A 57,671-nucleotide genomic window follows, 5' to 3' on the forward strand; every position below is an offset into this window, starting at 1 on the left:
TGATCGCCGTGCACCTGACCTGGGTGCAGCCAGGCAATCCATCCGAGCCCCAGCGCCAGGCGCTGCTGAAGGCCGGCACCGAACTGGCCAGCGGCCTGGTCGGCTTCCGCTGGCCGGAGCTGGGCACGACCCGCGGCCAGGTGCGCGGTCCCGGCGCACTGGTACTATTTTCCGGCCGCGACCCGGCCGGCGGCGGCGTCGAGATCCGCCTCGACGGCATCAGCTACGATGTCGAGCGCCGTGGCGCGCCCGGCCAGACCGACCATAAAACGGCGCCGCCCGGACCGGCCGGTCTGCGCCTGTCCTATGTTGCCAGTCTCGACAATCCCGACGTTTACCAGATCCCGCCCGGCTCCTTTTGAGCAGGCCCAGCAAGAAAGCACACCATGTCCAACCGATTCTTCCGCCAACTGACTGTTCTCATGACCTTCGCCATCGCCACTGCCGTCCAGGCCCAGGCGCCAGTCCCTGCGCCTTCGCCAGCCGCGCCCGCCGCACCGGCGCTCCACGTGATCACCGGCTTCCGCAGCGCTCACTTCGGTATGACTGAAGCCGAAGTCCGGCAGGCGGTGCAGCACGACTTCCCGGCCGACGCCGCCGGCCTGCGCGCCTTCGACAACCCTACCGAACGCACCCGTGTGCTGGCGGTCGGCTTGCTGAAGCTGGAACCGGGACCGGCCTCCGCCGCCGTCAGCTACATCTTCGGCGCCACTTCGCACCAGTTGATCCAGGTCAACGTCGTGTGGACCACCGGCGAACAGCCGAGCGAACAGGAGCGCGCGCAGATCGCCGCCGCCGGTTTCCAGCTGACCTCGTATTTCCGTGAATTGACGTGGGAACCGGGCCACACCGGCAGCGGCGCGTCGCGCGCTCCCGGCGTGCTGACCCTGTTCACCGGCGTGGACAGCAAGAATGCCGTGGTAGAAGTGCGCCTGAGCGGCGTCGCGGTGGGCAAGGCGGCGCAGCCCGCCGGCCCAACCCAGCTGCGCCTGGCATACGCGGCCAAAGCCGGCCAGCCGGATGTGGCGCCGGCGCCGAAACCAGGCTCGTTCTGATCGCGCGGCCGTCGCAAGACGGCCGCATCCATCATCAAATGCAGCGTGCAAAGCAAAAGGGCCTGAAGATTTCTCTTCAGGCCCTTCTACTTACGAATTTTGGTGCGGCTGGCAGGAATCGAACCCACGACCCCTTGGTTCGTAGCCAAGTACTCTATCCAGCTGAGCTACAGCCGCATTGTGCAAGCATTATAAAGCATTCATTTCGTTTTGCAAAGCGCGATATTTTCTATCGTTTAATCGGTCCGGCGTACGAAACACCAAATCAATCACTTTGCAAACAGCTTTACTGCAAGCCTTTCAAACAGCATGCCGTTCGAAAGAAGCAGCATTATAGGGACGCCGCCCCGGCTTGTCCAGTCCTCTGTGCGTGGCCCAGGTTCAGGTGCCGAATTCGGCCGCCGCCTTGGCCGACCACAACGCCTCGTTGTAGGACGGATACGGATCGCCATAACAGTCGATATGGCCGTCGGCCCCGACAAACTTGATCCACCAGCCGGCGCTGTCCGACAGGATGGCGATATCGCCCTCGCGGCAATGCCCGACTATCTCCTCGCCCGCCGCCAATACCACGATCTTCACCTTGCGGTGCTTGATAACTTCAGCCATGTTTCCCTCGCTTCATTCATGCCAGTGATTGCGCACATTACGAATTTGAATTTGCATTCTTTTGCGCGTTGCAGCATCATGCAGTTGTCTCCTCTATTCTCCTCCAAGGAAATAGATTTAGCCCGCTCCTGTAGCGGGCTTTTTTTTTACCGTGTAGGATGCACTCAGCTGTGCCTTTTAACAAGACAGATAGAAGACAGATAACAGAGAGCGCCCGCATCGAATGAATCACCCTGCCGCCGTCACGCCGCCAACGCCCGACTGGTCACAAACCGCCCTTGGCGATGCCGCCAGTTGGCCCCCCAGCCTGCGCCTGACCATCGACATCCTGCTGAACTCCCCGCAAGCCATGCTGCTGATGTGGGGACCACAGCAAATCATGGTTTACAACGAAGCTTACGCCGCCCTGATCGGCTTGCCCAGCCTGCGCCCGCCCGGCGGCCATGTGCCATCCATGCAGCCGGCCGCCTGGAGCTGGAGCAGCGCCGCCCTGGCCCCGGTCCGCGCAGGCCGCAGCCTGAGCTATCGCGGCTGCAACCTGCCGCTGTGGCGCGATGGCCGCATGGAACAGCAGGCGCTGGACCTGTACTACACGCCGGTGACCGGCGACGACGGCGTGGCCGGCATCCTGTGCACGCTGGCGCTGGCCCGTCCGGCCGCCTCGGCCGACAACCAGGCGCCGCTGCGCCTGCTGGTAGTGGAAGACAACAACGACGCCCGTTACCTGGTGTGCGAAACCCTGCGCGCGCTCGGCCACGAAGTGGAAGCCGTGGCCAGCGGCGAAGACGCGCTGCCGATGCTGGCCCAGCACCAGTTCGACGTGTTGTTCACTGACGTCAGCCTGCCCGGCATGTCCGGCGTCGACCTGGCCCGCCAGGCCTTGCAACAGCGGCCTGACCTGGCGATATTGTTCGCCTCCGGCTATGGCGACGAGCTGACCCGGCGCCTGGAATTCTCGGCCCAGTCATTGCAAAAACCTTACGATATCGAGCAACTGCAAACCATGCTGGAACAAATCGCCGCAACGCTGCGCGGCGGCTGATTGGCAGCCGCCGCGGCGGACTGCCAACCGTGCGGAGGCGGCGCGGGGGTTGGGGCTAGAATGAATGCATGATAGTTCAGAACGACTCCAGCGGCCCCTTGCCTCTTGCGCCGGACGCGCACGAAGAGTTGTTGCGCGCCAGGGAAGCCTTGCATCTCAGCCAACTGGAACTGCGCGCCCTCGCCAACTCCATGCCGCAACTGGCCTGGATCGCCGAGCAGGATGGCGCCATGGTCTGGTACAACCAGCGCTGGTACGACTACACCGGCACCACGCCCGACCAGATGACCGACAACGGCTGGCAGCGCGTCTACGCGCCGGACTGCCTGGCCGCCATGATGGCCCACTGGGAACAATCCTGCCGCAGCGGCACGCCGTTTGAACTGGAAGTGCCGATCCGCAGCGCCAGCGGCGAGTTCCGCTGGTTCCTGATGCTGGCCAACCCGGTCCACCGCACCGACGGCAGCGTGTTGCGCTGGTTCGGCACCTGCACCGATGTCGACCAAGTCAAGCGCGCGCAGGAAGCCTTGCGCGATGAAACCGCCGTGCTGGAGCTGCTCAACCGCACCGGCGCCGCGCTGGCCTCGCAGCGCGACCTCAATCCCTTGCTGCAAGATGTCACCGACGCCGCCACCAGCATCAGCGGCGCCCGCTTTGGCGCGTTCTTTTACCACACCACCAACGGCGCCGGCGACACCATGGCGCCGCACACGCTGTCGACCGGCGCTGCCGACACCTTCGCCCATTTCGCCGAGGAGCGCGCCGCCACCCTGTTCGGCCCCAGCATGCGCGGAGAAGGCGCGGTGCGCTGCGACGATCTGGCGCCGGACGGGCCGCCGGGCCAGCAACTGGTGCGCAGCTACCTGGCGATGCCGGTGGCGCTGCGCAGCGGCGCGGTAATCGGCTGCCTGATGTTCGGCCATCCGGAACCGGGCATGTTCAGCGAGCGCACCGAACGCATCATCCGCGCCATTGCCGCCCAGGCCGCTGTCGCGATCGACAACGCGCAACTGTACGAAGCCTCGCAACGCGCCGCCGAAGAGCGCAAGCTGTTGCTCGATTCCGAGCGTCAGGCGCGCGCCGAGGCCGAACACACCAGCCAGCTGAAGGATGAATTCCTGGCCACCCTGTCGCACGAGCTGCGCACGCCGCTGACCGCCATTCTCGGCTGGGCCCAGGTGCTGCGCCGAGGCAACCGCGGCGAGGCCGACCTGCACCGCGGCCTGCTCACCATCGAACGCAACGCCCGCACCCAGGCCCAGCTGATCGAAGACTTGCTGGACATGAGCAGCATCGCCTCCGGCCGCGTCAAGCTGGAAATGCAGACGCTGGGGCCGGCCGCCATTGCCGCCGCCGCCATCGAATCGGTGCGCGCCGCCGCCGAGGCCAAGCAGATCCGCATCGACAAGGAATTTGCCGCCATGCCCGGCATGGTGGTGGGCGATGCGCACCGCCTGCAACAAATCCTGTGGAATTTGCTGAGCAACGCGCTGAAGTTCACGCCGCGCGGCGGCACGGTCACCGTGGGTGTGCAACGCGAGGGAGACCAGATCGCCATCAGCGTGCGCGACAGCGGCATCGGCATTCCACCCGACTTCCTCAGCCATGTATTCGAGCGCTTCCGCCAAGCCGACGCCACCACCACCCGCGAACACGGCGGCCTGGGGCTGGGACTGGCCATCGTCAAACATCTGGTCGAGCAGCATGGCGGCACCATCAGCGTGGCCAGCGCGGGCGAAGGCCATGGCGCCTGCTTCACGCTGCGGCTGCCGCGCCACGATGCCCAGCTGGCGGCCGCCGATCCGCTGACGCCGGGCGCCGACACGCATGGTGCGGCGCATGATTTGTCCGGCCTGCAAGTGCTGGTGGTCGACGACGAGGACGATGCGCGCGAACTGATACGGCGCATCCTGTCCGACTGCAATGCCGACGTGCTGACCGCCGCCACTGCTACCGAGGCCTTGCTGTTGCTGCAACACGAGCGGCCGGACCTGATGGTCAGCGATCTCGGCATGCCGGAGGTCGACGGCTACGGCCTGCTGGACCGCATCCGCGCGCTGGGGCCGGCGCGCGGCGGCGATCTGCCGGCCATCGCGCTGACCGCATTTGCCCGTTCGGAAGACCGTATCAAGGCGCTGTCCAGCGGTTTCCTGGCGCACATCGCCAAGCCGGTCGAGCCGACCGAGTTGATCGCCAAGGTGGCCGCCATGGGCGCGGCCCGCCGTCTCGCCTGAAATCGATATCACCATAATCATAAGCGTGATTAAATTTCCATGAGGCAACTTTACAACTCCTACTTTATGACGCGGCAATGTCCTACAAGCAATCCCACAAAGTCTTGATACACTACAAAACTGCATAAAACAGCGTGGAATAATTTCCGCATAGAAATAAATATGCTTGTGTGCGCCGCACCACCCGAACATTGCGCTATTATCGAATTACTATTAAACGTAAAAGACTGAGACCATCATGCCGAGCCGAGACGAAATCCTGAACGCCAAGATCCTGGTGGTGGATGACAGCGCCGACAACGTCGAACTGATGTTGGAGATTTTGCGCGAGGCCGGCTATACGGATGTGTCTTCCACCATGCTGCCGGAACAGGTGTGTCCGCTGCACCGCCAGCAGTGCTACGACCTGATTCTGCTGGACCTGCAAATGCCCGGCCTGAACGGCTTCCAGGTCATGAAGGGCCTGAAGGAAATCGAACAGGGCGGCTATCTGCCGGTGCTGGCGCTAACCGCCCAGCCAAGCTTCAAGATCGCCGCACTGGAAGCCGGCGCGCGCGACTTCATCAGCAAGCCCTTCGACCTGCTGGAAGTCCACAAACGCATCCACAATATGCTGGAAGTACGCCTGCTATACAAGGAACTGGCACAGTACAGCCGCCAGCAGCAGGAACTGGCACTGCACGATCCGCTGACCGCCCTGCCCAACCGCCGGCTGCTGGAAGACCGCATCGCCACCGTCTTGCAGCATGCCGCGCGCCAGCAGAACAAGGCTGCCGTCATGTATCTGGACCTGGACGGTTTCAAGACCATCAACGACACCCACGGCCACGCCTACGGTGACGACATCCTCAAGCAGGTGGCGCAGCGCCTGGTCGGCTGCTCGCGCAAAGAAGACACCGTGGCGCGCGTTGGCGGCGACGAGTTCGTCATCGTCATGGGCGACATCGCCCATGTCGGCGACACCCAGGAGCCGGCCAACAAGCTGATTGAGGCAGTCGCCCAGCCGTATGTCGTCAACGGCCTGACGCTGCAACTGTCGACCAGCATCGGCGTCGCCCTGTTCCCGGACGACGCTACCGAAGTGGCGGCGTTGATTGCTGCTGCGGATGGCGCCCTGTACGAAGCCAAGCGCTCCGGCAAGAACCGCTGCTGCACCGCGCAGTCGATGCGCAACCAGCCCACCGCCCACCACACACTGTCTCCCACGCTGGCATGAAAAAAGCGGGCCGCGGCCCGCTTTTTTTGTATGACAGCAGCGCTTAGTGCGCCGCTTCTTCCTTCAGTCCGGTCTTGGTCGACTCTTCCACCTTGCCGGCATGCTGATGGTCTTCATGCGCGTTCACCACATCCGGAGGGACTTCAATGCGGGTAATACCGGAATCAATCGAGACTGGATCGCTGGCCGGGAAAGTCATTTCCACGGCGCTGTCCAGCAGCGTTTCGCGCGCCTGCTCGGCCGGCGTTTCCTGTTCCAGCTCGGCCAGGGTAGTGATCGCCACCGCCCATTTGACGAACTCCAGATTGGCCAGGTCGCGCACCGTGACCACGTTGAAGGCTTGCGTCAACGCTTTGGCGTCCTTGGCGCTCAGACCGCGCAAGGCACTGGTTGGTGCATCGGCCAGCGCGCGGAAGCTGTGGCCCACATATTCTTTGTCCACGACAGTATCGATGTTCATGATGGAATCCTTTCAGTTGACGTCCTGGCCCACTGTGACAGCAAGGGGCCGGCGGGTCTGTGCGGAAGCGAACGCAGTCCGGTCTGCCCCCCTTCCCGCGTTCGGTTCAACTCGGCTGTTTTTGACTTTCATTTACCCCCTTGTTATGATCAATTGTGCATCTTGCCGCGTGCAGAGAACCCGTGCCTAACGTGCCTAAAATCGACAAACCCAAGATCCTGGTCGTCAATGACGACGCCAACAGCCTGTTCGCGCTGACCAGCCTGCTCGCCCAATGGGCCGAGCAGGAAGCCTATGAAGTCCTGGCCGCACGCTCGGGCCAGGATGCGCTACGCCAGGTGCTGATGCACGACTTCGCCGTCATCCTGCTCGACGTCAATATGCCCGGCATGGACGGCTTTGAAACCGCCGAAGCGATCCACGCCCGCGCGCGCTCGGCCGACATCCCCATCATCTTCATCACCGCCTTCCTCGCCGACGAACTGGACCGCCTGAAGGCCTACCAGCACGGCGCCGTCGATTTCCTGTTCACGCCGGTCATCCCGCAGGTGCTGTACGCCAAGATCGCGGTGTTCGTGGCCTTGGCCATGAAGAACGAGGAACTGAAGAAGCAGGCGCGCCAGCTCAGCCAGCGCACCACCGAACTGACCGCCACCAATCAGCGCCTGACCCGTGAAATCGAAGAACGCAAGTCGATGGAGCGGCAGAACCATGCCAAGGATGAATTCCTCGCCATGCTGGGCCACGAGCTGCGCAATCCGCTCAGTGCCATCAGCAGCGCCGCTTCGCTGATCGGCCTGCCTGGCGTATCGGTCGATGGCGTGCAGCGCGCCAAGAAAATCATTCAGCGCCAGAGCCAGCACCTGGGCCGCATCGTCGACGATTTGCTGGACCTGTCACGCGCCATGTCCGGCAAGATTTTGCTGAACCGCGTGCCGCTCGACCTGGCCAAGCTGGTGGCAACCTCATTGGAAACCTGCCGCGCCACCGGCCGCAGCACCGACTACGATCTGGTGCAGGACCTGGACGCCGGCTGGATCGACGGCGATCCGACCCGGCTGGAACAAATCACCAGCAACCTGCTGGATAACGCCCTCAAGTACACGCCGCCGGGCGGCCGCGTCGAAGTCCGTACCTGGACCGAGAACGACGACGTAGTGCTGAGCGTGCGCGACACCGGGGTCGGCATCGCCGCCGAGCTGTTGCCGCATGTGTTCGATGTATTCGTCCAGGGCAGCAGCACGCTGGACCGTTCACAAGGCGGGCTGGGCATCGGCCTGTCGCTGGTGCGCCGGCTGGCCGAACTGCATGGCGGCGGCATCGACGCCGAAAGCGCCGGCGAGAACCGAGGCAGCACCTTCACGCTGCGCATGCCGCGCATCGAGCACCAGGTGGCGCCGTTGTCGCCGCCGGTGTCGTCGCTGAGCGACCACGGCAAGCCGCGCGTGCTGCTGATCGAAGACAACGACGACGGCCGCGAAATGATGACCATGATGCTCGGCGGTTACGGCTACGACGTCACCTCGGCCGCCGACGGCCTGCTGGGGCTGGACGCCGCGCGCGACCACCAGCCCGACCTGGCGCTGGTCGACATCGGCCTGCCCGGCATCGACGGCTACGAAGTGGCGCGCCGGCTGCGCGCCGACCCGGCCACGCGCGACATCAAGCTGATCGCCCTCACCGGTTACGGCCTGGCGGAAGACCTGCGCCGCGTGATGGAAGCTGGCTTCGACCGCCACCTGGTCAAGCCGGTCGATATTGACCAGTTGATGGAGGTGATCGATACCTGTGCGCAGGTGCCGGTCAAACAATAGCGCAGCAGCCGCGCACGCTTGCACCACGGTGCGCCACGACCGTCAAAGCTCGGGTATGATCGGGTCACACCGTCGTCCGTCTGACTTTAACGAGAAAAACCCATGTCCGTACCGGCATCGCAAGAACCACCTACTCCACCGGCAGATGCCCTGCGCAGCGCCGACCTGAGCGACCTGCTCGGCCACGTTCACACTTGCTGGGATAACGAACGGCGCTCCCTGTCGCGCCAGCTGCACGACAGCCTGGGCTCGTCGCTGACGGCGCTCACCATGCACCTCGGCCTGCTGATGCAAAAGCTGCCGCCGGAACCGGCCTTGCAGGACCGCGCCGGCCACATGAAAAAGCTGCTGGGCCAGATCGTCGAAACCAACCGCCAGATGCAGCTCAAGCTGTGGAACGACAAGCTGGAATTCCTCGGCGTGCGCGTGGCGCTGGATGAGCTGGTGGAGCAGTTCGGCCAGCAGCAAGGCATCACCGCCCGTTGCAGCCTGCCGGAAGAAGAACTGGATTGCCCGCGCAGCCACGGCATCGTGCTGCTGCACACGCTGGAAGAAGGGCTGCGCAACATCACCGCCCACGCGCAGGCGAGCGAAGTCGACGTCATCGTTGACGACAACGAAGATGAAGTGATGCTGACGGTGAAGGATAACGGCGTCGGCCTGAGCGGCCCGGTGCTGGCGGAACAAAGCCTCTCGGCCGGCAAGTTCGGCCTGCGCATGGCGCGCGAACGCGCCGCCTATCTGGGCGGCACGCTGACCTTGTCGGCCGGCCCCGAGCGCGGCGTCACCTTGACGATGATCCTGCCCAAGCCGGCCAAGCCTGCTTAATGTAGTTTAACTAAAGGGGTGGTACGCTTGATCAGGAAGCGCGCCACCGCCAGCACCGCCGTGCGCACCGTGCCCAGCACCGCCTGGTGGTGCATCAGGTGCAGGCTGACGTACATCATGCGCGCGACGAAGCCGTCGACAAACCAGCTCAATCCCTTCAGCGATCCCATCAGGCTGCCCACCGAAGTGGACTGGCCGAACGACACCAGCGAACCATAATCGCGGTACTCATACGGCTTGCTCTGCGGCGGCTTGCCGTTTTGCTGGCGCATGAAGGTCTCCAGCAGATAATCCGCCATCTGGTGCGCAGCTTGCGCGCGTGGCGGCACCAGCTTGCCGTCGGCCCCGACGCAGGCGGCACAGTCGCCCAGCGCGAAAATATAATCGAAGCCCTTGACCGCCAGTGTGCCGTCCACATCCAGCTGGCCGGATTTGACGGTCGGCAGGCCCAGCGTCTTGAGGAAATCCGGCGCCTTGATGCCGGCCGCCCACACCACGATTTGTGCCGGGTAATGCGTCTCGCCAGCAGTCACACCGGCGCCATCGATGGCGGTGACGCGGGTGTCGGTGACAACGGATACGGCGCGCTGGCGCAGCAATTCCAGCGCGGCGCTGGAGACCTTTTCCGGCAGCGGCGCCAGGATGCGCGGCGCCCCTTCCAGTAAGGTGATGCGCACATCGCGCTCAGCCTGCAACTGGCGGAAACCGTAAGTGGCATACACGCCGCTGGCTTCGCGCAGCTCAGCCGCCAGCTCAACGCCGGTGGCGCCGCCGCCGATGATGACCACATCCACGCCAGCGTCAGCGTTGACGCTCTTTTTCAATTCAGCCAAGGTCAGCAGCTTGAGTAGCGACAGGCGGAAGCGCTCGGCATCTTCGGTGGCGTTCAGCGAAATGGTGTGCTCGGCGGCGCCGGGCACGCCGAAGTAATTCGAGGTGCTACCGACCGCGACCACCAGCTTTTCAAAGCTGACCTGACGCTCGGGCAGGATTTCTTCCTGATGATCGTCGCCGGCAACGATGGCGCCGACCGTCAGCACGCGCTGCTGGGCGTCCAGCGCCAGCATCGGGCCGTAGACGAAAGTGAAATGGTTGTCGTGGGCCAGCATCTGGTAGGACAGGCCTTCCTGGTGCACATCCAGCGTACCGGCCGCAACTTCGTGCAGCGACGGTTTCCAGATGTGGAACAGACGGCTGTCGACCAGCATGACCGCTTGCGGTCCCAGTTTTCGCCCCAGTTTGCAGGCAAGCTCCAGCCCGCCTGCTCCGCCGCCAACAATCACGTATTTACTCTGCAAAACTTCCTCCTGTGGCGGCGCTTGCCGCCGGTTTAACGGTCGTGCCGGTCGTGGCCGCGGCCGTGGTCATCGCCGCGATCGTGACCACGGTCGTGCCCGCGATCATGGCCCGGGCCTGGACCGCGATGATCGCGGCGGTCGTCACGGAATTCCGGGCGGCCCGGTCCACCATGACCATGATGCTCGCGGTAACGCGGCACGTATTCATTGTTGTACCACTGATCCTGCACGAAATACACTCTCTGATTGCAGGCATGGTAAGCATGGCAATGTTTCGACCAATGCTTGGCATGGCCCGGCGGCACGCGCAGATAGATCGGCGCCGCCTCCACATAACGCACAGGACGCTCGACGATGACCGGCTGGCGGTACAACACCTGTGGCTGCGGGTAGTCACCCACGTCGATGCGGCCGTAAAAACCCGGCTGGCCGACGCTGATGGAAACACCGACATCGGCGGCAAAGGCAGAGGCGGACAACACCAGCAGGCTGGCGGCGAGGATCTTGGCTTTCATGATGAGTCTCGATTCGTGTTACGAGCGAACTTGCTCATCAATTAGCATAATAGACGTTCCGCGCAAAGTCTGTGCGCTGACGAACATAAATGTCCTGTGCTAAACTAATGGTTCGATATCTAACGATTAGCCATGAAATAATATGTCGTCTATAGAAGAACGTTTCTCGGCCGCGCTGCACGGCTCGGCCCGCGCCTGGCGGCTGGCGATTGACCGCCGCCTCAAGCATCTGGGATTGAGCCAGGCCAGCTGGATGGCCATCGCCCTGACCGCCAAGGAAAAAGAACCGCCGTCGCAAACCCGGCTGGCCGCGCGCGCCGGCGTGGAAGATCCGACCATGGTGTCCACCGTCGACCGCCTGGTGAAGGCCGGCTTCATGGTGCGCACGCCGTCCGAAACCGACCGCCGCGTCAAGCTGCTGAGCCTGACGCCGGCCGGACAGGCAGTCTATGAAACCGTGTGGCAGGAAGCCGAAGCCGTGCGCCGCGAACTGCTGGGCAAGGTCGATCCCGAGATGCTGCAAACCGTCACCCTGTTCCTGGAAGCCATCCAGACCAATATCGAGTCGCTGTCATGAGCACTGCCGTTGCCAACGGCGTCCCCGCCGCTGCCGATGATGGCCTGAACCGCCGCATGATCACCGTCTCGATCATGCTGGCCACCATCATCCAGGCGCTGGACGGCACCATCGCCAACGTCGCGCTGCCGCACATGCAGGGCAGCCTGTCGGCCTCGCAGGACCAGATCACCTGGGTGCTGACCTCGTTCATCGTGGCCGCCGCCATCGCCACGCCACTGACCGGCTGGCTGTGCGACCGCTTCGGCCAGAAGAACATCTTCCTGACCTCGGTGGCCGGCTTCACCATCGCCTCCGTGCTGTGCGGATTGTCCGGCACGCTGAGCGAAATCGTCATTGCGCGTCTGCTGCAAGGCGTGTTCGGCGCCGCGCTGGTGCCGCTGTCGCAGGCCACGCTGCTGGACATCAATCCGCGCGAAAAGCACGGCTCGGCCATGGCCGTGTGGGGCATGGGCGTGATGATCGGCCCGATTCTCGGCCCGACGCTGGGCGGTTGGCTGACCGACAGCTACGACTGGCGCTGGGTGTTCTTCATCAACATCCCGATCGGCGCCATGGCGTTCTACGGCATCTGGCGCTACATCCGCAAGACCGACGCACCGCGCAAGATGAAGTTCGACGCGTTCGGCTTTGCCACCTTGAGCCTGTCCATTGGCGCCTTGCAGATGCTGCTCGACCGCGGCGAACAGAACGACTGGTTCAGCGCCACCGAAACCTGGGTGGAAGCCATCATCCTGGCGCTGAGCTTTGCCTACTTTATCGCGCACACGGCCACGCGGCCGGCCGGCAAATCGTTCTTCGACTACCGGCTGCTCAAGAACGCCAACTACGTCAGCGGCCTGCTGTTCATCTTCATCGTCGGCCTGGTGCTGTTTGCCACCCGCGCGCTGACGCCGTCCATGCTGCAAAGCCTGATGGGCTATCCGGCCAAGATCGCCGGCCTGGTGACGGCGCCAAGCGGCATCGGCACCATGATCGCGATGATGATGGTGGGCCGGCTGGTCGGCAAGGTTGATCTGCGCCTGCTGCTGGGGATAGGCTTTGCCATCACCGCCTTCTCGCTGTGGCAGATGAGCCGCTACACGCTGGTGCTGTCGCAGAGCGATATCGTCTGGCCGGGCGTGATCCAGGGCCTGGGACTGGGCCTGGTGTTCGTGCCGCTGAGCGCCGCGACGTTTGCCACGCTGTCGCCGGAAATGCGCGCCGAAGGTACGGCCATCTACAGCCTGATACGCAATATCGGCAGCTCGATCGGCATCGCGCTGGTGCAAACGCTACTGGTGCGGAACACGCAGACCGTGCACGCCTCGCTGACGGAACACATCACCACCACCAACCCGTCGCTGCTGGACAACCTGGCCACGCCGCAAGCGGCGGCCGCGCTGAATAACGAGATCACGCGCCAGGCGTCGATGATCGCCTATGTCGACGATTTCTGGCTGATGTTTATTTTGACGCTGTGCGTCATCCCGCTGCTGATGCTGATCCGGCCGCCCGCCAAGAGCGCACCAGTGACGGTCGATCACGCCGCCATGGATTGAGGAGAACCGAATGAAAACACTATTACAACCAACCTTGCTCGTCATGGCCTTGGCCCTGGCCGGCTGCGCCGCGATCGCGCCCGACACCCATCCACTGGCCAAGCGCGACATCGCCAGCGCAGAACTGTCGTCCAGCATCAAGCTGGCGCACGAAGGCTGGCCGCAAGCGCAGTGGTGGACCGCCTACCACGACGAACAGCTGAACGCCATCATCAAGCAGGCGCTGGCCGGCGGCCCGTCGCTGGAAGTGGCGGCGGCCCATATCGGCACCGCGCGCTCGTCGCTGTCGCGCAGCCTGGCGGACCTGGGGCTGGAGACTTCGCTGTACGCCAACGCCAACCGCCAGCGCTACTCCGGCACCGGCCTGTTCCCGGCGCCGATCGGCGGCGCTTACTACACCGAAGAGACGCTGCGCCTCGACCTGCGCTACAACTTCGACTGGTGGGGCAAGAACCGCGCGCAAGTGGCGGCCGCCGTCGGCGAACTGAATGCCGGCCGCGCCACCTACGCGGAAGCTGAGCAAGCGCTGGCCGCGTCCATCGCCCAGAGCTACTTCCGCCTGCAAGGCGCGTGGGCGCGACTGGCCAACACCGAGCAACTGGCCGCCACACAAACGGCGCTGGTGCAGGACCAGGCCAAACGCGTGGCGCGCGGCCTGACCACCGCCGACGACCAGCGCGCCGCCGACATGGAACTGAGCCTGATCCGCAAACAGCAGATGCAGCTCAAGTCCGACATCGAGCACGAACGCGAAGCGCTGCGCGCGCTGGCCGGCGCCGACAACACCGCGCTGGCCGACCTGAAACCGGTGACGCTGTCGCCGACGCCGCACGCCCTGCCCGCCCGCCTCGGCATCGAACTGCTGGCGCGCCGCCCGGACTTGCAGGCCGCGCGCTGGAAGCTGGAAGCCTCGCTGAGCCGCATCGACGCCGCCAAGGCCGCGTTCTACCCGGACGTGAACCTGACCGGCTCCATCGGCCTCGATACCGTCAAGGTGGAGAACCTGCTGCAAGCCGCCAGCCGCACGCTGTATCTGGGACCGACGCTGTCGCTGCCGCTGTTCGATAGCAAGCGCCTGGACGCGCAGCTGGACGGCACCCGCACCGCCCGCAACGAACGCATCGCCGAATACAACCAGACCATCATCGAGGCCGTGCGCGACGTGGCGCAAGGCGGCGCACAGCTGCAAGGCATCGAGCAGCAGATTACGCAGCAAACGGCGGCGACTACGTCTGCGCGCGCGCAAGTGGCGTCTGCTCAGGCGCGCATGGATCACGGCCTGGCCAACAACGCCAGCGTGCTGAATGCGCGCCTGGCGCTGCTCAAGCAGCAGGACGCCGACCTTTATCTGCAACAGATCCAACTGCTGGCCGAAGTCGCGCTGACCAACGCGCTGGGCGGCGGCTATCACGAAGAAGCGCCGCTGGCGACTGCATCCAAATAATTCAACGGACATTATCATGAGCACTGACACCACCCAACCTAACGACAAAAAACGCAAGGCCGTACTGGCCGCGATCACGCTGGCCTTCATCGCCGCCGGCGTCGCCTACGCGGCGTATTACGAAATCGTGCTGTCCAAGATCCAGGAGACCGACAACGCCTACGTCGGCGGCAACCTGGTTAACCTGTCGTCGCAGGTGACCGGCAACGTCATCGCCATCCGTGCCGATGAAACGCAGATGGTCCAAGCCGGCGCACCGCTGATCCAGCTGGATGCGGCCGATGCGGACATCGCCTTGCAGCAGGCCGACGCCAAGCTGGGCGCCGCCGTGCGCCAGCAACGCCAGCGTTATGCCGACGTGGCGCAGTACGACGCCACCGTCACGCTGCGCAAGCTGCAACTGAAAAATGCCGAAGACGATCTGGCGCGCCGCAAGCCGCTGGCGGCCGATCACACGGTCTCCGGCGAAGAAGTGGCGCATGCGCGCCAGGCAGTGGACGATGCGCGCGCTGCGATTGCGGTCGCACTCAAGCAGGAAGAAGCGGCCAAGGCCGGCGTCAGCGGCGTAGCGGTGGCGCAGCATCCGGCGGTGCAGGCGGCCAAGGCGGATTATGTGCAGGCGTGGCTGGCTTCACGTCGCAATACCATTCTCGCTCCGGTGTCGGGCTATGTGGCCAAGCGCAGTGTGCAGATCGGCGCGCGCGCCACGCCGGGGACGTCGCTGATGGCCATCGTGCCGCTGGATCAGTTGTGGGTGGATGCCAATTTCAAGGAGTCGGAATTGAAGAATATTCGCGTCGGCCAGCCGGCCAAGGTGGAAGCGGATATGTATGGCAGCAAGGTGGAGTTCCATGGCCGCGTGGTGGGGCTGTCGGCCGGGACGGGTAGCGCGTTCTCGCTGCTGCCGGCGCAGAATGCCAGCGGTAACTGGATCAAGGTGGTTCAGCGCCTGCCGGTGCGGATTGCGCTGGATGCCAAGGAGCTGCAGGAGCATCCGCTGCGGATTGGTCTGTCGACCACGGTGTCGGTCGACATCAGCAAGACCGACGGGCCGGTACTGGGAGCAGCGATGCCGCAAACGCCGGTGTACACCACGCAGGCGCTGAATCAGCCCTTGCAGCAAGCCGCCACCGCAGCCGACGCCATCATCGCGCACAACCTCTAAGCCTTCAGCAGCTCCGTGTCGAGCTGCCGGATTGCCGCCTGCGCCTGCGTGATGACGCGGTCGGCGATCCGCTGGCGCATCCCCGGCACGCGTCCCGCAGCTTCGGCTTCCAGCAAAATCGGCGTCAATACCTGCAAGGCCGAATCGCGGAAGCCTTCCGCCACCTGGTCCAGCTGCACATTGAACGACTGCTCGGCCGCCAGCAGCTGCTTGCGCAACTCCTCTTCAAACGCCAGGCGCTTGTCGCGGATCTCGGTGCGTTTGCGCTTGCCGCCATCGGTGAACCATTTGAACGCCCCTGCCAGCAGCACCGCGCCGCCGACAAACGGCGCCACCGGCGCCACCACCGGCAGCACTACCGCCGCGCCGATCAGATATGCCGCCGTGCCGGTGCTGGCCGCCACCGCCGCGCCGCTGACCAGCGTCACATTGGCCGCCGTATCCAGCTTGTTGACGATGCGCGTGCCGACCCGCAAACGCGGCATCAAGCGCGCCAGCGCTGCATGGTGCTGACGCTGGAACACCGACGCCTGCCCCAGCTTCATCCCCGACTGGAACAGCCGCAGATCTTCCTGCAGCAGATGCAAGGCCTGCTCCTTGCGCCGCACGATGCGGTCCAGCCGCCGCTCCATCTCCTGCCCGAACTGGTTGCGGCCGATGCTGGCCCACACATCCTCGTCTTTCCACTTGTCGGTATTCAGACGGTCGGTCATCGCCAGCTCGATGGCGTTGCCGGCATCGTGCACGGCGTCGTCGATTTCCTCGACCAGCAAGCGGCGCTCGTAGGCGATGCGCTGTTCGACCAGCACCAGCCGCTGCGCCACCTGGTTTTTCATCTCGTTCGCCGCCGTCACCAGCGACGCGGCTGCGGCCTCGCCGACCGCCAGCAGGCGCGCCTGCTCAAGATAGGTGTTGATGTCCTGCGCAATGGCGGCCGTGGTGCCGCTTACCAGTTCGCGCAACTGCACGTGGTCGATTTCGCCGGACTGGAAATGGCGCGCATGATCGACCAGCGCCGGCTGACCGGCGGTGCGGCCGAAGTCCGCCACCGCGTCAGCCACCGAGCGTCCCCGCACCAGGCGGCGCGCCTGCTCGCCCAGATTGGCCAGGATGCCGCGCTCCTCCGATTGCGGCAGGCGGCTCAGGTCGTCCGGCGACACTTTGACCGACAAGGACTTTGCCAGCCGCTGCGCCAATGCGCGGGCGTCGGCGCCGTGCAGCGCCAGCAGCGGGATTACCATGTGCAGCGCCTGTTCGCGCGCGGGCTGGTCGATGCCGGCGCAGCTGCGGCTGAGCGCATTCAGCGCCCAGTCGACTTCGACGCCGGATTCGATGGCGTTCAGCACCAGCGCGGTGAACACGGCGGACGATTGGCCGTCGCCGGCGATGTCGGTGACAGCGGCGAACTGGGCCAGCGTGAGGCTGCCCTGGTTACCGGCAATCGCCCCCACGGCGCGCGCGTAGGCGGAGCTGAAACTCTGGTCGGAAGATAAGTGTTCGTCCAGCGAACGGACGACGAGCTGCGACGACGAACTATTCACGCCTGCTCCAGTTGGTTGTGATGCCATAATGGCATTGTAACTGAAGCGGGCTCAATGAGGCAGGTAGCGGATGAGGGCAATGACGGTGCCGATGGTGATGCCAGTCTGGGCGATGAACATCGTAAACATCCACTTCAACAGGTCAATCTTGAGGTCTTGCAGTTGCCGGCTGATTTCGGCCCGTACCCAGTCCTTGGTCGGAAGCTCCTCCAGAACTTCGGCCAACGCGTCGGCATGCGCCAGCGCTTGGGCAGGCGGTACACCGCCTTCTTCAAGGCGCTTGCGGTATTTGATGGTTTCGATCGCGTTCATGGTTCGATCAGTATGCGCCGCTCGCCGCCGATTGCAAGCGGCGCACTTTGATCTGCATCAACCGGTCGCTAGCGTCAGCGTCTCCTTGATTTCCTCCATGACGACATAGCTTTTCGACTGCGCCGCCCCAGGCAAACTGAGCAGCATATCGCCCAGCAGATTGCGGTACTCCGCCATCTCATGAATCCGCGCCTTGATCAGGTAATCAAAATCTCCCGACACCAGATGACACTCCTGCACCTCCGGAATCCGCAGCACCTCGCGCCGGAACTGCTCGAACGCGGGGCCGGATTTCTGGTTCAGCGTAATCTCCACAAACACCAGCAACTTGGCGCCCAGCGACGGCGGATCGATGCGCGCGTGATAGCCGGTAATCACGCCATCGCGCTCCATGCGCTTGACCCGCTCAATGGTCGGCGTGGTCGACAGCCCCACCTGCTCGCCCAGATCCTTCATCGAGATCCGCCCATCCTCCTGCAGGATCTGCAATATCTTTCTGTCCAGTTTGTCGAGACTTCTGACCGATTCTTTTTGAATTCGCATAAAAATCCACTATTTTTACGAAGATATATAGTAACAAACACTATACAAACGAGAATACCATAGCGGAATATCTGGCAGTTAAATAATCGGGGGACTCTATGCGTGTCGTAATCCTGGGTAGCGGCGTCATCGGCGTCACCAGCGCCTACTATCTGGCCAAAGCCGGCCATGACGTTACCGTACTCGACCGCCAGCCCGGTCCGGCCCTCGAAACCAGCTTCGCCAACGCCGGGCAGATCTCGCCCGGCTACGCATCGCCCTGGGCCGCGCCCGGCATCCCGCTGAAAGCCATGAAGTGGATGCTGCAACGCCACGCCCCGCTGTCGATCACACCCGACGGCACGCTGTTCCAGCTGCAGTGGATGTGGCAGATGCTGCAAAACTGCACCGCCGACCGCTACGCCATCAACAAGGAACGCATGGTGCGCCTGGCCGAGTACAGCCGCGACTGCTTTAAAGCCCTGCGCGCCTCGACCGGTATCGAATACGAAGGCCGCCAGCAAGGCACGACCCAGCTGTTCCGCACCCAAGAGCAGATGGACGCCGCCGCCAAGGACATCAGCGTGCTGGAAGAAACCGGCGTGCCATACGAACTGCTTAGCCGCGAACAACTGGTCGGCGCGGAGCCCGGCCTGGCCCGCAACAAGCTGGTCGGCGGCCTGCGCCTGCCCAACGATGAAACCGGCGACTGCCAGCTGTTCACCACCCGTCTGACTGCCATGGCGGAAGAGCTGGGCGTCAAGTTCCGCTACGGCGTCGATATCACGGGCCTGCTGACAGAAGGCGACGCCATCAAGGGCGTCAAGTGCGGCGACGAACTGGTGACCGCCGAATCCTACGTGGTGGCCATGGGTTCCTACTCGACCGCACTGCTGAAAGACCTGGTGGCAATCCCGGTCTACCCGATGAAGGGCTATTCGATCACCGTACCGATCGTCAACGCCAGCGCAGCGCCGGTCTCGACCATTCTGGACGAAACCTACAAGATCGCCGTCACCCGCTTTGACGACCGCATCCGCGTCGGAGGCATGGCCGAGATCGCCGGCTTCAACACCGACTTGAATCCACGCCGCCGCGAAACGCTGGAAATGGTGGTCAACGACCTGTTCCCCGGCGCCGGCAACACCGCCGCCGCCAGCTTCTGGACCGGCCTGCGTCCAATGACGCCGGACGGCACGCCGATCGTCGGCCGCACCGGCCTGCGCAACCTGTTCATCAACACCGGTCACGGCACCCTGGGCTGGACCATGTCGTGCGGTTCGGCGCAACTGCTGTCGGACCTGATCTCGGCACACCGTCCGGCGATCCGCGCCGACGACCTGTCGGTCAGCCGCTACAACACCACCCGCACCACCCGCCAGCCGCAACTGGCCAACGCCTGACCGGCGTCCCTTCACCACGGACGCGGCGCCCGATCAGCGCGCCGCGTCCGCCTTATTTCCCGCGCCCAGCCCGCTTGCGCGTCATCATCTGTCGCATTGCCGCCCTATCTGCCGTCGAACCCGCAACAACGCCTGCATGAGCGTTGAGATTGGGGCCAAGCCTGCGTATAATTTTGACCATGAATAAATTAGAAGCATTTGGCCATATTGCGGCCCTGGCCATCCGTGGCGAACTCATCTTTCCGACCAGCGTGAACGCGGCGCTGCGCGTGCAACTGGCATTGGATGATCCCGATTGCCCGATCGATACCGCGATCAGCCTGGTGCTGGCGGAACCACTGCTGGCCGCAAAAACCGTGGCCATCGCCAACTCGGCCATGTTCAACCGCGCCGGCGCGCCGGTGGTGACTAATGTGCGCGGCGCCATCATGCGGATCGGCTACCAGAACCTGTTTGCGCTGGCGGCCGCCATGGTGGTGCGCCAGTTCGGCAGCAAGATCACCGATCCCAAGGTGCGCAACATGGCGGAAAAGCTGTGGGACCACACCATCGCCGTCGCCGCACTGGGCCGCCTGATCGCGCGCCACGTCACCGGCGTCAACGAAGATACCGCGCTGTTCGCCGGCATCGTGCATGAGGTCGGCGGCTTCTACCTGCTGTCGCGCGCCGACGAATTCCCCGGCCTGCTGGACGAAGATCCGGAAAACTGGCACTCGGCCAGCGAAGAGATCATCACCCGCGAAGTGATGCGCAAGCTGTGCATTCCCGAGCCGGTGGCCGACGCCATCGAAGGCCTGCGCGACAGTTTCATGTCGATCCCGCCGGACACGCTGCTCGACACGCTGCTGCTGGCCAATCATTTGACGCCGGTCAAGTCGCCGTTGCAGGAACCGCAGCGCGACCTGCCGCCGCATTCCGACTCCGCCATCGACCTGTTCATCGACGAACAGCGACTGGCGTCGATGCTGGAAGACGCCAAACGCGATGCGGCCGACATGAGCGCGGCCCTGCTGGTCTAACATACACGCTGTACATCCGGAGCCGTCCGGCGCAGGCGGCTCCAGCTCATCCCTGATGGAGAATCTGCATGCAAGCTGCGCCACTGTCCTACGGCTCCGATCAATCCGGCCTGGTATGCGGCTATCTGTTCGGCCGCGACGGCGACGGCAAGGCGATCCCGTTGGACACCGACGCCGCCTGCCGCTGGCTCAAAGAGCGCGAACAGACGCCGCAGGAATTCATCTGGCTGCACTACAACCTGGCCAACACCGCCAGCGAAAAATGGCTGCACGAGCACACCGAGCTGGCGGAAGAGTTCTACGACAGCCTGCACGAAGGCCCGCGCTCGACCCGCATCGAGCTGGCCGACAACACGCTGGTGGCGGTGGTCAATGACGTGGTGCACGACTTCACCTTCGAGCCGTCCGACATTTCCACGCTGTGGCTGAGCGTTGACAAGCAAATCGTCATCAGCGCGCGCCGCAAGCCGCTGCGCGCGGTGGACAGCCTGCGCAATGCGGTGCGCAACGGTGAACCGATCCGCTCGTCGGTCGAACTGCTGATCCACCTGCTGCGCGACCAGGCCGATGCGCTGATCAAGATCGTGCGTGACGCCATCAGCACCGTTGACGGCATCGAAGATAATCTGCTGGCCGGCAAGCTGACCACCAAGCGCGCCAGCCTGGGCGCCTTGCGACGGGTGCTGGTGCGGCTGCAGCGTCTGCTGGCGCCGGAACCGTCCGCGCTGTTCCGCCTGCTGCAAAAGCCGCCGGCCTGGATGGCCGAGATCGACGCGCAGGAGTTGCGGCAGTCGACCGAGGAATTCTCGATGGTGCTGGCGGACATGGCGTCGCTGCAGGAACGGATCAAGCTGATCCAGGAGGAGATTGCGGCGCTGGCCAGCGAGGCCAACAATCACAGCCTGTTCGTGCTGACCGTGGTGACCGTGTTGGCGCTGCCGATCAACATCATCGCCGGCCTGATGGGGATGAACGTGGGCGGCATTCCGCTGGCCCAGTCCGAGCATGGCTTTTTGGTGGTGGTGGTGATCGTGGCGAGCTTTACCGTGATCGCCGGCTGGCTGGCCTTCCGCCGTCAGCGCGACGTGGGTGCGGACTGAACTTCAGCATCCGCACCCGCCATGTGCCGGCCAGGGTGGCCAAGATGCCGAGCACCAGTGCGGTCAGGTTGTCGCGACGATAGGCGCTGCGCACCTGATCCAGGCTGGCGACCTCCTTGCCGCCGACCGCCACCACGTAAGCGGTATAAAAATCGCCCGGCGCAAAGCCGGTGCCGGCTTTTTGCTGACGATAGAATTTCACGCTGACCGGATACAGCTCCGCATCGCGAATCGTCTGGCGCTGGCGGATGTCGGGGTCGCCCTTGGTGTACAGCACCAGTTGCTGTTTATCCGACAGGATGAAATACATCGCTCCGTGCGTCTCCTGCTGCCACAGCACGCGACCGCGCGCCGTCTCCAGCTGCTCCGCCTTGGGAAAACGGTACTCCAGCACGCCAAACAGCGCGATCAGGCCGATGCCGAGCAACAGGAAAAAATACGCTCCGCGCTCGCCGGCAAACCAGTCTTTCATGTTGAGATGGCGTCGATAGTAATGCCCGCATCATACCTGCAACAGCTTGACCACGACGAGTACCAAGGTGGAATTCAGCGCCGCCACGCCCACCAGCCAACAGGCTAGCATCTGGCAAGCTGAGCAAGGTTGAGTCAGATCAACCTCAATAAATAAACTTTTTCGTTTACTTATTATCCAACCGACAGTACAGTAGCGGACATGAAAACGTCCCTGTTCATCTTCTCCGCTTGCCTGCTGGCCCTGCTTTCCACGATCGGCGCGGCGCTGCCGTATCCGATATTGCCGCCGCTGTTTGCGGCGGGCGCCACCAACGGCTTGAACACCTTCCTCGGCCTGCCGCCCAAGCTGCTGTTCGGCCTGGCACTGACCATCAACCCGATCGGCCTGCTGATCGGCTCCGCCCTGCTCGGCCCGATGTCCGACCGCTACGGCCGCCGTCCGGTACTGCTGATTACCGCGGTCGGCGCCGCCATCGGCCACGCCGTCACCGCCGCCGCGCTGCTGATTGAAAACTACCCGCTGTTCATCATCGCCCGCTTCGTCACCGGCCTGCTGGAAGGCAGCGGCTCGGTGGCCCGCGCGCTGCTGGCCGACCGCCTCGAAGGCGACCTGCGCCGCAAAGCGCTGTCGTGGCTGAACGGCGCCTTCTACATGGGCTGGCTGGCCGGACCGCTGTTGGCCGGCGCCACGCTGCAATTCGGTATCACCACACCGTTCTGGGTCGCCGTCGCCGCGCTGCTGCTGGTGGCCGCGCTGGTCGCCATCACGCTGCCGAAAGAAGCCCCATCCGACGCCACCACCTCCTGGTGGCAAGTGGCGCGTCACCGCCACGCGCTCAACCTGCTGCGCGAGCCGGACCTGCGCAGCCTGTTCATCATCACCCTGGCCTACACCTGCGGCGTCACCGGCTTCTACGAGTTCTACCCGCTGTGGCTGGTGGAAGTGCCGGGCTACGGCGCCCAGGGCATCGCCTGGACCACCGCCGCCATGTGCGCCGTGATGACCGCCACCACCATAGTTGCCGGCCGTCCGTTCCAGGGCGAACCGCTGCTGCGCGCGCGCCGCTATGCGTTTGCCGTGGCCGCCATCATCGCCGCGCTGGCGGCCAGCAACGCCACCTTCGGCATACTGTGCATCGTCCTGTACGGCATTCCACATTCCTTCTACAACGCCATCGTCCCCAACTACTGCGCCGAACGCTTCGGCGGCGCCCACGGCCAGGGCGCGGTGATGGGACTGATTTCCACCACCTTCTGCCTGGCCAACATCATCATGGCGCTGGTCGGCGCGGTGCTGACGCTGATCGACACCCGCCTGATCCTGCTGCTGGGCGCCGCCCTCACCGCCTGGTCGGCCTGGCGCATGCTCAGCTGGCACCACAGCATGCACACGGAGGTGACGGCATGAACACCGCCGACCACACGCTCTTCCTGATCAAGACGCGCGGCCCGCAAACCGCCCAGCAACTGGCTGCGCTGCTGGACCTGACCTCGATGGGCGCCCGCAAGCAACTGGAAGCGTGGCAGGAAAAAGGCATGGTCACCTATGAAGACGTGGCCGACAAGCCGGGCCGGCCGTCGCGCCGCTGGCTGCTCACCGAAGCCGGCCACGCCCGCTTCCCCGACCGCCACGCCGAGCTGACCGTGCAGCTGATCGACCAGGTGCGCAGCCTGTTCGGCAACGCCGGCCTGGAAAAGCTGATCACCTCGCGCGAACAAAACAGCGAACGCGACTACCGCCAGCACCTGGCCGCCGCCCGCAACCTGCCCGAGCGCGTGCAGGCGCTGGCGCAGGCGCGCAGCGCCGAAGGCTATATGGCCGACATCGAAACCCAGGCCGACGGCAGCCTGCTGCTGGTGGAAAACCACTGTCCGATCTGCGCCGCCGCCAAGCAATGCCAGCAATTCTGCCGCTCGGAGCTGGACCTGTTCCAGCGCGTGCTGGGGCCGGATTGCTCGGTCGGTCGCGTGGAGCACATGCTGGCCGGCGCGCGACGTTGCGTGTATGTCATCAAGAAGATATAATAAGAATCGTTCTCATTTCGATTCTTATTAAGGAGTTGTGCATGCCCCGTCACCTGCCCCTGCGTCCCATGTTGCTGGCGCTGTCGATGATTTACACCAGCCACGCCCTGGCCGCCACCGACGATGTCCCTGAAACGCAGTTGCAGACGGTCACCGTGACCGGCGCCTCGGAGCAGGACTCCTACACCGCCCGCGCCACCAAGTCGGCCGGCAAGCTGGAGCTGTCGCTGCGCGAAACGCCGCAATCGATCTCGGTGGTCAGCCGCGCGCTGATGGACGACTTCAAGCTGGACAACATCAACCAGGTGCTGGCCACCACCACCGGCGTCACCGTCGAAAAAGTCGAAACCAGCCGCACCTACTACACCGCACGCGGCTTCGACATCGTCAACTTCCAGTATGACGGCGTCGGCATGCCTGTCGTCTTCGGCAACATCCAGGGCGATCTCGACACCGCGCTGTACGAGCGCATCGACGTGGTGCGCGGCGCCAACGGCCTGATGGCGTCGACCGGCAATCCGTCCGCCACCGTCAACTTCATCCGCAAGCGCCCGACCGTCGGCACCCAGGCCAGCGCCAGCGTCACCGTCGGTTCGTGGAACGACCGCCGCATTGAAGGCGACGTCAGCACCGCGCTGAACGAAAGCGGCACCGTCGCCGGCCGCGCCGTGCTGGTGCACCAGCAAAGCGATTCCTACCTGGACCGCTATTCGCCGAAGAAAGACGTCGCCTACGCCGTGGTCGACGCCCACCTGAGCAAGGACACCCTGCTGACTGTCGGCCACACCTACGAAACCAACCGCGACAAGGGCCCGATGTGGGGCGCGCTGCCGCTGTACTACACCGACGGCACGCCGACCAACTATCCAATCGGCACCAGCACCTCGGCCAAATGGTCGCGCTGGGACACCACCACCAACAGCACCTTCGCCGAGCTGAACCACAACCTCGGCCAGGGCTGGCACGTGCAAGGCACGCTGAACTACATCACCGACAAGTCCGACTCCGACCTGCAGTACGTCTACGGCACCCCGGTCAAGGGCGTGGGTGGCGGCCTGTATGCCTACCCGTCGCAATACGGCGCCGACCAGAAACAGACGCTGGCCGATATCGCGGTGGACGGCAAGTTCACGCTGGGCGGCCGCCAGCACGACCTGGCCTTCGGCTACAGCTGGTCGCGCTCCAAACTGAGCGACTTCTCCAACTACGGCCAGGGCATCGGCACCGAATTGCCGGGCCAGACCGCGTTTGATGGCAGCTATCCGATGCCGACCTTCGACGCCGCCTACGACGGCAGCCACTACGAAGACCGCCGCAACACGGTCTACCTGGCGGCCCGCTTCAACCTGGCCGACGACTGGAAAGTGCTGACCGGCCTGAACAGCACCCGCGCGCGCAGCAGCGGCGAGTCCTACGGCACCAGCAAGTACAAGTCCGCCAGCAAGACCACGCCGTATGTGGGCGTGGTGTATGACATCACCCGCGAGCTGTCGGGCTACGCCAGCCACACGCAGATCTTTAATCCGCAAAGCGAGACCGACGCCAACGGCGTGCCGCTCGATCCGGTCGAAGGCAAGACCACCGAAGCCGGCCTGAAAGCCGCGCTGTTCAACAACAAGCTGAATGTGTCGGGCGCCATCTTCCAGACCAAGCAGGAAAACACCGCCGAGCAGGCCGGCATCATCGGCGCCAAGGCTTACTATCGCGGCATCAATGCCGAATCGAAGGGCTTTGAATTCGACAGCTCGGGCGAACTGGCCAAAGGCTGGGAAGCAAGCGCCGGCCTGACCCGCCTGACCTCGATCAAGGGCGACAACGGCGTCACGGTACGGACCTACGTGCCGCGCACCACGCTGCGCGCCAACACCACCTACCGCCTGCCGGCCGAGCCGAAGCTGAAAGTGGGCGCCACGCTGGCGTGGCAGAGCGAGACCTCGACTGACCAGGAGCCGGGCATCCGCACCGTACAGCCATCGTACGCCACGCTGGGCCTGATGGCGCGCTACGAAATCGACAAGCACCTGTCGCTGTCGCTCAACCTGAACAACGTCACCGACAAGAAGTATCTGACCAGCCTGTATTGGACGCAGTCGCTGTATGCGGCGCCGCGCAACGGCAGCGCCACGCTGAGCTGGACCTACTAAGCGGCTTCAATGACTGGCGCAACTAGCAGCTGCGCCAGTTGTTCCGGCGGCAGCGGGCGGCTGAACAGATAGCCCTGCATCTCGTCGCAGCCGTTCTCGCGCAGGAAGCTGCGCTGCTGTTCGGTCTCCACGCCTTCCGCAATCACACGCAGCTTGAGGCGGTGCGCCAGCCCGATGATGGAACTGGCAATCGCCTCGTCGCCGCTGCTGCGTCCCAGATCCCGCACGAACGACTTGTCGATCTTCAGCGTCGAAATCGGGAACGACTTCAGCGCCGACAGGCTGGAATAGCCGGTGCCGAAATCGTCGATCGACAGCGACACGCCCATGGCCCGCACCGCCGCCATCTTGGCCACGGCCTGCTGCAAGTCGCGCATGATGACGCCTTCCGTCACTTCCAGTTCCAGCCATTCCGCCGCCAGGCCGCTGTCGGCCAGCGCGCGCTGCACGCGCTCCACCAGTTGCGGATCTTCGAACTGGCGCGGCGAGACGTTGACCGAAATCCGCAGCGGCGCCAAGCCGGCACGCTGCCAGGCGCGGTTCTGCGCGCAGGCGCTGCGCAATACCCAGTCGCCCAGCGCGATGATCATGCCGCTTTCCTCGGCCAGCGGAATAAAGCGGTCCGGCCCGATCACGCCATGCTCGGGATGGTCCCAGCGCACCAGCGCCTCGACGCCGAACACGCGGCCGGTGCGCAGGTCCACCTTGGGCTGGTACACCAGGCGGAACTGGCCGTCATCCAGCGCGCAGCGCAAGCCTTCCAGCAGCACCAGCTTTTCCTCGATGCTGGCGTTCATCTCGCGGGTGTAGAACTGGATGTTGTTCTTGCCCAGTTCCTTGGCGCGGTACATGGCGGCATCGGCGTTCATCAGCAGCGTGCCGGCGTCGCCGCCATCGTTCGGATACACGGCAACGCCAATGCTGCAACTGACCTGCACTTCCTGACCACTGACGCTGATCGATTTCAGCACCGCCTCGCGCACCCGCTCCAGCACCGGCGCCGCATCGATCACCGATGCCGGTTCGTCCAACAGCAGCACGAATTCGTCGCCGCCGAAGCGGCCGACGGTATCGCTGGCGCGCAGGCAGCCGGACATGCGCTCGGCCACCACCTTCAGCAGTTCGTCGCCGGCGTTGTGGCCCAGGCCATCGTTGACCAGCTTGAAACCATCCAGATCGATAAACGCCACCAGCACCGCACCGCCGTTGCGGCGAGCCTGGGCGATGGTGTGCTCCAGCCGGTCGGAGATCAGGCTGCGATTCGGCAGGCCGGTCAGCGTATCGTGGTGGGCCAGGTGCAGCATGCGTTCCTCGGCCGCCTTGCGCTCCGAGATGTCACGCACAATCGCCACGATCCCGCCCTGCACCGCCACCACCTGCTGGTGCAGCCAGCGCGCGCGCAATTGCGGCACGGTGTTCTGCCATTCCTGTTCGTGCATGCCGCCGACGGCGATCACTTCGCTCAGGCCCTTCAACATGCCGTTGCCGCGCGCCGCCGGTATCAGCTGGCACAAGGTGGTTCTGCACAGGTCTTGCTTGCTGGTGCCGGTCATCTGCGCGGCGCGGATATTGGCGTCGACGATCTTGAAGTCGACGATCACGCCATCGCTGTTGCGCACTTCGCGCATGACGAAGAACGCATCCATGCTGGCCTCCGACGCCGCCGCATAGGTTTCCTGCGCGCGCCGCATGCGGGCACGCGCACGCGCGCCTTGCCAGGACCACAGCCAGGCCAGCACGGTGAACACCAGCAGGCCGGCGCTGAGCGTGGTGGCCTCCCACAGTTTTTCGCGGCGCTGACGCTCGAAGCCAGCCATCAGTTCCTGCTCGTCCAGCCCCACCAGCACATTCAGCGCGATGCCATGCAGTTCGCTCATGCCGCTGTATTTGCCGCCGATCTGGTTTTCGATTTCGCCATCGGCGGTGCCGAGGCGCTGGCCGAAGGACATCTTGTCGCCGGTGCGCAGCGCCCGCACCACGCCGTCCGATCCCACCAATCCGAGCATACCGCGCTCACCCAGCCGGCTGCGCTCATAGCTGCTGGTGAAATAGGCCGGATCCGTTTCGACGATGACGATGCCGGCGAAATTACCGTCCACATCATCCAGCCGGCGCGTGAAGTGCAAATGCCATTCGCTGTTGGCGGCGTCGCGCAGCACCGGGCTGACGAAAGTGGCGCCGCTGTCGCGCTCCTGGTGGAACTTGAAATAGCCCTGGTCGGCGACAGAGATCGACAGCGCGCGCGGATTGCTGGCCACCGTCACGCCGTTGCGGTCGACGATGCTGACCACGAACACCACGCCCGGCGGCAGCAGGCCTTCGCGGCCCAGCTCCGGCAAGGCGCCCAGTGGCCCCTTGCGCTCCACCGCATACTTCAGCATGCGCAAGGTCTGGTCGATGCCGTCAATGCTGCGCGCCACCTGGGCTTCGTAAGTGCCCAGCATTTCGTGCAGCGAGTCGGCGGCGGCGTCCTGCGCGTGCTGGCGTTCGGCGTCGATCTCGTGGAAGGTCACCAGCCAGATCGCCACCAGCAGCAGCAAGGCAAACAGCGGCAGTGACACATGGGTGTCGAGTCCACGGCGCAGCCAGCGCGCGCGCAGGGTTTCCTTGGCAGAGTTCATTGCGTCACCTGTAGGGCTTTGACGCTGGCATCCAGCGCCGACTTGTCGATGTAGGCGATCATGGCCGGATTGTCGGCCACCAGCTTGCGCGCGGCGACGCTGTTGGCCAGTTCGCGTGGCGGCTGGCCACGTCCGGTGAACACCATCTTGGTCCAATAAGCTTTCATCAGCGCCGGCGTGCGGTCTGCCACCGTGGCGTAGAAGTCGTTGCGCAGCGGGCTGCCCAGCGGCAGGTCGAGCGCCACCGCCTCGGCGCCGCCGGGGAAACGGCCGCTCTGGCCGAGGAAGATCGCCGCCACCTGGTCGGCGCGCAGCGCGCTGAGCGGATTGCGGGCGGACACCACCACCACGAAATCGGCGGCGCCGGCCATGCCGCTACACAGCAGGCACACCACAAGACACCAGCGCAGACGGGAAAGGAGCGTCGCCATGGTCAGAACACGAAATCCACAGCGGCGCTGAACAGCGACACCGGCTGGCCGGCGCGGAAGCCCGGCTGTACGTTGATGAAGGTGCCGGTCGAACCCTGTTGCGGCAGGATGCGGTCGTATTGCAGCTTGAGCGCGTAACCGGAATGGAAGTCCCAGCGCACGCCGGCGCTAACAGTGCTCTGGCGTGCGATCGCCGCCAGCAGCTGATTCAGGCCGCCGTTCAGTTGCGCGCCGGCCGCCATGCGCTGCCTCGGCTGGCCGGCCAGGTCCAGGCCCGCCACGCTGTTCGGCACATTCGGGCGCGATACCGCATAGATCACGTACGGCGTCAGGTCGTGGTAGCGATAGCCGGCGCTCAGGTAGGCGGCGGTTTTGTCGCCTAGATAGGAGTGGGCGTTCATGCGCGCGATCTCGCCCATGGCGAACCAGCGGCCCGGATCATAGTTGAAGCCCAGCGTAGCGACATAGGCGTGCTTGGGATCGAGCTCGTACTGCTCGGCCAGCGCCTCGCCTTGATCATCGAACTGGCGCAGGCCATCAAACAAGGGACGGGCGATGTCCACGCTCAGATCCGCGCGCAGTGCGCTGGCGCGCAAGGTCAGCGCGCCGGCCGTGGTGGTATGCGACACACCGGTCAGGCCGTGCGCCCGCGCCCGCGCGACCGGTGTCACCGGAATGTCGGTGCGGCCGTAAAAGAACTGCGTGACGTGATTGGCGGCGCCGGTCTGCCAGCGGTAGCTCAGATCCACGCCGTCGCTGCTGGACAGCGGAATCGTGCCATACAACTCCACCGGCGGCCGCACCCACGGCAGCGCGTAGCCGGCCTTGCGGTAATCGCCGGCCAGGAACAGCGGCAGTGTAATGCGGCCGGCGCGCAGGCTCAGGTCCGGCGTGGCGCGGTACTGCACATACGCCCACTCCACCGCAGGCGCGTAGCCGTTGCGCAGCGTGCGCTCGGACACCAGTTGCACCACCGCCGACCAGTCGCGATTGAGGTGCACGCCGGCCTGCACGCCGGCGCGGCTGTCCACCGTCGCGCCCCACTGCCGGCTATAACCGACCGCGCCCGGACTGAGGTAATTGGCGGTAAAGTCGGCCTGGTCGCCATTGCTGCGCGCCACACCCAGCGTGCCGAAACCGCCGAAGGTCCAATGCAGACCATCCTCCTCCGCCACACTCACGGTCGCGGACTCGCCTGCCAGGGCTGCACAGCAGCTCAGCATCAGCACAGCGGCCGTGGCGGTCACGGAGGCTGGTGGTTTCGGCGCGAGGTTTACGGTCATACGGTTCCTGTCATCTGCATCGGCAACCCCACCGTCATGGCGCGCACACGCGAGCGCGGACTGCGCTGGGCGGCGTCTGTTCTTGAGACTGAATGGGAAGATTGTTCGGCGTCAGGCCGGCTATGGAAGCCGCTAGGGACGCGCGAGGCACAAGGCTGGGGTGCCGATCCGACGAATTATTCGGATAGATGAACTTTATACCGCTTTCATGAAACTGTCGATGCCTTAAGGCAACATATATCGACAATTCTCTCCAAAACTCACATATTGGCGTAATATATTGGCAATTGAGATATCAAAATGATGACGGATAGCTTGCACTATCCGCCATCTTATCCTTGCGCTAATGCGAGGATCAGCTTGTCGATACTGTATGGCTTCAACAGCAATTGCGCGCGCTCCAGCGGCGCGTTGGGATGCTGGCCGCTGGCGTAGATGATGCGCAGTTCCGGATGCGCGGCGCGCGCCTTGGCCGCCAATACTTCGCCCGACATATCGGGCAGCGAGATATCGGTCAGCATGACGTCGACCGGATGCGCGGCCAGCAGCGCCAGTGCACTGGCGGCATCGCCAGCCGCATGCACCTGATGGCCGAGCAGTTCCAGCAGCTCGGCGGTGGTGTCGCGCAGCTCCGGCTCGTCCTCCACCAGCAGGATGCGGTTGACGCCCGCCCGCGCCGGTTCCGTCGGCGCCGGCAGCGGCGCCGCCAGTTCCGCCGTCACCTGCAATTGCTGCTGGCGATTGCCCAGCACATGGCGGATCTTGCGCGCCAGCGCTTCCCGCGTGTAGGGCTTGCCCAGCAAGTCGACGCCGGCGTCGAGCCGGCCGCCGTGGACGATGGCGTTCTCGGTATAGCCGGAGGTGAACAGCACCGCCATGCCAGGCTGCCGCTCGCGCGCCTTGCGCGCCAGGTCCGGACTGCGCAACGGACCAGGCATCACCACGTCGGTGAACAGCAGGTCGATCTGCATGCCGCTGTCGATGATGCTGAGCGCACTGGTGGCGTCGCCGGCCTTCAGCACCTGGTAACCCAGTTCGCTCAACAGCTCGACCACGGTGGCGCGCACGCCCTCGTCGTCCTCCGCCACCAGAATGGTCTCCTTGCCGCCGATGATGGCGCGGGTTTCCGGCGGCAGCGGCGCATCCTCGGCCTCCGTGGAGCGCGGCAGGTACAGCTTGACGGTGGTGCCGTTACCCAGCTCACTGTAGATCTTCACATGCCCGCCCGACTGGCGCGCAAAGCCGTACACCATCGACAGCCCGAGGCCACTGCCCTTGCCTTCCGGCTTGGTGGAGAAGAAAGGATCGAAGGCTTGTTCCAGCACTTCCGGCGTCATGCCGGTACCGGTGTCGCTGACGGCGATCATCACGTACTGGCCGGGATGCAGCTCCGGATGCGCCAGCGCGTAGGCATCGTCCAGATAGGCGTTGCCGACTTCAATCGTCAGCTTGCCGGCGCCGTCCATCGCATCGCGCGCATTGATGCACAGGTTGAGCACCGCGTTTTCCACCTGTGTGGTATCGACCAGCGTATTCCACAAGCCGCCGGAAATCACCATCTCGACCTCGATCTCCTCGCCCAGACTGCGGCGCAGCATGTCTTCCATGCCGGCGATGAAGCGGCCGATCTTGACCACGCGCGGATCGAGCGCCTGGCGGCGACCGAAGGCCAGCAGGTAGCTGGCCAGCCGCGCACCGCGCGTGACGCCGGCCAGCGCGTTGTCCAGCCGCCGCTCGGCGCGCGCATTGCCGGCCACGTCGCCGGCCAGCAGTTGCAGGTTGCCGGAGATGACCTGCAACAGATTGTTAAAGTCATGCGCCACGCCGCCGGTCAGTTTGCCGATGGCTTCCATTTTCTGCGACTGCTGGAGCGCGGCGGCGGTGCGCTTCATCTCTTCCGCCGCGGCCCGTTCCGCCGTCATGTCGCGGCCCACGGCGTGCACAAAGCGCGCGTCCGGGGCCGCCGTCCACGCCAGGATGGCATAGCCGCCGCCCTTGCGCTGCGTGCGGTTCTCGAATTTGAAGGTGACAGCGCCGCTGGCCAGCGACGCCATTTCCGCCTTGGACGCGTCCAGGTCATCGCGATGGATCAGGGTGTACACCGAGGTGCCCACCACTTCGGCCGGCTCCCAGCCCAGCAGGCGGGTAAAGGCCGGGTTGATAGCTTTGACCCAGCCTTCCAGGTCCGTCACCATCATCACGTCGGTGGAATATTGCCACATGCGGTCGCGCTCTGCGGTGCGCTCGGCCACCTGCCGTTGCAACATGGCGGCGGTCGATTTCTGGTCCTGGATGTCGGTATTGGTGCCGACCCAGCGCTGCACCACGCCTTGCGCGTCGACGATGGGCTGCGCGCGCACCAGGTGCCAGCGCCAGTCGCCATCGGCGCGGCGGATGCGGAATTCGGTTTCATAGGTCTGGGCAGCGGCAATCGCAGCAAACCATAAATCGCCGGCGGCGTCGCGGTCGTCGTCATGCACCATCTGGCGCCAGCGCTCGCGGTCCATCTCTCCCGCCGGCGTGCCGGTATAGCGATACACCTGATCGTTGAACCAGTCGACGATGCCGTCGGCGCTGGAAGTCCACACCTGGTTAGGCATGGTCTGGGCCAGCGTGCGGAAGGTGTTCTCACTAGCGCGCAGACGCTCACTCTCCTCCTGCAGCGCGCGCTCCGCCTTGACCTTGGCCGATGTCTCGATGACGATCGCCATCACGCCGACCGGCACGCCCGCCTCGTCAAGGATCGGCGAGTAGTCGAGATTCATCCATACCTGTTCCGGCTTGCCGGAGCGGTGGAGCGTCAGCTCCTGGTCGACGTAAGCCAGCGTGTCGCCGGCCAGCCCCACCTTCAGCACATGGTCGTTGAAGTCGGCCACCTCGGCCCAGCCCTCGCGCACATTGGTGCCCAGCAGCTGTGGGTGACGGCCGCCGGCAAACAGCGAATAAGCGTCGTTATAAATCATCACCCCCGGCTCGCCCCACAGCGTGACGATCGGCACCGGCGAGCGCAAAATCAACGCCACCGTAGTTTGCAGCGATTGCGGCCAGCCGGCCATCGGCCCCAGCGCAGTCTGGCTCCAGTCGTAGGCAGCGATGATGTGCGCGAGTTGGCCGCCGCCTTGCAGGAATGGTGGAGTCACAGGGAAAACAGGAATAAATAAGGTTGCTGGATTATAGCTTTGTCTAATACAGAAAAAACGCACACTGCTGCAATCGTGCATTGCTAACAAAATAAATTTCAGCTAACATGGTGAGAATAGGAATCATTATCATATAGAGACACATGGATATCCCTCAAGAATTGCGCAAACTCGGCTTGAAAGCCACCCTGCCCCGGTTACGCATCCTGCAATTGTTCCAGGAATCGAAGAGCAAGCACCTGAGCGCGGACGATGTGTATCGCCTGCTACACGATGAAAATATCGACATGGGCCTGGCCACGGTCTACCGCGTGCTGATGCAGTTTGCCGATGCCGGCATCCTGATTCGCCGCCATTTCGAGTCGGTGGCGTCGGTGTTTGAACTGAACGAAGGCGGCCACCACGACCACCTGATCTGCACCAACTGCGGCAAGATGGAAGAATTCCTCGACGCCGAAATCGAGCAGCGTCAGGAGGCCGTGGCGGCGGAGCGCAACTTCGTGCTGCACGAGCACTCGCTGTCGCTGTACGGCTTTTGCGGCGACTGCGCCGCCAGCATCAAGCCGATGGGCGCCAAGAAGCTGCGGCGTTCCTGAACAGCTCTTCCACAAAGTCGACAAACACCTTGATTTTGGCGGCGCGCTGATGGCGCTGCGGGTACAGCACAGACACGTCCGGCCCGGCCGCCTGCCACGGCTCCAGCAACGGCGCCAGCGCGCCGCTGCGCAGCGGCGCAATCAGCGACACCGTCAGATGCTGCACCACGCCGCCGCCCTGCACCGCCATGGCGATCAGCGAATCCACATGGTCCATCGCCACCACGCCGCGCGGCGTGGCAGTGAACGGCTGGCCGTCCTGCTGGAAGGCCCATGGCCGGATCTGGCGCGCCTTCGGATAAACAAAGTTCAGGCATGGCAGGCGGTCCAGGTCATCCGGATGCTGCGGCTGGCCGTGCTGCGCGATGAACGACGGCGCGGCGGCGCAGATATAGCGGTTGCTGAAAATACTGCGGCCGATCAGCGCGGAATCCGCCAGCTCGCCGATGCGCAGCATCACATCCACGCCCTCATCCACCATGTCGATCAGGCGATCGCTGGCCGTCAGGCGCACGCTCAGTTCCGGATAGGCGGCCAGGAAGCGCGGCAGGGCCGGCGCCACGTAGCCCTGCGCCAGGATGCCCGGCATGTCGACCCGCAGGCTGCCGCGCGGTTCGTGCAGTGCGTCGCTCAGGTTAGATTCCAGATCGTCCATCTCGTCCAGCAGGCGGCGCGCCTGTTCGATGCAGCGGCGGCCTTCGTCCGTCAGCGACATGCTGCGCGTGGTGCGGTTCAGCAGCCGGACGCCGAAATGCGTCTCCAGCAGGCCGATTTGATGCGTGACTGACGAAGTGGAGATCCCCAGCTTGGCCGCCGCGCGGCTGAAGCCTCCCTCATCGACCACGGCGCAAAACACCTTCAACGCATCCAGCCTGTCCATCCGTTTTCTCCTTGATTATTCGCGATTGCGGGATACTGCGTCCCAGCTTGCCCTGTTTTTCCCACCACGCGGCTGCGTCAGAATGACTCCATCATCCAACGACAGGAGTCATCATGCAAGCCATCGTTTTGAATACCTTCGGCACCCCGCTCACCCAACAGGATATCGCGCGTCCCGCCGCCGGCCCTGGCCAGGTGCTGGTGAAGGTGCACGCCAGCGGCGTCAATCCGCTCGACACCAAAATCGCCGCCGGCAAGGCCGATCATGCGCGCGCCGTGCTGCCGGCGGTGCTGGGCATCGACCTGGCCGGCGTGGTCGATAGCGTCGGCGACGGCGTGCAAGGCTTCGTGCCGGGCGATCGCGTCTACGGCATGACCGGTGGCGTCGGCGGCGTGGCCGGTTCGCTGGCCGACTACGCGGCGGTGGATGCGCGCCTGCTGGCCCGCATGCCGGAACAGCTGCCGATGCGCGATGCCGCCGCGCTGCCGCTGATCTTTATCACTGCATGGGAAGGTCTGGTGGACCGCGCCCGCGTCAGCGCTGGCAAAACAGTGCTGGTGCAAGGCGGCGCCGGTGGCGTCGGCCACATGGCGGTGCAACTGGCGGTGGCGCATGGCGCGCAGGTGTATGCCACCGGAAGCACCGGCCAGCGCGCTGTCATCGAAAGCCTGGGCGCCGTCTTCATCGACCGCGACACGCCGGTTGAGGACTACGTACAGCAGCACACCGGCGGCGAAGGCTTCGACATCGTCTACGACACCGTCGGCGGCGCCGTGCTGGACGCCTCGTTCCGCGCCGCGCGCCGCTATCATGGCCATGTGGTGAGCTGTCTTGGTTGGGGCACGCATGCGCTGGCGCCGCTGTCGTTCCGCGCCGCCACCTACTCCGGCGTGTTCACGCTGCTGCCGCTGATCAGCGGTGAAGGCCGCGCCCACCATGGCGACATCATGCGCGAAGCCAGCGTGGTGGCCGCCGCCGGCAAACTGAAAGTGCTGCTAGACCCGACGCGCTACACGCTGACGGCGGACAGCGTCAGCGCCGCCCATCGCGCCCTCGGCGAAGGCACGGCCAAAGGCAAAGTGGTGGTCGAGCTTACGGTATAAGCGTATCCGCCTCGCCGAAGGAAGCCGGCGGTGCGAACTGCATGCCCGGATTGGCGAACATCTTGACCGGTTTGGAGCGGTCATCCTTGATGTAGCCAAACTGCCCCGGATCGTAACGGAACTCGCCGGCGCTGTTGACGATGGAGATGCCGCCGGCGCTGACATGCACATGCAGGCCCGGCTCCAGGCCGGACACCGGCGCCGTCAGGTACTCCAGGAAGAAGGTGGTACCGCGAATGCCGATGGTGGCGCTAGGCGTTTTGACCGCAAACTTTTCCTTGCTGCGCTTACCCAGCAAGCCGGTCACCGAACGCAAACCGCCTTTCACCAGCGTGAAGTCGGCGCGGTCGCTTTCCGGCTTGGTGCTGTCGAACGAGAACTGGTCGACCACCACCGTGGTCCCCGGCTTCAGCGTCAACTCGCTGTTATCGATGAAGCGCACCAGCGCGTAGGCGCCGGCGGCGGTGACCAGCGTATCGCCGCTCTCCACCTCCGACTTGGCCTGCAAGGCCTTGACCGCGCCAGACGGCGAACGCGCGCTCATCGCGCCACTCACCTGCACCACCACGCCCGCCACCTGCGCCGCCATGGCGCAAGTAGCAGCGCCCCACAGCAGCAACGCCACCAGTATTCGCATACGACACCTGTACAAGATATGAACAGGCGGTTTTATACCACGGATGCCGGCTCGTGGAACGGATAATCGGTGTAGCCCACATGCGTGCCGCCCCAAAATGCCGAGCGGTCGTAGGCGTTCAACGGCAAACGGTGCTTCAGGCGATATGGCAGGTCCGGATTGGAAGCGAAGAAGCGGCCGAAGGCAACCAGGTCGGCATCGCCCTTGCGCAGCACCGCCTCGGCGCCCTCGCCATCGAATCCGCCGGCCGCGATAATGGCGCCGCTGAATACTTTGCGCAGCATCTCGGCAGCCACCGGCGGGCGATCATCCAGCGTCTCCACACCTTTGACGCGCGGCTCGATGATGTGCAGATAAGCCAGGCCAAAATTATCCAGCGCGCGCGCGGCATGGCTGAAGGTCGCCTGCGGATCGGAATCCGACACCGATCCCCACTGCCCGCTCGGCGACAGGCGCACGCCAACCCTGTCCGCGCCCCACACCGACACCAGCACTTCCGCCAGCTCCAGCATCAAGCGCGCCCGCTTGGCGATGCTGCCGCCATAGGCATCGGTGCGCAGGTTGGTGCCGTCCTGCAGGAAGGTATCCACCAGATAGCCGTTGGCGGCGTGCAGTTCGACGCCATCCAGTCCCGCCGCCTTGGCGCGTTCGGCGGCGCGGCGATAGTAACCGATCACGCGCTGGATTTCCTCCACATCGATGGCGCGATGCGGCGAGGCCGGCACCCAGCCGTCCTGCGTCAGCACGTCGGTCTCGAACGGCACCACCGACGGTGCGATCGGCAGCGGACCGCCTGTCAGGTCAACGTGCGACTGGCGGCCATCATGCCCAAGCTGCATGAACAGCAGGCCACCCTTGTCATGCACCGCATCGGCGATCTTGCGCCAGCCGGGAATGTGGTGATCCTCATAGATCCCCGGCGCACCCAGATAGCCACGGCTGTCGCACGAAACGTGCGTGGATTCCGTAATGATCAAACCTCCGGCCGACGCCCGTTGACGGTAATACTCCACCATCAATTCACTCGGGCTGTCGTCGGCGTTGGCGCGCAGGCGCGTGGTCGGTGCATGTACCACGCGATGCGACAAGGCACGGCCGCTGAAGCGCAGTGGCGTAAATAATTTATCCATTTACGCTGCCAGCGACTCGGGTTGATAGAACGGATAGTCGGTATAGCCCACTGCCGTGCCGCCGAAGAAGCTAGGACGGTCGTAGTCGTTCAACGGCCAGCCGTTGCGCAGGCGTGCTGGCAGGTCCGGGTTGGCGATGAAGTGGCGGCCGAATGCCACCAGGTCGGCGTCGCCCGCTTGCAGGATCGCTTCGGCCGCCGCGCCGTCAAAGCCGCCAGCGGCGATGATCGTGCCGGCGTAATGCTTGCGGATCAGTTGCGCGGCCACCGGCGCCTGGTTCTTGCTCTCGTCCTCGATATTGCCGGCGATGCGCGGCTCGATCAGGTGCAGGTAAGCCAGCTTCAGGCCAGCCAGCTGCTGCGCCACGTAGGTGAACAGGCCTTCCGGATCGCGGTCCGACATATCGCCCCAATTGCCGCTTGGGCCGATGCGCACCGCCACCTTGTCGCTGCCCCAGACCGAAATCACGGCACGGGTGGCGTCCAGCAGGAAGCGCGCGCGGTTCTCGAAAGAGCCGCCGTAGATATCGGTGCGCTTGTTGCTACCGTCCTGCAGGAACTGGTCGAACAGATAGCCGTTGGCCGCGTGCAGCTCGACGCCATCGAAGCCGGCCTCTTTGCCGCGTGCCGCCGCCTGGCGGAAGTTCTCCACCAGGCCTTCGATTTCCGCAATGGTCAGTGCGCGGTTGGGCGTATTGGCCACCCAGCCTTCCGTGGTATAGGCCACGCCGCCGTGCGGCACTTCCGACGGCCCGACCGGAATGCTGCCGGCCGGTTGCACATCCTTGTTGGACTGGCGGCCGGCGTGGTACAGCTGCAAAAAGATCTTGCCGCCCCTGGCTTGCACGGCGTCGGTGACCTGCTTCCAGCCGGCGATCTGGCTGTCTTCATATAGGCCCGGTGCGCCGAGGTAGCCGTTGCCGTTTTCGGCGGCGATGGTCGCTTCGCCGATCAGGAAGCCGCCCGGCGAGGTGCGCTGAGCATAGTATTCCGCCATCAGCGCGCCAGGGCGGGCGCCAGCTTCGGCGCGCATGCGGGTCAGCGGCGCCAGCACCACGCGGTGGTTGAAAGTGTAAGGGCCTACGGTAACTGCGGACATCAGCTTGTTCATGATTTTCTCCAGTGAGATTGCGATGGAGGGAATATACGGACTGACCAATTGAAGATAAATAGGCTTGCATTCGCAAGATATCGGACAGATACTTCCGCAATCACACCAGCATTAGGAAAAAACAAGATGGACAGCCTTAGCGGAATTTCGATGTTCGTCACCGTGGCCGAGATGCGCAGCTTTACCAGGGCTGCGGCGCACTTCGGCGTGTCGTCGTCCGCCGTCGGCAAGAGCATCGCCCGCATGGAAGAGCGGCTGCGGGTGCGCCTGTTCCACCGCAGCACCCGCAGCATCACGCTGACGGCGGAGGGCCAGCTATTCCTGGAGCGCTGCCGCCGCATCCTCAGCGAGGTGGAGGCGGCAGAGGCGGAATTATCTGAATTGTCGGGCACACCGAGCGGCCGACTGCGCGTCAGCGCGCCGCAGTTGACCGGATTGCTGATGCCGACCATGACAGGTTTCATGCGCCGCTATCCCGATATCGCGCTGGATATCGACCTTTCCGACCGCATGGTGGACATCATCGAGGAAGGCTTCGATGCCGTCATCCGCACCGGTGCGCAGAGCGATTCCCGGCTGGCGTCGCGCCGCATCGGCTCCTGCAAGCAGGTAGTAGTGGCAGCGGCCAGCTATTTACAGCAGCACGGCACGCCATCGCATCCATCCGAACTGGCGCAGCATGCCTGCCTGCTGCATAAATTCCCGGCCACCGGCCGCATCGAGCGCTGGCCCTTCCGGCTGGCCGAAGGCGTCGCCGATCCGCTGCTGAAGGAGCGTATGACCTGCACCACCATCGAAGCAATCACCTATGCGCTGCTGGAGGGCGAAGGCATCGCTTTCCTGCCTACCTTCATCGTCGACGATGAGCTGAAAACCGGCCGCCTGCAGATTATCCTGGAAGACTATATGGACCAGACGGTGACCTTCTCCATGCTGTGGCCAGCCAGCCGCCACGCCTCGCCCAAGCTGCGCGCCTTCATCGATTACGTGGTGGCGAATATGCGTATTTAGGACATATTAAGGACATTTAGCTCCGATAAGTTCGGAACTGCATCCCCTTTATTCCGCAAAGCGCCGACGGCACACTGTATTCCTCTCACTTTTGACGCAAAGAGGAACCATGAACGCCAATCAGAAAATCCGTGTCGGCATCGTCGGCGCCGGCAATTGGGCCGAATATGGCCACATCCCTTCCCTCCAGCTGCTGCCGCAGTATGCGATTACCGCGATCTACAGCCGCAGCCAGGAAAAGGCCGACGCCGTCGCGGCGCGCCACGGCATTCCGCATGCAGTCAACTCATTGCAGGCGCTGGTCACGCATCCCGAGGTGGATCTGGTGCTGGTGCTGAATCCAGCGCCCAGCCATGAAGAAGCGATCCGCGCCGCCATCGCCGCCGGCAAGGATGTCTACAGCGAATGGCCGCTGACGCCGCGCACCGCGTTGACGCAGGAACTGATCGCATTGGCCGACAAGGCCGGCGTGCGTCACCTGGCCGGCTTGCAGCGCCGTTTCGGCGCCGACTACCGCTATGTGCGCGACCTGGTGCGCGACGGCTATATCGGCGAACTGCGTTCGGCGCGGCTGCACGTCAGCGTCGAGTACTTCCAGTCCTCGCGGCTGCAGGCGCTGTACTTCACCGTCCCGCAACAGAATTATTCCGGCCTGCTGCACATCTACGGCGGCCATTTTTTCGACGCCGTGTTCAGCATGCTGGGCCACCCGACCAGCATCAGCGCATTAGCCGTCAACCAGTTCAAACAGGTGACGCTGATCGAAACCGGCGAAACGCTGCCGCACACGCTGGCCGACCAGGTGGTGGTGAATGGCAGCTTCGCCAACGGTGCCGTGCTGACGGCGCATCTGGAAGCCGGCAAGCGCAATAACTATGGCTGGCAGCTGGATTTGACCGGTTCCAGCGGCGACCTAAAAATCTCCAACAGCACCAGCTTCGGCCAGGCCTTCAACATCATCGAAGGCGCGCAAGGCGACAGCCAGCCGATGAAAGTGCTGCCGGTGCCGGACCAGTACAACTGGCTGCCGCCAAATACACTGGGCGGCAGCCAGCTGGAACTGGCCAACCTGTACGCCGCCTACGCCAGCGACCTGCGCGACGGTACGCACCTCGCGCCAACCTTCGCCGATGCGCTGGCGATGCACCGGCTGATCGACAACATCGAGCTATCGAACGCCGATGGCCGCCGGGTTCAGACCAGTCCCGCCACGTAGCCCGACGATGCCATGCCGGTGCTGTAGACCGGCGCCGGCCGGCTGCGTGGGCGCTGCGGCTGCGGCATCTCGATCACCGCCAGCTCTTGCCTGGCGCTGCCGGTCAGCCTGAACACGCTGACGCTGCGCGCCAGGCGCTCCGCCTGTTCCTGCAACGAGACGATGGCGGCCAGCGATTCTTCCACCAGCGTGGCGTTCTGCTGGGTCACGCTGTCCATCGAGGCCAGCGTGCGGTTCACCAGTTGCAGGCCCAGGCTCTGCTCCCGCGTGCCGCTGCTGATATCGCCCATCAGCGTGGCGCCGCGCAGCACGCCCTGCACAACATCGTCGATGGTGGCGCTGGCGTTCTTCACGGCCTGGCCGCCGCCGTTCACTTCCGTCAGCGACTGCGCGATCAGGTCCTTGATTTCCTTGGCCGACTGCGCGCTACGCTGGGCCAGCGCCCGCACTTCGCTCGCCACCACGGCAAAACCGCGTCCCTGTTCGCCGGCGCGTGCCGCTTCCACTGCCGCATTCAGCGCCAGCAGATTGGTCTGGAAGGCGATGCCGTCCATCAGGCCGACGATGTCGCCGATGCGGCGCGACGAGGCGCTGATGCGTTCCATGGTCGCCGTCACCGCCGATACCGCCACTTCCGCTTCACGCGCCACAGCCGCAGTCTGATCCATCAGCTTGTGCGCCTGCTCCGCCCTGCCAGCGTTGTGGGCGACGGTGGTAGTCAGTTCTTCCACGGTGGCGGCGGTTTCCTCCAGCGTGGCCGCCTGGCCTTCGGTGCGCTGCGACAGATCGCTGGTGCCGGCGGAAATCTGCGCCGACGCGGTGGCGATGGTGTCGGTACCGCCTCGTACCTGCGTCACCATGCGTTGCAGGTTGGTGCTCATCTGGTTCATGGCGCGCAGCAGTTCGGCGGTTTCATCGCGGCCGGCGATATCGGCATCCACCCGCAGGTCGCCCTCCGCCACCCGGCGCGCCATCTCCACGGCACGCGCCAGCGGTACCGAAATCATACGCGCCACACGCGCCGCCAGCAGCAGGCCAAGCACCAGCGCACCGGCCATGAAGGCGAAAATCAGGTGCCGCGCATGGCGGTAAGTCTGGTCCGCCGACAGCGCCGCCTGGGCGCTGCCCGCTTCATTAATGGCGACCAGCTTGTCGATCAGTCCCATCGCCTCAAAGTCGTACTTGCGCGATTCGCCTCTCACCACGGCCAGCGCGCCGGCGTCGTCGCCATGGCGCGACAAGGCCACCACCTGGCGCACCGCGCCACGGTAGGCGTTCATCGACACCTGCAATTGCGCCACGATGTCCAGTTCCGCACTGCTGCGCGGCTGGGCAGCATAGGCGCTCAGCGAAGCCTGCACCTGCTGCATCTGGCTTTCCATATCCTGCTCGTACTTGCGCAGGATTTCAGGTTCGGTCGACACCACATGGAACAGCTCAAAGGTGCGGAAGCGCGTCAGGCCGTACTTGATGTCCAGCGCATTGCGCACGCCCGGCGCCCAGCGGTGGTCGATTTCATTGGTCACGCGGTCCAGCTCATACAGCTGGAACACGGAGAACACCCCCAGCGCCATCATCATCGCCAGCACGGCGGCCACCACCACATTCAGCTTTTTTGCGATCTTCAGATTGCGGAACCAGTTCATGTCGATCTCCTAATTCTGATTTATGCGGCCTGCAGTTGCAGGCTGCCTTCGAGGAAGTCCAGCGCAGATGCCGCTGGCAGCGGGCGGCTGTAGTAATAACCTTGAATCTCGTCGCAACGCCAGGCACTCAGCATGGCGCGCTGCACTTCAGTCTCGACGCCTTCGGCGATCACCGTCATGCCCAGCGCATGGCCAAGGCTGATGGTGGCCTGCACAATCGCACTCTGTTCGCTGACCGCATGCATATTGCGGACGAAGGACTGGTCGATTTTCAGCTTGTGGATCGGGAAGCGCGACAGGTAGGCCAGGCTGGAATAGCCGGTGCCGAAATCGTCGATGGCCAGCTTGAGGCCCAGTGCACGCAGGCGGTGCAGCAAGGCGATCGCGCTTTCGGCGCCTTCCATCATCACGCTCTCGGTGATTTCCAGCTCCAGGCAGGACGGATCGACGTGGGTGGTGGCCAGCAGGTCTTCCAAATGCGCCAGGAAGCCCGGCGCGGCAAACTGGCGCGGCGAGATGTTCACCGCCACCGCCACGCGCTGGCCGGTTTCGGCCTGCCACACGCTGATCTGGCGCACGGCTTCTTCCAGCACCCAGTTGCCGATCGAGACGATCAGGCCCGATTCCTCGGCCAGCGGAATGAACTCCGCCGGCGAAATCAGCTTGCCGTGACGGCGCCAGCGCACCAGCGCCTCGAAGCCGATCAAGCTCCCATCGCCCAGCGATTGCTGCGGTTGATAGTGCAGTTCCAGTTCCTCGCGTTCCACCGCATGGCGCAGCAGCGCTTCCATGTCCAGGCGTTCGCCGGCTTCCGCATTCAGTTGTTGCGAGTAGATCTCCAGCCGGTCGCCGCCGGCCTTGCGCGCCGCTTGCAGTGCGGCGTCGGCATTGCGCAGCAGGACGTCCGGATTGGCGCCGTGCTGCGGATAGTTGACCGCACCGAGGCTCAACGTGGTGTAGATTTCGTGACCTTCGCAATCGTAGGGATTGCGCACTTCATCCCGCAGCACCGACAGCGCTTCGGCGAAGGCCAGGTCGCTGCAATCGGTGCGGAACAGGATGGCGAAGTTGGCGCCGTCCAGGCGGAATACCTCGCCGCCATGACGTTCCGACGCGCTGCGGATGCGCGCTGCCAGGCCGATCATGACGCGGTCGCCGAAAGCGTGGCCAAAACCGCCGATAATGCGCGAGAAACGGTCGATCGTACCCAGCACCACTACATGGGGTACCGCCGGCAGCGACGCCAGGCGCGCCTCGAAACTGCGGCGATGGGCCAGGCCAGTCAGCGGATCGTGGCGCGCCTGGTGGCTCAGTTCATCCTCCACCCGTACCCGGGCCCGGACGTGGTACAGCATGAACAGGCAAGTCACCAGCGCCAGCACGTCGAACACGTGTACCAGGCCGGTGATCCAGCCGATGGCGCGGTTGGCCATGGAGCCGTTGTCGTAGATGTCGTCTTCCACGCCCTGTTGCAGGCCGTCGACCCGCAGGCGCAGCTGCTTGACTTCCTCGTTCATTTTGATCAGCACCGCGCGGGCAGCAGCCGGGTTGACGTCGACCTGGCGTAAGAATTCCGGGGTCAGCTGGATAATACGCTGATAGGCGGCGCGCAGTGCGCCCAGCTCCGGGCCATCGCCCAGGCTGGGACGCAGTTGCTCCAGTGTGGCTTCGAGTTCGCTGCGGCCCATGCTTTCCAGGAATTGGAAGCGGTCCGGCGTGATCGAATCCGTGAACCGTTTGTCCAGCGCCAGCTGGTAGCGCAGCAAGGCGCTTTCAAAATCGCCCAGGTAACGCATCTGCGGGATGGTGCGGTTCAGCAGCGGCGTTTCATTGTGGCGGATATTGTGCGCGGTGCGCTCCATGAAAATCGACAGCGTGACACTGGCGACGATCACCAGCAGCAGTAACATATAAATAAGACGACGCGAACTGCTGATGGTGTGTTTCATGGTTTGTTACTCCTCGGCGTGGGTCGGGAAGCTGCCGCTGGCCTGGTTCAGGCAACGCAGCAATTCGTTCGCTTCAAAGGGCTTGCTCAAAAAGCAGGAGGCGCCACCTTGCAAGGCACGCTTGCACAGGTTCGCTTCCGGGAAGGCGGTCATCAGGATCAATGGCAGGGAATTGCCGCCACGGCGCAACTGCTCCAGCAGCTCGATGCCGCTCATGCCGGGCATCTGCAGGTCGGTGATCACGCAGTGATAGTCACCCAGGGCGCCGGAGGCCAGCAGGGACACGGCGGAATCGTAGGCATTGGCGGCATAGCCGTAGGAACGCAGCAGGCTACGCAGACCGACGCGAACAGCTTCGTCGTCGTCAACGATGGCGATATTACAAAATTTTGGATCCGGATCTGACACTGGTGACTCCCATGTTCGGACGGCGGCTCGCGGCCGTCCAGCGCATGGGAGAACAATACAGTTCAGCGCGAATTGAGAAAATTATACAAGGGTATAGGTGGGCTAAACCTTGGCCAGCCCCAGCGCCTCGGCCATCCGCACCAAATCGGCGAAGGTTTTGGCCTGCATTTTGCGCATGGCGTTGCCGCGATGGATCTTGACGGTGATCTCGCTGGTGCCCACTTCGCCGGCGATCTGCTTGTTCATCAGCCCCCGCGCGGCCAGCGCCATGATCTCGCGCTCGCGCGGGGTCAGCGTCGCATAGCGGGCGGTCAGGCCGTCGCTGGCCTGGTCGCGCAGGCGCCGCTCCTGGTCGGCCGCCAGCGCCGTGTGGATGGCGTCCAGCAGGTCCTGGTCGCGGAACGGCTTGGCCAGGAAATCCACCGCGCCGGCCTTCATGGCCCGCACCGACATCGGAATATCGCCATGGCCGGTCATGAAAATGATGGGCAGCGCCACGCCGTCGCGATTCAGCTCGGCCTGGAAATCGAGGCCGCTGAGGCCTTGCAGGCGCACGTCCAGCAGCAGGCAGCTGGTCAGGTTGCGCCGCGGCTCGGCCAGGAAGGCGGCCACCGACGGAAACGCCGCCACCTGCATGCCGACCGAGCGCAAAAGGCTGGAAATGGCGTCGCGCAGTTGCGCCTCGTCGTCGACGATGTAGACCAAGGCGTCGGAATAATCAATCTGGTTCATGAACAGGCAAGGTGAAAAGAATGGTGGCGCCAGCCACGGGGCTGTCCGGCGCCGGCTCCCGGACCCAGATCCGGCCGCCGTGGGTTTCAATAATGGAGCGGCAGATCGGCAGTCCCATGCCCATGCCGTCTTCCTTGGTGCTGTAGAAGGCTTCGAACAGGCGTGGCACGGCGCTGGCCGGGATGCCGGGGCCGGAGTCGCTGATGCTGACCTGCAGCGCGCCGTCGGCATTGCGCTGCGTCTGCACCGTCAGCACCGCCTGGCCCGGCGCGCACGCCCCCATGGCCTGGATGGCGTTCATCAGCAGGTTGATGAACACCTGCTGCAACTGCACGCGGTCGCCGTTGACCGGCGCCAGGTCCGGCGTCAATCCCAGCATCAGCGCCACGTGGTGGTTATTCAGTTCGCGCCGCACCATGTCGACGCTCTCCTCCACCACCGCATTCAGGTCCAGCCCCGTATAAGTCGGGTCGGTGCGGCGCGCCAGCGCGCGTATCCGCTTGATCACGCCGGTGGCGCGCGCGCTCGACTCCAGGATGCTGGTGACGGTGGCCTTGGCCTCGTCCAGTTCCGGCTTGGGACGATTCAGCCAGCGCAGACAGGCCTCGCCATTGGTCGATATCGCCGCCAGCGGCTGATTGACTTCGTGCGCGATGGACGCCGCCAGTTCGCCCAGCATGGTGACGCGGGTGGCGTGCGCCAGCTGCACCTGCGAGCGGTGCAGCGCCTGTTCGGCCAGCACCGCCGCCGTGACGTCGGTCAGCGCACCGAGATATTCGCAGTCGCCGTCCTTGTTGTAGCGTGGACGCGACAGCACGTGCACATATTTGAGTTCCCCATCCGGCATCAGCAGGCGGTGGCGCATGTCAATGTCGCCTTCGCAGCGCAGCGACTGGTCGATCGCCGCCTGCACGATGTGGCGGTCTTCCGGCGCGGTATGGGCCAGCACGCGCGCCATGGTCGGCTCGACGTCGAGCGGATAGCCATAGATGCGGGCCGCCTCGTCGGACCAGAACATGGCGCCGTTGGGGGCCTTGAAACTGAAGCTGCCGGTCTTGCTGATGCGCTGGGTGCCGGCCAGGAAGGCCTCGCTGCGGCGTAGCGCATCTTCGCGCGCCAGCAGCTCATCGGTAGCGGCCTGGCCGCGCAGCACCAGCACCGTGGTGACCACGATCGCCAGCAGTCCGACCAGCAGGCGCCCGGAAGCGGCGGCGGAAAACGCCTCGCTGTGCGTCACCGCATACGACAGCACCGTCAGCACCAGGCAGGCGGCGCTGGCCAGCAGCACGCCACGGCGGGCCCAGATGCCGGCCGACAGCAGTACCACCACCACGTACATCACGGCGATGGCCATGTCCAGCGGTGAAAATGTGTCGATCGCGAAGATCAACAGCATCAGTAAAATCAATAATGCGGACATCCATGGAGAGCGCGGTACCCGAAGCATGCCTATCCTTTTTGGTTATATTGGCAATCCCCCGGATTATAGTGCGGTTTCAGCGGCTTGCACCCTATACTCCTGTATACGGTCATGTTTGGCCTCCCTATTCCGAGGTATAGTGTCGGCCGCGCCGCAATCAGCTACTCTTGGTATATTAAACCGGCGGGAGACAGACCGTGAAATTGTATGAAACGCTAGCGGCCGATATCGCCAGCCAGATCGCGCAGGGGGTGATACGCGAGGGCGAGAAAATCCCCTCCGTGCGCCAGACCAGCCAACACCACAATTTGAGCGTGTCCACCGTCATCCGCGCCTTCCTGCTGCTGGAAAGCCAGGGCGTGATCGAAAGCCGGCCGCAGTCCGGCTACTTCGTGCGCCGCAAACCGGCGCTGCAGGCCAGCGCCGCCGCCGACACCGCCGCGCCAAACGGGCCGGCCGACATGGCGCGCGGCGAAACGCTTGACACCAGCGAATTCGTGCTCACCACCCTGCGCTCGATCAACCAGGGCAGCGTGCCATTGGGTTCGCCCTATCCCGATCCGGCCAGCTTTCCGTGGGCGCGGCTGAATCAATACGCCAACAGCCTGGCGCGCCGGGCCGGCCAGATGGGCATGACGGCCGACCTGCCGCCGGGGAATCCGGAGCTGATCCGCCAGATCGCCCGCCGCCACCTGGAAAACGGCCTGCCGGTGGACGCCGGCGAAATCATCATCACCACCGGCGCCACCGAGGCGCTCAACCTGTGCCTGCAAGCGGTGGCGCCGCCCGGCAGCGTGATCGCGGTGGAGTCGCCTACTTATTACGCGCTGCTGCAGGCGATTGAACGCATGCGCATGCAGGTGGTGGAGATCCCCACCGATCCGGTGGCCGGCATCGACCTCGAAGCGCTGGAACGCGCGATTGTCGAGCGGGGCGTGGCGGCCTGCATGGTCATGCCCAACTTCCAGAACCCGCAGGGCTACCAGATGAGCGATGAGCGCAAGCGCGCCATGGTGGAAATGCTGGCGCGGCACGACGTGCCGGTGATCGAGAACGACGTCTATCACGAGCTGTATTACGGCGACGTCCATCCAACCTCGCTGAAGAACTACGACACGCGCGGCCTGGTCCTGCACTGTAACTCCTTCTCCAAGACGCTCAGTCCCGCCAACCGCATCGGCTGGGCGCTGCCCGGCCGCTACAGGGCGGAAGTGGAGAAGCTCAAGTTTCTCAACACGCTCAACACCCCAGCCCTGCCGCAGCTGGCGATTGCCGAGTACCTTAAGAACGACGGCTACGACTACCACCTGCGCAAGGTGCGCAAGGCCTACGCGCAAAACGCCAGCATCATGGCGACGGCGGTGCGGCGCTTCTTCCCGCCCGGCACCTACGTCTCGACGCCGGTTGGCGGCTACCTGCTGTGGGTGAACCTGCCGGACGGCATACAGGCGCTGGAACTGTATGCGCGGGCGCAGGAGCGCGGCATCAGCGTCGGCGCCGGCAATATCTTCGCCACCGGCGACGCCTTCCAGCACTGCATCCGCCTTAACTACAGCTATCCGTGGACGGCGGAAGTGGAAGCGGCGGTGCGCACGCTTGGCCTGCTGGCCGGCGAACTTGCCAACTGTGCTCCTCGTCAAAAGGCGAATCTGTAGCCGTTGCCCTGCCAGTGGCGCGCTTATTCTGATAGCGTGCCAACTACAGGGTCCAACTGCCATGAAAACCGCTCGCATCAAAGTCGCCAATCTCCTGATGATCGGCTTCGGATTGATTTGCCTGTTTCTTGCCGCCGTCATTACATTGGGCCTGTCGGAACAGGCCAAGCTGAATGACGCCGCCGCCACCATGGCCGACGACCGCTGGCCGAAAATCGAACTGGCCACCGACGTGCGCCTGCGCGTGACCGATATCGCTGTCTCACTGCGCAACCTGATGCTGACGACAGATCCCTCGGTGCGCGCTCACCAGATCGACAGCATCGAAGGCTACCGGCGCGACGCAGAAAGCAAGATCGCCGAGCTGGATAAGCGCGTGGTGACGCCGGCCGGCCGCGCGGCGCTGGACAAGGTGCGCAGCGCCTATCAGGATTACGTCGTTGGCCAGAAAAAGCTCATCTCATTGGTGCAGGCAGGTCGCGACGACGAAGCGCGCGACTACCTGAACACGCACGTCAAGCCGATGCTGCAAGCCTGCCGCGACACGCTGGCGGCGCAGATCGGCAACGAAGTGACGCTGATGCGCACCGCCCGCGAACAGGCGGTGGAAGCCTACGCCGCCACCCGCCTCAAGATGCTGGCGCTGGGCGCGGCGGCGATGCTAATCTCGATCGGCGTGGCGGCCGCCATCATCGGCCGCCTGCGGCGCGAGCTGGGCGGCGAACCGGATCAGGCGGCGCGCACCGCCGCCAGCATCGCCGACGGCGACCTGACGCGCGCCATCGCGCTGCGCCACGGCGACCGTAGCAGCATGCTGTATGAAATGGAGCATATGCGCGATAACCTCAGCCAGCTGGTGGCGCAAGTGCGCTCCGACACCGAGATGATCGCCTCCGCCTCCAGCCAGATCGCCAGCGGCAACCTCGATCTGTCGGCGCGTACCGAGCAGCAGGCCTCCAGTCTCCAGGAGACTGCCGCCGCCATGGAGGAGCTGACCACCACCGTGCAGCAGAACGCCGACCATGCGGCGCGCGCCAACACGCTGGCCTCGCACGCCTCCTCGATGGCCGGCAAGGGCGGCCAGGCGGTAGCCGCCGTCACTGAACGCATGGAAGCGATACGCAGTTCCGCCGCGCAGATGGCGGACATCATCGGCCTGATTGACGGTATCGCCTTCCAGACCAACATCCTGGCACTCAACGCCGCCGTGGAAGCGGCGCGCGCCGGCGATGCGGGACGCGGCTTTGCCGTGGTGGCGGGCGAAGTACGCCAGCTGGCGCACCGCTCGTCGGAGGCGGCGCGCGACATCGGCAACTTGATCAAGGCGGCGGTGCAGCAGGTCGGCGCCGGCGACCTGCAGGTGCGCGAAGCCGCAGGAGCGATGCAGGACATCGTCGACAGCGTCGCCAACGTGGAACAGATCATGGCGCAGATCAAGCATGCCAGCAGCGAGCAGCACGCCGGCATCCAGGCCTGTAGCCAGGCGGTGGTGCAGATGGACCACGGCACGCAGCAGAATGCCGCGCTGGTGGAACAAGTCGCCGCCGCCGCGCACGCGCTGCAAGAACAGTCGGTACAGCTGGAGGATGCCGTCTCACGCTTCAAGATCGCCCCTGCCCCTGCTGATAATCGCACGCCACGCTTGATGGTGCCGTCATGACCCGCTCCCCCGACACTGCATTCGCGCTGCGCGCCGTCGTCATCGATGGCTGCCCGGCCGACCTGGAAGCCACGGCCACACAATGCCGCGCCGCCGGCATCATCGTCAACGGCTGGTCCGACTGCGGCGCCGGCGCACTGGAACTGATTGAGTCCCTGCCCTCGCCGCCCGACCTGGTCATCACGGAACTCGACCTGCCCGACATGGACGGAGCCGACCTGCTGCAAGCCCTCTCCATGCTGGAACCCGGCCTGCCGGTGGTGCTGGTCAGCCGCCACAGCGCGCGCCTGCACGACGCCGCGCTGACGCTGGCCGCCACGCTGGGACTGGAAGCGCTGGGCGCCCTGAACAAGCCGCTGGAAGCACAGGCACTGCAAGACCTGACCCAGGGCTGCGCACCCGCCGCCGCCCGCACCGCCGCCCTGCTGGCCTTGCGGCCGCGCTGCGACGCCAATGCGCCCCGGCCGGACGCCGGCGAAGTGCTCGGCGCCATCCAGCAACACCAGTTCGAACTGTATTACCAGCCCAAGACCGCATTACATGACGGCGTGCTGCGGGGCGCCGAAGCCTTGCTGCGCTGGCGCCATCCGCATCACGGCCTGCTGTCACCGGCCTGCTTCCTGCCGCAGGCGGAAGCGGCCAACCTGGTCGACATCCTTACCGTGGAAGTGGTCCGCATCGCGCTCAAGGACTGGCGCCGCTGGCATGCCGACGGCCTGTCGCTGCCGATCTCGATCAATCTGTCGCCGCTGTCGCTGGCCGACCCGCACCTTGCGGAACAACTGATCAAAACCGTCAACGACGCCGGCGTGCCGCCGCGCGCCATCACCTTCGAGATTATCGAGCATGAGGAAATCGCCGATCTGGCGACCGCGCTGCGCATTCTCATCAAGCTGCGCATGCACGGTTTCGGCCTGGCGCTGGACGATTTCGGCGCCGGCCACGCCTCGCTGTTGCAGCTATCGCGCTTCCCCTTCACCGAACTGAAACTGGACCGCCGCCTGGTGCACAACGCCAGCAAACGTCCGCACATGCAAGCGCTGCTGCGTCACGCCATCGCCACCGCGCGCGAGATCGGCGTCACCAGCGTGGCGGAAGGCATAGAACTGGAACAGGATCGCCTGCTGTTGCGCGAACTGGGATGCGACCTGGCGCAGGGTTACCTGATCGCCAGGCCGATGCCAGCCGCCGCGCTGCCGCTGTGGAGAGGCAAATCAGCTGCGGCAGGCAAAGTTGCAGGGACGGGTGCGGTGATCCAGCTGCGACCTTAGGATGTGGTTCCAGGCCAGCGCGCAGGCGCCCGGTGAGCCGGGCAAGCAAAAGATCAAGGTATCGTTGGCGACACCGGCCACGCAGCGCGACTGAATCGCCGCCGAGCCGATGTCGTTATACGACAGCTGGCGAAACAGCTCGCCAAAGCCGGGAATCGGCTGATCGAACAACACTTCCACCGCCTCCGGCACCGAATTACGGCGCGCAAAGCCAGTGCCGCCGCTACTGATCACCACATCAATCTGCGGGTCGGCGATGCATTCGCTGAAGGCGCGGCGCAACTGGTAGATATCGTCAAACACAATCTCGCGCCGCAAAACACGATGGCCGCCCTGTTCCAGACTGGCGGCCAATAAATCGCCGGCATCATCGTCGGCGGCGGTTCGTGTGTTGCTGACTGTGATAAGGGCACAGGTAAGCATATTTTCCTTTATGAGATGTTATAGCGTTCGCACGGTTCCATTTGATCCGGCACTTCTTCGCCGCACTGCTCCAGCAGCGAACGTTCGATATTGCGCGTCATGGCGTTCAGCGCCAGGCAGTTGGGATCGGTGCCGAACGGCTCCGAAATCTCCTGCGCGATCGCTTCCAGCGCAAACAGCGTGTAGGCCACGAATACGCACACCAGCGGCGTTACCATGCCCAGGTCGGCCACCAGCCCAAACGGCAGCATGAAGCAGTACAGATACACCGTGCGGTGTACCAGCACACCGTAGGCAAACGGGATCGGCGTATTCGAGATGCGTTCGCAACCACCAACGGCGGCCGCCAGTTCGCTGACCTGGGCATCCAGTAACCACAGCAGCGGTTCGCCTTCGCCGCGTTTGCGGCCAGCGCGCGACAGCATCAGGCGGATGCGGTCCAGCAGCGCCACCGGAATATAGTGCATGCTGCTCAATTCCTGACGCTCCTCCGGCGAAAGGTAGCGCGCCAGGTCTTCCGAAGGATCGGTTTTGCGCAGTTGATGCGTCAATGCGTAGACGAAGGCGATCAGGCGCTGCACGAACAGCTTGCGTTCAAAGCCATCGCCGTCTTGCGGCAGGTAGTTGATCACTTGCGACGTCAGCGCCCGTGCCGCGATCAGGATGCGGCCCCAGATCTGGCGCGCTTCCACGTAACGCGCATAGGCGGCGTTGTTGCGGAACGCCAGGAAGATCGCCAAGCTGACGCCGATCAGCGGGAACGGCACTGTATCCAGCGGCATCTTGCCGCCCAGGATATGGCCATGGGTGACGACCGCCACCCCGCTGATCGCCAGGATGATCAGCAACTGCGGCACGATGGTTTTGAGTACGGAGCCATCCCAGATGAACAGCATCCGCAACCAGTTGGTTGGCGGACGGATGATCATGATGCCGCCGCTGCCGTCAACAATACCGGAATCGATTTGGACGTCGGCGTGCCCGCGCCATCGGCCACGCTGGCCAGCGGCACCAATGGATTGGTCTCCGGGTAGTAGGCGCCGATGCAGCCGCGCGGAATATCGTAGGCCACCAGCATGAAGCCGTCGGCGCGGCGCTCGATGCCGTCATCCCACACGCTCTGCACATCCACCCAGTCACCGGCCTTCATGCCCAGCATGTCGATGTCGGCCTGGTTGATGAAGATCACCCGGCGCATGCCGAACACGCCACGATAGCGGTCATCCAGTGCATAGATGGTGGTGTTGTACTGGTCGTGCGAGCGGGTGGTCATCATCACCATCAGCTTTTCGCCGTGCTTGGCGCGGGCGCGGTGGATCGGTGTATCCAGTGCTATCCCGTGCGGCACAAATTGCGCCTTGCCGCTGGTGGTGTGCCATTCGCGCTCTCGCGACGCCACCTTGAGGTGGAAACCACCCGGCTTGGCCACGCGCGCGTTGTAGTCGTAAAAATCATCGAACACTTTTTCGATGTCGTCGCGGATCAGCGCATAGTCGTCGCGGTAGGCCTTCCACTTCAGCTGATAGCGGTCGCCCAGCGTGGCTTCCGCCATGCGCGAGACGATGGCGATTTCCGACAGCAGCTCCGGCGACGCCGGCTTGTTCAGGCCAAACGAAATGTGCACCATGCTCATCGAGTCTTCCACCGTCACGCCTTGCGGCACGCCGTTCTGCGCATCGATCTCGGTGCGGCCCAGCGTCGGCAGGATCAGCGCCTTGCGGCCGTGGATCAGATGGCTGCGATTCAGCTTGGTGGCCACATGCACCGTCAACGCGCACGACTCCAGCGCCTTGAAGGTCAGCGGCGTGTCCGGCGTGGCCATGGCGAAGTTACCGCCCAGGCCCACGAACACCTTGACCTTCCCTTCCGCCATGGCGCCGATGGTGGCCACCACGTCCAGCCCATGGTGGCGCGGCGGCACGAAGTCGAACACGCGCTCCATGCGGTCGAGGAAGGCGGTGGTTGGCTGCTCCTCAATGCCGACGGTGCGGTCGCCCTGCACATTGGAGTGGCCGCGCACCGGGCACAGACCCGCACCCTGGCGGCCGATATTGCCGCGCATGAGCATCAGGTTGGACAGCATCTGGATCGTCGCCACCGAATTTTTGTGCTGGGTCAGGCCCATGCCCCAGGTGGCGATCACGCGTTCGCCGCGCGCATAGATGTCCGCCAGCTGGTCGATCTGTTCGCGCGACACGCCGGATTCCGCCACCAGCAGCGGCCACTTTTCCGCGCGCAGGTCACGCGCAAATTCCTGGAAGCCGGTGGTGTGCTGGGTGATGAAATCCAGATCGATCAGGCGCTTCATGCCGATCAACACGGCACGGTCGTCCAGCTCCAGCAGGCGTTTGGCCAGGGCCTTGATCAGCGCCAGGTCGCCACTCAGCTTGGGTTGCACGAACAGGGAGCTGATTGGCGTGCTCGACATGGTCAGCATCTCCAGCGGGTGCTGCGGGCTGGTAAACCGCTCCAGCCCGCGCTCGCGCAACGGGTTGATGGAGACGATGGTGGCGCCGCGCTTGGCGCATTCGCGCAACTCGCCCAGCATGCGCGGGTGATTGGTGGCCGGGTTCTGGCCGAAGATCAGCAGCGTGTCCGCGTGTTCGAAATCATCCAGCGTCACCGTGCCCTTGCCGATACCGACGGTGCCCGGCAAGCCACGGCTGGTAGCCTCGTGACACATATTGGAGCAATCGGGGAAGTTGTTGGTGCCATAGGCGCGCACGAACAGCTGGTACAGGAAGGCCGCCTCGTTGCTGGCGCGGCCGGAGGTGTAGAACGCCGCCTGGTCAGGGACGTCCAGCATATTCAATTCATCGGCGATCAGGCGGAAGGCATCGTCCCATGCAACCGGCGCGTACTTGTCGCTGGCCGGATCGTAGACCATGGGATGCGTCAGGCGGCCATGCTGTTCCAGCTCGTAGTCCGATTGCTGCAGCAGTTCGGCGACCGTATGCGCGGCAAAGAAATCCGGCGTCACACGCTTGCTGGTGGATTCCGCCGCCACCGCCTTGACGCCGTTCTCGCAGAGTTCAAAGGTGGACGAGTGCTCACGGTCCGGCCATGCGCAGCCGGGGCAATCGAAACCATCCGGCTGGTTTTGCGCAAACAGCGACTTGTAATTGACGCCGCTCACGCGCTCCTTGAACAGGTTAATCGCCACATACTTCAATGCGCCCCAGCCGGCGGCGGCGTGGTGGTAGGGTTGGATGTGTCCTGTTTTTTCTTTTTGGTCGGCCATGATGAATGCTCCTTAGATTGACGTGTCCAGCATAGCGTCAGCCAGCTGCATGGGAGGAGCACAGAACGCGCCCACCTCGGGGAGTACAGCCAGTTCGCCCAGCGGCACAGCGCGGCCGAACAGATAGCCCTGGAAGGCGTTGCAGCCAAAGGCTTCCAGCGCCGACCACTGCTCGCGCGTCTCCACGCCTTCCGCCACCACCGCCAGGTCCATGCTGTACGCCAGCGTGATGATGGCGCGCACAATGCTGGAGGCGTGGCGGGTGTGCAGCATGTCGTGCACGAACGAGCGGTCGATTTTCAGTTGATCTATCGGCAGCAGCTTCAGATAGCTCAGCGACGAATAGCCGGTGCCGAAATCGTCCAGCGCAAAGCCGACGCCGTGGGCTTTCAAGGTTGTCATCTTTGCGATAACGTCATCCATGTCGGTCAGCAGCATGCTCTCGGTCAGCTCCAGCTTGAGCAGGCGCGGATCGGCGCCGGTGCGTTCCAGCACCGCCAGCACCTGGTCGACAAACGCCGGCTGGCGGAACTGGCGCGCGCTGACATTGACCGCCATGGTCAGATGCGCGCTGTCGGCCGCCGTCGCCCAGCACACCAGCTGGCGGCAGGCCGCTTCCAGCACCCAGTCGCCCAGTTCGACGATCAGGCCGGACTTCTCGGCTTGCGGAATGAATTCGCCGGGACCGATCAGGCCACGCTGCGGATGCTGCCAGCGCAGCAGCGCTTCCACGCCGGTGACGCGGCCGCCGTTGTCCACCACCGGCTGGTAATACAGCCGCAGCTCATCGCGCTGCAAGGCGAAACGCAGGTCCGCTTCCAGCGTGGCGGAAGCATCCAGCGCCACCTGCATATGCGGATCGAAGAAGCGGAAGGTGGCGCGGCCGGCCGCCTTGGCCTCATACATCGCCATATCGGCCTGGCGCAGCAAGTCGTTGATGGTGTGATGCTCGGCGCCGAACAGCACCACGCCGATACTTGGCGTGCTGCGCACCTCGTGGCCTTCCAGCAGATAGCAGCGGCTCAGCGAATCCAGCACCTTGCCGGCGACAGCGGCGGCATTGCCCATGGCCTGCTGCTGCTCGTGGCCCAGGTCTTCCAGCAGGATGACGAATTCGTCGCCGCCCAGCCGCGCCACGGTGTCGGTTTCACGCGTGACTTCACCCAGGCGGAACGCCACCATCTCCAGCAGGCGGTCGCCCATGTCATGGCCCATGGTGTCGTTCAGGGACTTGAAGTTATCCAGGTCGACAAACAGCACCGCGCCGTACAAGCTGCTGCGCGTGGCCTTGGCGATGGCGTGATGCAGGCGATCCAGCAGCAAGCGGCGGTTGGGCAGGTTGGTCAGGCCGTCGTAGAAAGCCAGGTGGGCGATTTCAGCCTCCGCCAGTTTGCGCGCGCTGATGTCCATGCGTGTGCCGAGCATGCGCAGCGGCTTGCCGTCGGCGGTGCGCTCCACCACCCTGCCCCGGCTCTGCACCCAGATCCACTGGCCGGCGCGATGGCGCATGCGGTATTCGGCCTCGAACGAACGCGAGCCGTCGGCCAGGTGCGCGGCCAGCGCCGCGTCGATGCCGGGAATGTCATCGCTCTTGACCATGCCGCGCCAATCGACGGCGCTCAGGTTCAATTCGTCCTCGGTATAGCCCAGCATGGCGGCGGCGCGGCCGTCCACGGTGCGGCGGTCGTTCACCATATGCCATTCCCACAGGCCCAGATTGGCGCCGTTGAGCGCCAGTTCGATCTTCTCTGCCGCTGCGGCCTGCTCTTC

General features: G+C 64.4%; 49 protein-coding genes and 1 tRNA gene (2 of these 50 cut by a window edge). 24 read left to right on the plus strand and 26 right to left on the minus strand.

The features are described from left to right. Together GTP69_RS18910 and GTP69_RS18915 are read left to right on the plus strand one after the other, a co-directional pair. A protein-coding gene (locus GTP69_RS18910) for a hypothetical protein (protein WP_161056311.1) crosses the window boundary here: on the plus strand, window positions 1–362 show its 3' portion. It extends 346 nt beyond the left edge of the window; only the last 362 of its 708 coding nucleotides appear in the window; the start codon falls outside the window, past its left edge; it ends in the stop codon at window positions 360–362. A 24-nt stretch (window positions 363–386) separates the two neighbouring features. Continuing rightward, window positions 387–1,055, plus strand: a complete 669-nt coding sequence (locus GTP69_RS18915) for a hypothetical protein (RefSeq protein ID WP_161056312.1) — start codon at window positions 387–389, stop codon at window positions 1,053–1,055. 100 nt (window positions 1,056–1,155) lie between these two features. Here the strand turns inward: GTP69_RS18915 and GTP69_RS18920 are convergent. Next, a tRNA-Arg gene (locus GTP69_RS18920) sits at window positions 1,156–1,232 on the minus strand. A gap of 204 nt (window positions 1,233–1,436) precedes the next feature. Beyond that, the gene (locus GTP69_RS18925) at window positions 1,437–1,664 is read right to left on the minus strand and encodes a hypothetical protein (RefSeq protein ID WP_161056313.1); all 228 of its coding nucleotides are present in this window, start codon (window positions 1,662–1,664) and stop codon (window positions 1,437–1,439) included. A gap of 223 nt (window positions 1,665–1,887) precedes the next feature. Between GTP69_RS18925 and GTP69_RS18930 the strand changes: the two genes are divergently transcribed. From GTP69_RS18930 to GTP69_RS18940, 3 genes are all read left to right on the plus strand, one after another. Then, window positions 1,888–2,706, plus strand: a complete 819-nt coding sequence (locus GTP69_RS18930) for a response regulator (RefSeq protein ID WP_161056314.1) — start codon at window positions 1,888–1,890, stop codon at window positions 2,704–2,706. Between the two features lie 68 nt (window positions 2,707–2,774). Next, window positions 2,775–4,940, plus strand: a complete 2,166-nt coding sequence (locus GTP69_RS18935; protein WP_161056315.1) for an ATP-binding protein — start codon at window positions 2,775–2,777, stop codon at window positions 4,938–4,940. A gap of 238 nt (window positions 4,941–5,178) precedes the next feature. Beyond that, window positions 5,179–6,156, plus strand: a complete 978-nt coding sequence (locus tag GTP69_RS18940; protein WP_161056316.1) for a diguanylate cyclase domain-containing protein — start codon at window positions 5,179–5,181, stop codon at window positions 6,154–6,156. A gap of 43 nt (window positions 6,157–6,199) precedes the next feature. Here GTP69_RS18940 and GTP69_RS18945 read toward each other — a convergent pair whose 3' ends face one another. Continuing rightward, window positions 6,200–6,616 carry a hypothetical protein gene (locus tag GTP69_RS18945; RefSeq protein ID WP_110848221.1) on the minus strand — a complete coding sequence of 139 codons (417 nt, stop codon included), beginning with the start codon at window positions 6,614–6,616 and terminating at the stop codon, window positions 6,200–6,202. 191 nt (window positions 6,617–6,807) lie between these two features. Here GTP69_RS18945 and GTP69_RS18950 point away from each other — a divergent pair, with 191 nt between their 5' ends. Both GTP69_RS18950 and GTP69_RS18955 read left to right on the plus strand, forming a co-directional pair. Beyond that, a complete protein-coding gene (locus tag GTP69_RS18950) occupies window positions 6,808–8,430 on the plus strand; it encodes a response regulator (RefSeq protein ID WP_161056386.1) in 1,623 nt (540 codons plus the stop codon). 102 nt (window positions 8,431–8,532) lie between these two features. Next, the gene (locus tag GTP69_RS18955) at window positions 8,533–9,258 is read left to right on the plus strand and encodes a sensor histidine kinase (protein WP_161056317.1); all 726 of its coding nucleotides are present in this window, start codon (window positions 8,533–8,535) and stop codon (window positions 9,256–9,258) included. Here GTP69_RS18955 and GTP69_RS18960 read toward each other — a convergent pair. Further along, on the minus strand, window positions 9,255–10,556 hold the full coding sequence (locus GTP69_RS18960) for an NAD(P)/FAD-dependent oxidoreductase (protein ID WP_161056318.1): 1,302 nt from the start codon (window positions 10,554–10,556) through the stop codon (window positions 9,255–9,257). The two genes, GTP69_RS18955 and GTP69_RS18960, sit on opposite strands and share 4 nt — an antisense overlap. 32 nt (window positions 10,557–10,588) lie before the next feature. After that, on the minus strand, window positions 10,589–11,071 hold the full coding sequence (locus GTP69_RS18965) for a hypothetical protein (protein ID WP_161056319.1): 483 nt from the start codon (window positions 11,069–11,071) through the stop codon (window positions 10,589–10,591). Window positions 11,072–11,213: 142 nt separating this feature from the next. On the opposite strand from GTP69_RS18965, the gene GTP69_RS18970 reads away from it, so the two are divergent. Genes GTP69_RS18970 through GTP69_RS18985 form a run of 4 tightly spaced genes read left to right on the plus strand, consistent with a single transcriptional unit; the run spans window position 11,214 to window position 15,798 of the window. Further along, complete coding sequence (locus tag GTP69_RS18970) at window positions 11,214–11,648, plus strand: MarR family winged helix-turn-helix transcriptional regulator (protein WP_161056320.1); 435 nt, start codon at window positions 11,214–11,216, stop codon at window positions 11,646–11,648. Beyond that, the gene (locus GTP69_RS18975; protein ID WP_161056321.1) at window positions 11,645–13,189 is read left to right on the plus strand and encodes an MDR family MFS transporter; all 1,545 of its coding nucleotides are present in this window, start codon (window positions 11,645–11,647) and stop codon (window positions 13,187–13,189) included. The genes GTP69_RS18970 and GTP69_RS18975 overlap by 4 nt, the downstream gene beginning before the upstream one ends. Window positions 13,190–13,199: 10 nt before the next feature. Then, complete coding sequence (locus GTP69_RS18980; RefSeq protein WP_161056322.1) at window positions 13,200–14,633, plus strand: efflux transporter outer membrane subunit; 1,434 nt, start codon at window positions 13,200–13,202, stop codon at window positions 14,631–14,633. 16 nt (window positions 14,634–14,649) lie between these two features. Continuing rightward, on the plus strand, window positions 14,650–15,798 hold the full coding sequence (locus GTP69_RS18985; RefSeq protein ID WP_161056323.1) for an HlyD family secretion protein: 1,149 nt from the start codon (window positions 14,650–14,652) through the stop codon (window positions 15,796–15,798). Here GTP69_RS18985 and GTP69_RS18990 read toward each other — a convergent pair. Genes GTP69_RS18990 through GTP69_RS19000 form a run of 3 tightly spaced genes read right to left on the minus strand, consistent with a single transcriptional unit; the run spans window position 15,795 to window position 18,194 of the window. Then, the gene (locus GTP69_RS18990) at window positions 15,795–17,339 is read right to left on the minus strand and encodes a hypothetical protein (protein ID WP_371868021.1); all 1,545 of its coding nucleotides are present in this window, start codon (window positions 17,337–17,339) and stop codon (window positions 15,795–15,797) included. The two genes, GTP69_RS18985 and GTP69_RS18990, sit on opposite strands and share 4 nt — an antisense overlap. Window positions 17,340–17,390: 51 nt before the next feature. Next, entirely contained in the window at window positions 17,391–17,651 is a 261-nt protein-coding gene (locus tag GTP69_RS18995; RefSeq protein ID WP_161056325.1) for a hypothetical protein, read from the minus strand. A 57-nt stretch (window positions 17,652–17,708) separates the two neighbouring features. Next, window positions 17,709–18,194, minus strand: coding sequence for an Lrp/AsnC ligand binding domain-containing protein (locus GTP69_RS19000; RefSeq protein ID WP_110848231.1), 486 nt, complete (start codon window positions 18,192–18,194; stop codon window positions 17,709–17,711). Window positions 18,195–18,292: 98 nt separating this feature from the next. On the opposite strand from GTP69_RS19000, the gene GTP69_RS19005 reads away from it, so the two are divergent. The 3 genes from GTP69_RS19005 to GTP69_RS19015 all read left to right on the plus strand — a co-directional run bounded on the left by GTP69_RS19005 (window position 18,293) and on the right by GTP69_RS19015 (window position 21,695). Further along, on the plus strand, window positions 18,293–19,576 hold the full coding sequence (locus tag GTP69_RS19005; protein ID WP_161056326.1) for a D-amino acid dehydrogenase: 1,284 nt from the start codon (window positions 18,293–18,295) through the stop codon (window positions 19,574–19,576). Window positions 19,577–19,755: 179 nt separating this feature from the next. After that, window positions 19,756–20,595, plus strand: a complete 840-nt coding sequence (locus tag GTP69_RS19010; RefSeq protein WP_110848233.1) for an HDOD domain-containing protein — start codon at window positions 19,756–19,758, stop codon at window positions 20,593–20,595. Window positions 20,596–20,663: 68 nt separating this feature from the next. After that, a complete protein-coding gene (locus tag GTP69_RS19015) occupies window positions 20,664–21,695 on the plus strand; it encodes a transporter (protein WP_161056327.1) in 1,032 nt (343 codons plus the stop codon). Here GTP69_RS19015 and GTP69_RS19020 read toward each other — a convergent pair. Then, the gene (locus tag GTP69_RS19020; protein ID WP_161056328.1) at window positions 21,637–22,167 is read right to left on the minus strand and encodes a hypothetical protein; all 531 of its coding nucleotides are present in this window, start codon (window positions 22,165–22,167) and stop codon (window positions 21,637–21,639) included. The two genes, GTP69_RS19015 and GTP69_RS19020, sit on opposite strands and share 59 nt — an antisense overlap. A 201-nt stretch (window positions 22,168–22,368) precedes the next feature. On the opposite strand from GTP69_RS19020, the gene GTP69_RS19025 reads away from it, so the two are divergent. The 3 genes from GTP69_RS19025 to GTP69_RS19035 are packed head-to-tail and all read left to right on the plus strand — an operon-like array spanning window position 22,369 to window position 26,338. Beyond that, window positions 22,369–23,577 carry an MFS transporter gene (locus GTP69_RS19025; RefSeq protein ID WP_161056329.1) on the plus strand — a complete coding sequence of 403 codons (1,209 nt, stop codon included), beginning with the start codon at window positions 22,369–22,371 and terminating at the stop codon, window positions 23,575–23,577. Beyond that, window positions 23,574–24,194: a helix-turn-helix transcriptional regulator gene (locus GTP69_RS19030; RefSeq protein WP_161056330.1), complete on the plus strand. Its 621-nt coding sequence runs from the start codon at window positions 23,574–23,576 to the stop codon at window positions 24,192–24,194. The genes GTP69_RS19025 and GTP69_RS19030 overlap by 4 nt, the downstream gene beginning before the upstream one ends. A gap of 41 nt (window positions 24,195–24,235) precedes the next feature. Then, complete coding sequence (locus GTP69_RS19035) at window positions 24,236–26,338, plus strand: TonB-dependent siderophore receptor (RefSeq protein WP_229261045.1); 2,103 nt, start codon at window positions 24,236–24,238, stop codon at window positions 26,336–26,338. Here the strand turns inward: GTP69_RS19035 and GTP69_RS19040 are convergent. From GTP69_RS19040 to GTP69_RS19055, 4 genes are all read right to left on the minus strand, one after another. Next, window positions 26,335–28,959, minus strand: coding sequence for a bifunctional diguanylate cyclase/phosphodiesterase (locus GTP69_RS19040; RefSeq protein WP_161056331.1), 2,625 nt, complete (start codon window positions 28,957–28,959; stop codon window positions 26,335–26,337). The genes GTP69_RS19035 and GTP69_RS19040 overlap by 4 nt on opposite strands. Beyond that, window positions 28,956–29,390, minus strand: a complete 435-nt coding sequence (locus GTP69_RS19045) for a phosphate ABC transporter substrate-binding protein (protein WP_161056332.1) — start codon at window positions 29,388–29,390, stop codon at window positions 28,956–28,958. The genes GTP69_RS19040 and GTP69_RS19045 overlap by 4 nt, the downstream gene beginning before the upstream one ends. 2 nt (window positions 29,391–29,392) lie before the next feature. After that, window positions 29,393–30,673: a hypothetical protein gene (locus tag GTP69_RS19050; protein WP_161056333.1), complete on the minus strand. Its 1,281-nt coding sequence runs from the start codon at window positions 30,671–30,673 to the stop codon at window positions 29,393–29,395. Between the two features lie 332 nt (window positions 30,674–31,005). Beyond that, window positions 31,006–33,813, minus strand: a complete 2,808-nt coding sequence (locus GTP69_RS19055; RefSeq protein ID WP_371868023.1) for a PAS domain S-box protein — start codon at window positions 33,811–33,813, stop codon at window positions 31,006–31,008. 143 nt (window positions 33,814–33,956) lie between these two features. Here GTP69_RS19055 and fur point away from each other — a divergent pair, with 143 nt between their 5' ends. Then, window positions 33,957–34,409, plus strand: a complete 453-nt coding sequence (gene fur, locus GTP69_RS19060; protein WP_110848242.1) for a ferric iron uptake transcriptional regulator — start codon at window positions 33,957–33,959, stop codon at window positions 34,407–34,409. Here the strand turns inward: fur and GTP69_RS19065 are convergent. Continuing rightward, window positions 34,372–35,289: a LysR family transcriptional regulator gene (locus GTP69_RS19065; RefSeq protein WP_161056334.1), complete on the minus strand. Its 918-nt coding sequence runs from the start codon at window positions 35,287–35,289 to the stop codon at window positions 34,372–34,374. The two genes, fur and GTP69_RS19065, sit on opposite strands and share 38 nt — an antisense overlap. A gap of 113 nt (window positions 35,290–35,402) precedes the next feature. Between GTP69_RS19065 and GTP69_RS19070 the strand changes: the two genes are divergently transcribed. Continuing rightward, window positions 35,403–36,392, plus strand: a complete 990-nt coding sequence (locus GTP69_RS19070; RefSeq protein WP_161056335.1) for a zinc-dependent alcohol dehydrogenase family protein — start codon at window positions 35,403–35,405, stop codon at window positions 36,390–36,392. Here the strand turns inward: GTP69_RS19070 and GTP69_RS19075 are convergent. From GTP69_RS19075 to GTP69_RS19085, 3 genes are read right to left on the minus strand one after another with little or no spacing between them, the layout of a single operon-like run. Next, window positions 36,382–37,029 (minus strand): FecR family protein, encoded by a 648-nt coding sequence (locus GTP69_RS19075; protein WP_202424483.1) that lies wholly within the window; start codon window positions 37,027–37,029, stop codon window positions 36,382–36,384. The two genes, GTP69_RS19070 and GTP69_RS19075, sit on opposite strands and share 11 nt — an antisense overlap. A 32-nt stretch (window positions 37,030–37,061) precedes the next feature. After that, the gene (locus tag GTP69_RS19080; protein ID WP_161056336.1) at window positions 37,062–38,159 is read right to left on the minus strand and encodes an alkene reductase; all 1,098 of its coding nucleotides are present in this window, start codon (window positions 38,157–38,159) and stop codon (window positions 37,062–37,064) included. Next, window positions 38,160–39,269, minus strand: a complete 1,110-nt coding sequence (locus GTP69_RS19085) for an alkene reductase (protein ID WP_161056337.1) — start codon at window positions 39,267–39,269, stop codon at window positions 38,160–38,162. A 126-nt stretch (window positions 39,270–39,395) separates the two neighbouring features. Between GTP69_RS19085 and GTP69_RS19090 the strand changes: the two genes are divergently transcribed. Together GTP69_RS19090 and GTP69_RS19095 are read left to right on the plus strand one after the other, a co-directional pair. After that, window positions 39,396–40,280: a LysR family transcriptional regulator gene (locus tag GTP69_RS19090; protein WP_161056338.1), complete on the plus strand. Its 885-nt coding sequence runs from the start codon at window positions 39,396–39,398 to the stop codon at window positions 40,278–40,280. A gap of 109 nt (window positions 40,281–40,389) precedes the next feature. Further along, entirely contained in the window at window positions 40,390–41,496 is a 1,107-nt protein-coding gene (locus tag GTP69_RS19095) for a Gfo/Idh/MocA family protein (RefSeq protein ID WP_161056339.1), read from the plus strand. On the opposite strand, the gene GTP69_RS19100 is transcribed toward GTP69_RS19095, so the two are convergent. The 5 genes from GTP69_RS19100 to GTP69_RS19120 form a co-directional block, all read right to left on the minus strand. Beyond that, the gene (locus GTP69_RS19100) at window positions 41,475–43,142 is read right to left on the minus strand and encodes a methyl-accepting chemotaxis protein (protein ID WP_161056340.1); all 1,668 of its coding nucleotides are present in this window, start codon (window positions 43,140–43,142) and stop codon (window positions 41,475–41,477) included. The two genes, GTP69_RS19095 and GTP69_RS19100, sit on opposite strands and share 22 nt — an antisense overlap. Before the next feature lie 20 nt (window positions 43,143–43,162). Continuing rightward, entirely contained in the window at window positions 43,163–45,091 is a 1,929-nt protein-coding gene (locus GTP69_RS19105) for a putative bifunctional diguanylate cyclase/phosphodiesterase (protein ID WP_161056341.1), read from the minus strand. Window positions 45,092–45,097: 6 nt separating this feature from the next. Then, window positions 45,098–45,499 (minus strand): response regulator transcription factor, encoded by a 402-nt coding sequence (locus GTP69_RS19110; protein ID WP_161056342.1) that lies wholly within the window; start codon window positions 45,497–45,499, stop codon window positions 45,098–45,100. 102 nt (window positions 45,500–45,601) lie between these two features. Further along, on the minus strand, window positions 45,602–46,231 hold the full coding sequence (locus GTP69_RS19115) for a response regulator transcription factor (protein ID WP_161056343.1): 630 nt from the start codon (window positions 46,229–46,231) through the stop codon (window positions 45,602–45,604). Further along, on the minus strand, window positions 46,218–47,627 hold the full coding sequence (locus tag GTP69_RS19120) for a sensor histidine kinase (RefSeq protein WP_161056344.1): 1,410 nt from the start codon (window positions 47,625–47,627) through the stop codon (window positions 46,218–46,220). The genes GTP69_RS19115 and GTP69_RS19120 overlap by 14 nt, the downstream gene beginning before the upstream one ends. A 221-nt stretch (window positions 47,628–47,848) precedes the next feature. Here GTP69_RS19120 and GTP69_RS19125 point away from each other — a divergent pair, with 221 nt between their 5' ends. The 3 genes from GTP69_RS19125 to GTP69_RS19135 all read left to right on the plus strand — a co-directional run bounded on the left by GTP69_RS19125 (window position 47,849) and on the right by GTP69_RS19135 (window position 52,237). Continuing rightward, on the plus strand, window positions 47,849–49,306 hold the full coding sequence (locus GTP69_RS19125; protein ID WP_161056345.1) for an aminotransferase-like domain-containing protein: 1,458 nt from the start codon (window positions 47,849–47,851) through the stop codon (window positions 49,304–49,306). Window positions 49,307–49,367: 61 nt separating this feature from the next. Next, the gene (locus tag GTP69_RS19130; protein WP_161056346.1) at window positions 49,368–50,966 is read left to right on the plus strand and encodes a methyl-accepting chemotaxis protein; all 1,599 of its coding nucleotides are present in this window, start codon (window positions 49,368–49,370) and stop codon (window positions 50,964–50,966) included. Next, window positions 50,963–52,237 (plus strand): EAL domain-containing response regulator, encoded by a 1,275-nt coding sequence (locus GTP69_RS19135; protein WP_161056347.1) that lies wholly within the window; start codon window positions 50,963–50,965, stop codon window positions 52,235–52,237. Before GTP69_RS19130 ends, GTP69_RS19135 begins: the two co-directional genes overlap by 4 nt. Here the strand turns inward: GTP69_RS19135 and GTP69_RS19140 are convergent. The 4 genes in view from GTP69_RS19140 to GTP69_RS19155 are tightly spaced (at most 12 nt apart) and all read right to left on the minus strand, a layout consistent with a single transcriptional unit that may run on beyond the window. Further along, on the minus strand, window positions 52,181–52,660 hold the full coding sequence (locus GTP69_RS19140; protein WP_161056348.1) for a molybdenum cofactor synthesis domain-containing protein: 480 nt from the start codon (window positions 52,658–52,660) through the stop codon (window positions 52,181–52,183). The genes GTP69_RS19135 and GTP69_RS19140 overlap by 57 nt on opposite strands. Window positions 52,661–52,668: 8 nt before the next feature. Next, entirely contained in the window at window positions 52,669–53,589 is a 921-nt protein-coding gene (locus tag GTP69_RS19145) for a bestrophin family protein (protein ID WP_161056349.1), read from the minus strand. Continuing rightward, window positions 53,586–55,901 (minus strand): FdhF/YdeP family oxidoreductase, encoded by a 2,316-nt coding sequence (locus tag GTP69_RS19150; protein WP_161056350.1) that lies wholly within the window; start codon window positions 55,899–55,901, stop codon window positions 53,586–53,588. The genes GTP69_RS19145 and GTP69_RS19150 overlap by 4 nt, the downstream gene beginning before the upstream one ends. Before the next feature lie 12 nt (window positions 55,902–55,913). Further along, on the minus strand, window positions 55,914–57,671 hold the 3' portion of the coding sequence (locus GTP69_RS19155) for a bifunctional diguanylate cyclase/phosphodiesterase (protein WP_229261046.1). The gene runs 993 nt beyond the window's last position; 1,758 of the gene's 2,751 nt are visible here — the last part of the coding sequence; the start codon falls outside the window, past its right edge; its stop codon occupies window positions 55,914–55,916.

Source organism: Duganella levis, from assembly GCF_009857605.1.
GTDB lineage: Bacteria > Pseudomonadota > Gammaproteobacteria > Burkholderiales > Burkholderiaceae_D > Rugamonas > Rugamonas levis.

Bases quoted from the DNA above. Each gene is read 5' to 3' on its own strand.
- GTP69_RS18915 (WP_161056312.1), top strand. From the start codon at position 387: ATGTCCAACCGATTCTTCCGCCAACTGACTGTTCTCATGACCTTCGCC.
- GTP69_RS18925 (WP_161056313.1), bottom strand. From the start codon at position 1,664: ATGGCTGAAGTTATCAAGCACCGCAAGGTGAAGATCGTGGTATTGGCG.
- GTP69_RS18930 (WP_161056314.1), top strand. From the start codon at position 1,888: ATGAATCACCCTGCCGCCGTCACGCCGCCAACGCCCGACTGGTCACAA.
- GTP69_RS18935 (WP_161056315.1), top strand. From the start codon at position 2,775: ATGATAGTTCAGAACGACTCCAGCGGCCCCTTGCCTCTTGCGCCGGAC.
- GTP69_RS18940 (WP_161056316.1), top strand. From the start codon at position 5,179: ATGCCGAGCCGAGACGAAATCCTGAACGCCAAGATCCTGGTGGTGGAT.
- GTP69_RS18945 (WP_110848221.1), bottom strand. From the start codon at position 6,616: ATGAACATCGATACTGTCGTGGACAAAGAATATGTGGGCCACAGCTTC.
- GTP69_RS18955 (WP_161056317.1), top strand. From the start codon at position 8,533: ATGTCCGTACCGGCATCGCAAGAACCACCTACTCCACCGGCAGATGCC.
- GTP69_RS18965 (WP_161056319.1), bottom strand. From the start codon at position 11,071: ATGAAAGCCAAGATCCTCGCCGCCAGCCTGCTGGTGTTGTCCGCCTCT.
- GTP69_RS18970 (WP_161056320.1), top strand. From the start codon at position 11,214: ATGTCGTCTATAGAAGAACGTTTCTCGGCCGCGCTGCACGGCTCGGCC.
- GTP69_RS18975 (WP_161056321.1), top strand. From the start codon at position 11,645: ATGAGCACTGCCGTTGCCAACGGCGTCCCCGCCGCTGCCGATGATGGC.
- GTP69_RS18980 (WP_161056322.1), top strand. From the start codon at position 13,200: ATGAAAACACTATTACAACCAACCTTGCTCGTCATGGCCTTGGCCCTG.
- GTP69_RS18985 (WP_161056323.1), top strand. From the start codon at position 14,650: ATGAGCACTGACACCACCCAACCTAACGACAAAAAACGCAAGGCCGTA.
- GTP69_RS18995 (WP_161056325.1), bottom strand. From the start codon at position 17,651: ATGAACGCGATCGAAACCATCAAATACCGCAAGCGCCTTGAAGAAGGC.
- GTP69_RS19000 (WP_110848231.1), bottom strand. From the start codon at position 18,194: ATGCGAATTCAAAAAGAATCGGTCAGAAGTCTCGACAAACTGGACAGA.
- GTP69_RS19005 (WP_161056326.1), top strand. From the start codon at position 18,293: ATGCGTGTCGTAATCCTGGGTAGCGGCGTCATCGGCGTCACCAGCGCC.
- GTP69_RS19010 (WP_110848233.1), top strand. From the start codon at position 19,756: ATGAATAAATTAGAAGCATTTGGCCATATTGCGGCCCTGGCCATCCGT.
- GTP69_RS19015 (WP_161056327.1), top strand. From the start codon at position 20,664: ATGCAAGCTGCGCCACTGTCCTACGGCTCCGATCAATCCGGCCTGGTA.
- GTP69_RS19020 (WP_161056328.1), bottom strand. From the start codon at position 22,167: ATGAAAGACTGGTTTGCCGGCGAGCGCGGAGCGTATTTTTTCCTGTTG.
- GTP69_RS19025 (WP_161056329.1), top strand. From the start codon at position 22,369: ATGAAAACGTCCCTGTTCATCTTCTCCGCTTGCCTGCTGGCCCTGCTT.
- GTP69_RS19030 (WP_161056330.1), top strand. From the start codon at position 23,574: ATGAACACCGCCGACCACACGCTCTTCCTGATCAAGACGCGCGGCCCG.
- GTP69_RS19035 (WP_229261045.1), top strand. From the start codon at position 24,236: ATGCCCCGTCACCTGCCCCTGCGTCCCATGTTGCTGGCGCTGTCGATG.
- GTP69_RS19040 (WP_161056331.1), bottom strand. From the start codon at position 28,959: ATGAACTCTGCCAAGGAAACCCTGCGCGCGCGCTGGCTGCGCCGTGGA.
- GTP69_RS19045 (WP_161056332.1), bottom strand. From the start codon at position 29,390: ATGGCGACGCTCCTTTCCCGTCTGCGCTGGTGTCTTGTGGTGTGCCTG.
- GTP69_RS19050 (WP_161056333.1), bottom strand. From the start codon at position 30,673: ATGACCGTAAACCTCGCGCCGAAACCACCAGCCTCCGTGACCGCCACG.
- fur (WP_110848242.1), top strand. From the start codon at position 33,957: ATGGATATCCCTCAAGAATTGCGCAAACTCGGCTTGAAAGCCACCCTG.
- GTP69_RS19065 (WP_161056334.1), bottom strand. From the start codon at position 35,289: ATGGACAGGCTGGATGCGTTGAAGGTGTTTTGCGCCGTGGTCGATGAG.
- GTP69_RS19070 (WP_161056335.1), top strand. From the start codon at position 35,403: ATGCAAGCCATCGTTTTGAATACCTTCGGCACCCCGCTCACCCAACAG.
- GTP69_RS19075 (WP_202424483.1), bottom strand. From the start codon at position 37,029: ATGCGAATACTGGTGGCGTTGCTGCTGTGGGGCGCTGCTACTTGCGCC.
- GTP69_RS19080 (WP_161056336.1), bottom strand. From the start codon at position 38,159: ATGGATAAATTATTTACGCCACTGCGCTTCAGCGGCCGTGCCTTGTCG.
- GTP69_RS19085 (WP_161056337.1), bottom strand. From the start codon at position 39,269: ATGAACAAGCTGATGTCCGCAGTTACCGTAGGCCCTTACACTTTCAAC.
- GTP69_RS19090 (WP_161056338.1), top strand. From the start codon at position 39,396: ATGGACAGCCTTAGCGGAATTTCGATGTTCGTCACCGTGGCCGAGATG.
- GTP69_RS19095 (WP_161056339.1), top strand. From the start codon at position 40,390: ATGAACGCCAATCAGAAAATCCGTGTCGGCATCGTCGGCGCCGGCAAT.
- GTP69_RS19100 (WP_161056340.1), bottom strand. From the start codon at position 43,142: ATGAACTGGTTCCGCAATCTGAAGATCGCAAAAAAGCTGAATGTGGTG.
- GTP69_RS19105 (WP_161056341.1), bottom strand. From the start codon at position 45,091: ATGAAACACACCATCAGCAGTTCGCGTCGTCTTATTTATATGTTACTG.
- GTP69_RS19115 (WP_161056343.1), bottom strand. From the start codon at position 46,231: ATGAACCAGATTGATTATTCCGACGCCTTGGTCTACATCGTCGACGAC.
- GTP69_RS19120 (WP_161056344.1), bottom strand. From the start codon at position 47,627: ATGCTGTTGATCTTCGCGATCGACACATTTTCACCGCTGGACATGGCC.
- GTP69_RS19130 (WP_161056346.1), top strand. From the start codon at position 49,368: ATGAAAACCGCTCGCATCAAAGTCGCCAATCTCCTGATGATCGGCTTC.
- GTP69_RS19135 (WP_161056347.1), top strand. From the start codon at position 50,963: ATGACCCGCTCCCCCGACACTGCATTCGCGCTGCGCGCCGTCGTCATC.
- GTP69_RS19140 (WP_161056348.1), bottom strand. From the start codon at position 52,660: ATGCTTACCTGTGCCCTTATCACAGTCAGCAACACACGAACCGCCGCC.
- GTP69_RS19145 (WP_161056349.1), bottom strand. From the start codon at position 53,589: ATGATCATCCGTCCGCCAACCAACTGGTTGCGGATGCTGTTCATCTGG.
- GTP69_RS19150 (WP_161056350.1), bottom strand. From the start codon at position 55,901: ATGGCCGACCAAAAAGAAAAAACAGGACACATCCAACCCTACCACCAC.